This window comes from Arthrobacter sp. B0316-1-20 (assembly GCF_059091865.1).
In genome coordinates this window covers 1-57671 of the sequence record NZ_JBNHHC010000034.1, presented here as the reverse complement: position 1 = coordinate 57671, position 57671 = coordinate 1, and the positions used below count along the sequence as shown (strand labels likewise).

General features: G+C 66.9%; 43 protein-coding genes, 3 tRNA genes and 1 rRNA gene (1 of these 47 running past the window's edge). 26 read left to right on the top strand and 21 right to left on the bottom strand.

Annotated elements, in window-relative coordinates; genetic code table 11:
• Positions 1 to 478: part of a phosphohexomutase domain-containing protein coding region (locus AC5RW2_RS32635; RefSeq protein WP_494074939.1), annotated on the bottom strand (this coding region is incomplete at its 3' end). The annotated region extends 240 nt beyond the left edge of the window; the window shows 478 of its 718 annotated nt.
• A gap of 70 nt (positions 479 to 548) precedes the next feature.
• On the opposite strand from AC5RW2_RS32635, the gene AC5RW2_RS32630 reads away from it, so the two are divergent.
• From AC5RW2_RS32630 to AC5RW2_RS32615, 4 genes are all read left to right on the top strand, one after another.
• A complete protein-coding gene (locus AC5RW2_RS32630; RefSeq protein WP_493963830.1) occupies positions 549 to 2750 on the top strand; it encodes a RecQ family ATP-dependent DNA helicase in 2202 nt (733 codons plus the stop codon).
• Positions 2751 to 2829: 79 nt separating this feature from the next.
• On the top strand, positions 2830 to 3210 hold the full coding sequence (locus AC5RW2_RS32625) for a VOC family protein (protein ID WP_493951932.1): 381 nt from the start codon (positions 2830 to 2832) through the stop codon (positions 3208 to 3210).
• A 145-nt stretch (positions 3211 to 3355) separates the two neighbouring features.
• Positions 3356 to 4792: a DUF2252 domain-containing protein gene (locus AC5RW2_RS32620; protein WP_493963829.1), complete on the top strand. Its 1437-nt coding sequence runs from the start codon at positions 3356 to 3358 to the stop codon at positions 4790 to 4792.
• 125 nt (positions 4793 to 4917) lie between these two features.
• Entirely contained in the window at positions 4918 to 6420 is a 1503-nt protein-coding gene (locus tag AC5RW2_RS32615) for an FAD-dependent monooxygenase (RefSeq protein WP_493963944.1), read from the top strand.
• A gap of 2 nt (positions 6421 to 6422) precedes the next feature.
• Here the strand turns inward: AC5RW2_RS32615 and AC5RW2_RS32610 are convergent.
• Together AC5RW2_RS32610 and AC5RW2_RS32605 are read right to left on the bottom strand one after the other, a co-directional pair.
• Positions 6423 to 6511 (bottom strand) — tRNA-Ser (locus AC5RW2_RS32610).
• 66 nt (positions 6512 to 6577) lie between these two features.
• Positions 6578 to 8656, bottom strand: coding sequence for a prolyl oligopeptidase family serine peptidase (locus AC5RW2_RS32605; RefSeq protein WP_493963828.1), 2079 nt, complete (start codon positions 8654 to 8656; stop codon positions 6578 to 6580).
• Between the two features lie 407 nt (positions 8657 to 9063).
• On the opposite strand from AC5RW2_RS32605, the gene AC5RW2_RS32600 reads away from it, so the two are divergent.
• Positions 9064 to 11067, top strand: a complete 2004-nt coding sequence (locus tag AC5RW2_RS32600; protein WP_493963827.1) for an FAD/NAD(P)-binding protein — start codon at positions 9064 to 9066, stop codon at positions 11065 to 11067.
• A gap of 119 nt (positions 11068 to 11186) precedes the next feature.
• Here the strand turns inward: AC5RW2_RS32600 and AC5RW2_RS32595 are convergent, their stop codons facing one another.
• From AC5RW2_RS32595 to AC5RW2_RS32580, 4 genes are all read right to left on the bottom strand, one after another.
• Positions 11187 to 13001: an ExeM/NucH family extracellular endonuclease gene (locus tag AC5RW2_RS32595; RefSeq protein WP_494074938.1), complete on the bottom strand. Its 1815-nt coding sequence runs from the start codon at positions 12999 to 13001 to the stop codon at positions 11187 to 11189.
• A 73-nt stretch (positions 13002 to 13074) separates the two neighbouring features.
• Positions 13075 to 15600 carry a 5'-nucleotidase C-terminal domain-containing protein gene (locus AC5RW2_RS32590; protein WP_494074937.1) on the bottom strand — a complete coding sequence of 842 codons (2526 nt, stop codon included), beginning with the start codon at positions 15598 to 15600 and terminating at the stop codon, positions 13075 to 13077.
• Positions 15601 to 15890: 290 nt separating this feature from the next.
• The gene (locus AC5RW2_RS32585) at positions 15891 to 16394 is read right to left on the bottom strand and encodes a septum formation family protein (protein ID WP_493963826.1); all 504 of its coding nucleotides are present in this window, start codon (positions 16392 to 16394) and stop codon (positions 15891 to 15893) included.
• Between the two features lie 159 nt (positions 16395 to 16553).
• Positions 16554 to 16641: transfer RNA gene (locus AC5RW2_RS32580), tRNA-Ser, on the bottom strand.
• Between the two features lie 88 nt (positions 16642 to 16729).
• Between AC5RW2_RS32580 and AC5RW2_RS32575 the strand changes: the two genes are divergently transcribed.
• From AC5RW2_RS32575 to AC5RW2_RS32550, 6 genes are all read left to right on the top strand, one after another.
• The gene (locus AC5RW2_RS32575; RefSeq protein WP_493963825.1) at positions 16730 to 17710 is read left to right on the top strand and encodes an NAD(P)H-quinone oxidoreductase; all 981 of its coding nucleotides are present in this window, start codon (positions 16730 to 16732) and stop codon (positions 17708 to 17710) included.
• Between the two features lie 84 nt (positions 17711 to 17794).
• Positions 17795 to 20095: a carbon starvation CstA family protein gene (locus AC5RW2_RS32570; protein ID WP_493951925.1), complete on the top strand. Its 2301-nt coding sequence runs from the start codon at positions 17795 to 17797 to the stop codon at positions 20093 to 20095.
• Entirely contained in the window at positions 20079 to 20288 is a 210-nt protein-coding gene (locus tag AC5RW2_RS32565) for a YbdD/YjiX family protein (protein WP_353917306.1), read from the top strand. Before AC5RW2_RS32570 ends, AC5RW2_RS32565 begins: the two co-directional genes overlap by 17 nt.
• Positions 20289 to 20416: 128 nt before the next feature.
• Complete coding sequence (locus AC5RW2_RS32560) at positions 20417 to 21049, top strand: bacterial proteasome activator family protein (RefSeq protein WP_493951923.1); 633 nt, start codon at positions 20417 to 20419, stop codon at positions 21047 to 21049.
• A gap of 4 nt (positions 21050 to 21053) precedes the next feature.
• A complete protein-coding gene (locus AC5RW2_RS32555) occupies positions 21054 to 21527 on the top strand; it encodes a hypothetical protein (protein ID WP_493951922.1) in 474 nt (157 codons plus the stop codon).
• Positions 21528 to 21637: 110 nt separating this feature from the next.
• Positions 21638 to 24334 carry a PEP/pyruvate-binding domain-containing protein gene (locus AC5RW2_RS32550; RefSeq protein ID WP_493963824.1) on the top strand — a complete coding sequence of 899 codons (2697 nt, stop codon included), beginning with the start codon at positions 21638 to 21640 and terminating at the stop codon, positions 24332 to 24334.
• On the opposite strand, the gene AC5RW2_RS32545 is transcribed toward AC5RW2_RS32550, so the two are convergent.
• From AC5RW2_RS32545 to tmk, 6 genes are all read right to left on the bottom strand, one after another.
• Entirely contained in the window at positions 24331 to 25155 is an 825-nt protein-coding gene (locus tag AC5RW2_RS32545; RefSeq protein WP_493951920.1) for an arginase family protein, read from the bottom strand. The two genes, AC5RW2_RS32550 and AC5RW2_RS32545, sit on opposite strands and share 4 nt — an antisense overlap.
• Before the next feature lie 114 nt (positions 25156 to 25269).
• Positions 25270 to 25884, bottom strand: a complete 615-nt coding sequence (locus AC5RW2_RS32540; protein WP_493951919.1) for an FMN-binding negative transcriptional regulator — start codon at positions 25882 to 25884, stop codon at positions 25270 to 25272.
• Between the two features lie 126 nt (positions 25885 to 26010).
• Positions 26011 to 26086, bottom strand: a tRNA-Thr gene (locus AC5RW2_RS32535).
• A 98-nt stretch (positions 26087 to 26184) separates the two neighbouring features.
• The gene (locus AC5RW2_RS32530; protein ID WP_493963823.1) at positions 26185 to 27741 is read right to left on the bottom strand and encodes an alpha/beta hydrolase; all 1557 of its coding nucleotides are present in this window, start codon (positions 27739 to 27741) and stop codon (positions 26185 to 26187) included.
• A 44-nt stretch (positions 27742 to 27785) separates the two neighbouring features.
• Positions 27786 to 28925, bottom strand: a complete 1140-nt coding sequence (locus AC5RW2_RS32525) for a DNA polymerase III subunit delta' (RefSeq protein WP_493963822.1) — start codon at positions 28923 to 28925, stop codon at positions 27786 to 27788.
• Positions 28922 to 29572: a dTMP kinase gene (gene tmk, locus AC5RW2_RS32520; protein ID WP_493951831.1), complete on the bottom strand. Its 651-nt coding sequence runs from the start codon at positions 29570 to 29572 to the stop codon at positions 28922 to 28924. Before tmk ends, AC5RW2_RS32525 begins: the two co-directional genes overlap by 4 nt.
• An 83-nt stretch (positions 29573 to 29655) precedes the next feature.
• Between tmk and AC5RW2_RS32515 the strand changes: the two genes are divergently transcribed.
• Positions 29656 to 30822, top strand: a complete 1167-nt coding sequence (locus AC5RW2_RS32515) for a trans-sulfuration enzyme family protein (protein ID WP_493963821.1) — start codon at positions 29656 to 29658, stop codon at positions 30820 to 30822.
• Between the two features lie 38 nt (positions 30823 to 30860).
• The gene (locus tag AC5RW2_RS32510) at positions 30861 to 31184 is read left to right on the top strand and encodes a DUF2516 family protein (protein WP_493942139.1); all 324 of its coding nucleotides are present in this window, start codon (positions 30861 to 30863) and stop codon (positions 31182 to 31184) included.
• 62 nt (positions 31185 to 31246) lie between these two features.
• Here the strand turns inward: AC5RW2_RS32510 and AC5RW2_RS32505 are convergent, their stop codons facing one another.
• On the bottom strand, positions 31247 to 31981 hold the full coding sequence (locus AC5RW2_RS32505; RefSeq protein WP_493952093.1) for a class I SAM-dependent methyltransferase: 735 nt from the start codon (positions 31979 to 31981) through the stop codon (positions 31247 to 31249).
• 253 nt (positions 31982 to 32234) lie between these two features.
• Here AC5RW2_RS32505 and AC5RW2_RS32500 point away from each other — a divergent pair, with 253 nt between their 5' ends.
• Positions 32235 to 32993, top strand: coding sequence for a phosphoglyceromutase (locus tag AC5RW2_RS32500; RefSeq protein ID WP_493963820.1), 759 nt, complete (start codon positions 32235 to 32237; stop codon positions 32991 to 32993).
• A 64-nt stretch (positions 32994 to 33057) separates the two neighbouring features.
• On the opposite strand, the gene phoU is transcribed toward AC5RW2_RS32500, so the two are convergent.
• Positions 33058 to 33717, bottom strand: a complete 660-nt coding sequence (gene phoU / locus AC5RW2_RS32495; RefSeq protein WP_493951828.1) for a phosphate signaling complex protein PhoU — start codon at positions 33715 to 33717, stop codon at positions 33058 to 33060.
• A gap of 174 nt (positions 33718 to 33891) precedes the next feature.
• Between phoU and AC5RW2_RS32490 the strand changes: the two genes are divergently transcribed.
• Both AC5RW2_RS32490 and AC5RW2_RS32485 read left to right on the top strand, forming a co-directional pair.
• Positions 33892 to 35094, top strand: a complete 1203-nt coding sequence (locus AC5RW2_RS32490) for a sensor histidine kinase (protein WP_493951827.1) — start codon at positions 33892 to 33894, stop codon at positions 35092 to 35094.
• Positions 35091 to 35771, top strand: coding sequence for a winged helix-turn-helix domain-containing protein (locus tag AC5RW2_RS32485; protein WP_493951826.1), 681 nt, complete (start codon positions 35091 to 35093; stop codon positions 35769 to 35771). The genes AC5RW2_RS32490 and AC5RW2_RS32485 overlap by 4 nt, the downstream gene beginning before the upstream one ends.
• An 83-nt stretch (positions 35772 to 35854) precedes the next feature.
• On the opposite strand, the gene AC5RW2_RS32480 is transcribed toward AC5RW2_RS32485, so the two are convergent.
• Positions 35855 to 36403, bottom strand: coding sequence for a hypothetical protein (locus tag AC5RW2_RS32480; RefSeq protein WP_493952668.1), 549 nt, complete (start codon positions 36401 to 36403; stop codon positions 35855 to 35857).
• 254 nt (positions 36404 to 36657) lie between these two features.
• On the opposite strand from AC5RW2_RS32480, the gene AC5RW2_RS32475 reads away from it, so the two are divergent.
• The 6 genes from AC5RW2_RS32475 (at position 36658) to glgX (ending at position 43314) form a co-directional block, all read left to right on the top strand.
• The gene (locus AC5RW2_RS32475; RefSeq protein WP_127513280.1) at positions 36658 to 37140 is read left to right on the top strand and encodes a CarD family transcriptional regulator; all 483 of its coding nucleotides are present in this window, start codon (positions 36658 to 36660) and stop codon (positions 37138 to 37140) included.
• Positions 37141 to 37230: 90 nt separating this feature from the next.
• Entirely contained in the window at positions 37231 to 38001 is a 771-nt protein-coding gene (gene ispD / locus AC5RW2_RS32470; RefSeq protein WP_493963819.1) for a 2-C-methyl-D-erythritol 4-phosphate cytidylyltransferase, read from the top strand.
• 2 nt (positions 38002 to 38003) lie between these two features.
• Positions 38004 to 38504 (top strand): 2-C-methyl-D-erythritol 2,4-cyclodiphosphate synthase, encoded by a 501-nt coding sequence (gene ispF / locus AC5RW2_RS32465; protein WP_493963818.1) that lies wholly within the window; start codon positions 38004 to 38006, stop codon positions 38502 to 38504.
• A gap of 142 nt (positions 38505 to 38646) precedes the next feature.
• Positions 38647 to 40110 (top strand): cysteine--tRNA ligase, encoded by a 1464-nt coding sequence (gene cysS, locus AC5RW2_RS32460; RefSeq protein ID WP_493963817.1) that lies wholly within the window; start codon positions 38647 to 38649, stop codon positions 40108 to 40110.
• Between the two features lie 117 nt (positions 40111 to 40227).
• Positions 40228 to 41208: a 23S rRNA (guanosine(2251)-2'-O)-methyltransferase RlmB gene (rlmB, locus tag AC5RW2_RS32455; protein ID WP_493952664.1), complete on the top strand. Its 981-nt coding sequence runs from the start codon at positions 40228 to 40230 to the stop codon at positions 41206 to 41208.
• A gap of 168 nt (positions 41209 to 41376) precedes the next feature.
• Entirely contained in the window at positions 41377 to 43314 is a 1938-nt protein-coding gene (gene glgX, locus AC5RW2_RS32450) for a glycogen debranching protein GlgX (protein WP_493952670.1), read from the top strand.
• 78 nt (positions 43315 to 43392) lie between these two features.
• Here the strand turns inward: glgX and AC5RW2_RS32445 are convergent, their stop codons facing one another.
• From AC5RW2_RS32445 to glgP, 5 genes are all read right to left on the bottom strand, one after another.
• Positions 43393 to 44013 (bottom strand): DUF3618 domain-containing protein, encoded by a 621-nt coding sequence (locus AC5RW2_RS32445; protein ID WP_493952663.1) that lies wholly within the window; start codon positions 44011 to 44013, stop codon positions 43393 to 43395.
• Positions 44010 to 44462 carry a phage holin family protein gene (locus AC5RW2_RS32440; protein ID WP_493952669.1) on the bottom strand — a complete coding sequence of 151 codons (453 nt, stop codon included), beginning with the start codon at positions 44460 to 44462 and terminating at the stop codon, positions 44010 to 44012. The genes AC5RW2_RS32445 and AC5RW2_RS32440 overlap by 4 nt, the downstream gene beginning before the upstream one ends.
• Before the next feature lie 11 nt (positions 44463 to 44473).
• A complete protein-coding gene (locus AC5RW2_RS32435) occupies positions 44474 to 45301 on the bottom strand; it encodes a hypothetical protein (protein WP_493952662.1) in 828 nt (275 codons plus the stop codon).
• 48 nt (positions 45302 to 45349) lie between these two features.
• Positions 45350 to 46414, bottom strand: coding sequence for a YihY/virulence factor BrkB family protein (locus AC5RW2_RS32430; protein ID WP_493952661.1), 1065 nt, complete (start codon positions 46412 to 46414; stop codon positions 45350 to 45352).
• Between the two features lie 331 nt (positions 46415 to 46745).
• The gene (gene glgP / locus AC5RW2_RS32425) at positions 46746 to 49379 is read right to left on the bottom strand and encodes an alpha-glucan family phosphorylase (protein WP_493952660.1); all 2634 of its coding nucleotides are present in this window, start codon (positions 49377 to 49379) and stop codon (positions 46746 to 46748) included.
• Between the two features lie 134 nt (positions 49380 to 49513).
• Between glgP and AC5RW2_RS32420 the strand changes: the two genes are divergently transcribed.
• The 4 genes from AC5RW2_RS32420 to AC5RW2_RS32405 all read left to right on the top strand — a co-directional run.
• Complete coding sequence (locus tag AC5RW2_RS32420; RefSeq protein ID WP_493952659.1) at positions 49514 to 51574, top strand: alpha-1,4-glucan--maltose-1-phosphate maltosyltransferase; 2061 nt, start codon at positions 49514 to 49516, stop codon at positions 51572 to 51574.
• Positions 51574 to 53373 (top strand): maltose alpha-D-glucosyltransferase, encoded by a 1800-nt coding sequence (treS, locus tag AC5RW2_RS32415; protein WP_493952658.1) that lies wholly within the window; start codon positions 51574 to 51576, stop codon positions 53371 to 53373. The genes AC5RW2_RS32420 and treS overlap by 1 nt, the downstream gene beginning before the upstream one ends.
• Positions 53366 to 57214 carry a 1,4-alpha-glucan branching protein GlgB gene (gene glgB, locus AC5RW2_RS32410; protein ID WP_493963816.1) on the top strand — a complete coding sequence of 1283 codons (3849 nt, stop codon included), beginning with the start codon at positions 53366 to 53368 and terminating at the stop codon, positions 57212 to 57214. The genes treS and glgB overlap by 8 nt, the downstream gene beginning before the upstream one ends.
• Before the next feature lie 384 nt (positions 57215 to 57598).
• A 16S ribosomal RNA gene (locus AC5RW2_RS32405) occupies positions 57599 to 57671 on the top strand; the annotation flags it as partial.

Below are 57671 nucleotides of genomic sequence, written 5' to 3'. Positions count from 1 at the left end.
AGCCGGAGAGCACGTTGGTTTCGCTGATGGTTCCCGTTTCGGTGCCGTCCGGAATGCCTGTTTCCAGGTATTCCTGCGCGCGGTCGCGGATGTCGAACATGCCAGTGTCGGAGGAAACCGGCACGGCGCCGGGCTTGGCCATCTTCATGCCGTTGTACTGGGCGGGGTTGTGGCTGGCGGTGAACACCACCCCGGCTGCGTCAAGGGAGCCGCAGGCATAGTAGAGCTCGTCGGTGGAGATCAGCCCCAGCATCAGGATGTTGGCACCCCTGCCGGCTGCGCCGTGCGCGAAAGCGGCCGCGAACTCCGGGGAGGACGGGCGCATGTCCCCGCCCACCAGCACCGTCTGCCCGGCCAGGGACAGCACGTCCACGAAGGCGGCACCGGTCGCCTCCACGGTTGCGGCGGTTATGGTCTCGCCCACGATCCCACGGACGTCGTAGGCCTTGAAGGACAGGCCAAGATCTATGCTGCTCACTGCACCAGCTTATAAGGGGCGCCTGTGGAAAAGGGACAGCTTGTCAGCTGCGGCTGGAATACTGGGGATCATGGCTGAGTGGATCGACGGGACAACGGACACGGCGGCGGACTTCGCCACACTAGAAACGGCCGCGGCCGGGCGGGCCGGCGGAGCACTGCGCCAGGAGGCCACGGCGCTGCTGCGGGCCCTGGTGGGCAATGAGACGGCGGAATTCCACGAGGGCCAGTTCGAGGCTGTCGAAGCGCTCGTCTCCGGTGGACGCCGGGCACTGGTGGTGCAGCGCACCGGCTGGGGCAAGTCCGCGGTCTACTTCGTGGCGAGCCTGCTGCTGCGCCGGCGGGGCGCCGGTCCCACGCTGATCGTCTCGCCGCTGCTCGCGCTGATGCGCGACCAGGTGGCCGCTGCCGAACGCGCCGGGGTCCGGGCCGCCGCCATCAACTCCGCCAACCAGCTGGAATGGGGGCAGATCCAGGAGCAGCTGGCAGCCAACACGGTGGATGTGCTGCTGGTGTCGCCGGAGCGGTTGAACAATCCGCGCTTCCGGGACGAGCAGCTCCCGCAACTGGTGGGCAGCTCCGGCCTGCTGGTGATCGACGAAGCCCACTGCATCTCCGACTGGGGCCACGATTTCCGTCCCGACTACCGGCGGATCCGGGACCTGATCGGGCAGCTTCCGGACCGGGTTCCGGTGCTGGCCACCACGGCCACCGCCAACTCCCGCGTGGTCCATGACATCGAAGAGCAACTCGGCGTGCGTTCCACCGGGGAGCACGACGGCGGGGTGCTCACCATCCGGGGGCCGCTCGCCCGTGCTTCGCTGCGGCTGGGAGTGCTCCGGCTGGCCAGCCCGCGGGCCAGGCTCGGCTGGCTGCTCACCCATCTGAGTGACCTGCCTGGCAGCGGCATCATCTACGCGCTCACGGTCTCCGCGGCCGAGGATACGGCCAGGCTGCTGCGTGAGGCCGGCCATGCGGTGGCCGCTTACACCGGCCGCACCGATCCCGCTGAGCGGGAACAGGCGGAGGCGGCGCTGAAGGAAAACCGGGTCAAGGCGCTGGTGGCTACCAGCGCACTCGGAATGGGCTTCGACAAGCCGGACCTGGGCTTCGTGGTCCACCTGGGTGCACCAAGCTCCCCGGTGGCCTACTACCAGCAGGTGGGGCGTGCCGGCCGCGGAACCCCCAACGCGGACGTACTGCTGCTGCCGGGCACCGAGGACCGGGACATTTGGGAGTACTTCGCCACCGCCTCGATGCCCAACGAGGGGACCGCCACCGCGGTGCTGCGCGAGCTCGCCGCTCCCGGAACGGTGCTGTCCACGGCGGCGCTGGAGACGTTGGTGAACCTGAAGCGATCGCCGCTGGAACTGCTGCTGAAGGTCTTATCCGTGGACGGCGCGGTGCGCAAGGTCAGCGGCGGCTGGGAGGGAACCGGCCAGCCCTGGGCCTATGACGCGGAGCGCTACGGGCGCATCGCGCAGGCCCGGGTGGCCGAGCAGAACGCCATGCTGGACTACGAGAACACCTCCGGCTGCCGGATGGAATTCCTGGCCAGCGCGCTGGATGATCCGGCGGCCGCCCCGTGCGGTCGCTGCGACAACTGCGCCGGGCCGTGGTACTCGGACAGCATCGCGGCCGAAGCCACCGAAAGCGCCGGCGCCGCCCTGCAGCGGGCCGGCGTCGAACTGGAGCCCCGGGCCATGTGGCCCAGCGGGATGGACAAACTGGGCGTGCCGGTCAAGGGCAAGATCCCGCCGGCCGAGGCCAACGGCAGCGGCCGGGCGCTGGCCCGCCTAACGGATCTGGGCTGGGGCGGGCAGCTGCGGGAGGTCTTTTCCACCGATGCTCCCGACCGGGAGGTGCCCGCCGGCATGCTGAAAGCCTGCGTGCAGGTCCTGGCCCAGTGGGGCTGGGCCCAGCGGCCGGTGGCCATCGTGAACGTGCCGTCGCGGAGCCGGCCGCTGCTGGTGCAGTCGCTGGCCCGCGGACTCTCGGAGATAGGCCAGTTGCCGTACCTCGGCGAACTCGCTGTCCCGCACGGCGGCCCCCGCAGCGGCCCGGGCGGCAACAGTGCCTTCCGGCTGGCCGATGTCTGGGACCAGTTCCAGGTCCCCGCCGGTGGTGAAGCATGGCTGGCGCAGAACCGCGGCCCGGTGCTGCTGGTCGACGACCTCGCCGACAGCCGCTGGACACTCACTGTGGCTGGCCGCGCGCTGCGCCTGGCCGGCGCCGAATCGGTCCTGCCTTTCGCGCTCGCGCTCAAGGGCTGACGCCTCCGCGGAGAGACCAGGCCTGATTGCGCCGCGGTCCGCTGGTGCATAGCCACGGTTCATGGATTAGCGTGGTGCCATGCCCAGCCGGCTAGCTACCATAGCCATCGACGCGGTTCGGCCACAGGTGGTGGCCGACTTCTGGTGCGCGGTCCTCGGCTGGCAGGTTCTCGAAGAGGATGATGGCTTCATCAGCATTGCGCCGCAGGATTCATCATGGCCCACCATCGATATCGCTCCGGTGCCTGAGGGCAAGACGATCAAGAACCGACTGCATTTCGATCTGCGGGCCGACGGCGTGTCCACCGCCCAGGAGCTCGAGCGGCTGCTCGCCCTTGGAGCGCGGCGCGTCGACGTCGGCCAGAGGCCGGATGTCAGCTGGGTGGTCCTCGCCGATCCCGAGGGCAACGAGTTCTGCCTGTTGTCCCGATCCGTCCAGGACATCGAAGAGCAGGATTGACCTCCGGTGCTGGAACCGGTGAGGCTGAGGACGCAGGCACAACCCAACACTTCGGAAAAGACAGCAGCGCGTTGACGATCGGCCGCGCCGGGGCCACAATCGCATTGTCAACGCGGACGAGATGCTGCAGGGCTAGGTGAAGAGCATGGCCGAGAAGAAGGTCAAGCACCCGAGCGTCGAGGAGCGTGCATCCCACGGCAAGGAATGCCGCCAGAGGACCCCTGTCTCCAGCCACACCGGCTGGGTTCCCGCCGCGGACCGACCCGATCCGATAGCACTCCTTGAGGAACAGAACCGGACCAGGGAGCGGGACCTTGTGCCGGTGCGTCACGGGCGCATGCTGGCCTCGCCGTTCACGTTTTACCGGGGCGCGGCCAAGATCATGGCCGCGGATCTAAAGGACACGCCACGGGCCGGCCTGAACGCCCAATTGTGCGGGGACGCCCACCTGTCCAACTTTGGCGTGTTCGCCTCGCCCGAGCGAACCCTCCTGTTCGACCTGAACGACTTCGACGAGACTCTTCCGGGGCCGTTCGAGTACGACGTCGAACGTATGTCCGCGAGCTTCACGATCGCAGCCCGGAACAACGGGTTCACCACGGACGAAACACGCGAGGTGACACTCACCGCGGTTCGGGCCTACCGGGAAGCGATGGCCCAGTTCGCACAAATGCGTACCCTGGACATTTGGTACGCCCGCTTGTCCGAGGATCAGTTGGTGGAAGCCATCGACCTGGCCGTGAAAACCCAAAAGGGCAAAGCGCTCAAAAAGGCAGCCAAGGGGATGGGAAAGGCGGCGCGCCAGAGCCTCGCAAAGGCCCACGCTCGAGACAGCCTGCAGGCACTCTCCAAGCTCGCCGAGCGCGTGGACGGGAAGTACCGCATTGTCAATCAGCCACCCATTGTTATTCCCGTGCGGGACCTGGCGGAGACGTACGGGATGTCCGGCGATGAGGTGGAGAACACGGTTCATGAACAGCTCCGATCCTACCGGGGCACCCTGCAGGATGACCGGCGGCAGCTGCTCGAACAATTCGAAGTCATCGACGTCGCGCGCAAGGTCGTGGGCGTCGGCAGTGTCGGGACGCGGGCGTTCATCGCCTTGCTCCAGGGGCGGGATCAAAAGGATCCGCTGTTTCTCCAGGTCAAGGAGGCCACGCGATCGGTGCTTGAGGACCACCTGCCGAGGAGTAAGTTCTGGCAGCCGGGTGAGCGCGTGGTGCAGGGACAGCGGATGATGCAGGCCGCGAGCGACATCTTCCTGGGCTGGACCAAGGGGGCGCAGGACAACCGGTACCTGTATTGGCGCCAACTCCGGGACATGAAGGGCTCAGCGCTGGTGGAAGTGATGAAGCCGCGCGGCATGGCCTTCTATGCCAGCGCCTGCGGTTGGACACTGGCACGCGCGCACGCCCGATCAGGTGACCCGATTGCGATCGCTGCGTACTTGGGCAAGAGCAGCAAATTCGACGCCTCGATCGCCGATTTCTCCGAGCGTTACGCCGACCAGAATGAGAAGGACTACCAGGCCTTCGCCGAGGCAGTTCGGACCGGCCGCCTGGAAGCGACCGAAGGCGTCTAAGTCCGCCACTTCCAATCTAGCGCGCACACACGGGGGCTTGTGGCAAGGCCCCGGTCATGCCTCAAACTGGCTCGGACGTGCCCGGCTGAGGCGCACGGAAAAGGCTTGGAGAGGCGGGGGCTGTGATGGTTGATGTGGTCGTTGCCGGGGGCGGTCCGACCGGGATGATGCTGGCCGGTGAGCTGGCACTGGCAGGAGTGGACACGGCCATTGTGGAGCGCCGCCCGACGCCGGAACTGGCGGGTTCGCGTGCCGGGGGATTCCACCCACGGACCACCGAAATCCTCGATCAGCGCGGAATAGCCGACCGGTTCCTCGCCGAGGGGCAACGCGTCCAGGCGGCGTTCTTCGGGAGCACGAAGCTGGACGTCAGCGACTTTCCTACCCGGTACCCCTACACGCTTGGCCTGTGGCAGAACCATATTGAGCGGATCCTGGCCGGCTGGATCGAGGAGCTGGGCGTGCCGGTTCATCGCGGACTCGAGGTGGCCGGCTTCGGCCAGGACTACAGCGGGGTCGACGTGCAGCTAGCCGACGGACGTCGGATGCACGCGCAGTACCTGGTCGGCGCTGACGGCGGGCGCAGCGCCGTCCGGAAGGCGGCCGGGATCGAGTTCCCCGGCTGGGACGCGACGAGGAGCAGCCTGATCGCCGAAGTTGAAGCCACCGAGGAGACGCCGGCGGGCGCCCGCATCGACGAGGTGGGGATCCACGGGCTGCACTTGATGGAGGACGGGCGCACCATGCGGGTGATCGTGACCGAGAAGCAGCTTGGACCGGCCACCGAGCCCACCCTGGCCGACCTAGGCAAGGCGCTGACCGACATCTATGACACCGACTTCGGAGTCCACCATCCGACCTGGATTTCGCGGTTTACCGATGCCACGCGGCAGGCCGCCGCCTACCGCAGCGGCCGGGTGTTGCTGGCCGGGGACGCTGCGCATATCCATGCCCCGTCCGGCGGGCAGGGGATCGGGCTCGGCATCCAGGACGCCGTGAACCTCGGCTGGAAGCTCGCCCAGGTGGTCAAGGGCATCACGCCGGACAGCCTGTTGGATACCTACCACGCCGAGCGGCACCCCGCCGGAGCCCGCGCGCTGAAACACACCATGGCGCAGTCACTCATGCAGCGGGCCGACCCGCGCATCGGCGCCTTGGCCGACACGGTGGCCGGCCTGTTGACGATCGACGAGGCACGGAAACAGTTGGCCGGGCTCATTTGCGGTCTGGACGTCCGCTACGACCTCGGCGACGGACACCCGCTGCTCGGGCGCCGGATGCCCGATCTCGACGTCGTCACCGCCAACGGCCCGCTGCGCGTGTTCACCCTCCTGCACGATGCCCGGGCGGTGCTGCTCAACCTCGGTTCGCCCGGCAGCGTCGATGTGGGGCCGTGGGCGGACCGGGTGCAATTGGTGGACGCCACGTACGACGGCGGTTGGGAACTTCCGGTGATCGGTTCGGTCAGCGCTCCCGCCGCCGTGCTGGTCCGGCCCGACGGTCATGTGGCCTGGACGGGAGGCGGGACGAGGTCGGGACTGGAGGAAGCGCTGGCCAAGTGGTTCGGCCCGGCCCGGCGACAACAGCGCGGAGACGCAAAAACTCCCCCGGTTTCCCGGGGGAGTTGACGCGGAGACGGGGGGATTTGAACCCCCGGTCGAGTTTAACCCCGACCCTTCATTAGCAGTGAAGTCCATTCGGCCGCTCTGGCACGTCTCCATACGCTATTGCTAGCCACACAAGACTACCCAGAACCGAGGGTCAAGAGCAAAACCGCCGAACGGCTTAACCTGTCAGCGCCCGCCACAGGAACGTGTGCGAGAGGGCCTGTAGCCGGGCGGTCTGCTTGTTATCGCTGGCGCCGGCGTGTCCGCCTTCCAATGCCTCGTGGAACCAGACGTTCTCAACGCCCAACTCCAGCATCCGCGCGGCCATTTTCCGTGCCTGCACCGGGCCCACCCGGTCGTCCGAAGTGGCCGTCCAGATCAGCGCATCGGGATACTCGGTGTCGGGCTGGAGCAAGTGGTAGGGCGAGAAGGTGCGGATGAACTCCCACTGAGCCGGGTCCTGGGGATCCCCGTACTCGGCAATCCAGGAGTAGCCGGCGGAAAGCTGGGTGTAGCGGGCCATGTCCAGCAGCGGCACCCCGCAGGAGACCGCGCCGAACAAATGCGGGTAGCTGGTCAGCATATTGCCCACCAGCAGTCCGCCGTTCGAGCCGCCCGCGCAGCCCAACCGCTCCCGGCGGGTGACGCCACGGTCCATCAGGTCCTGCGCCACCGCCGCGAAGTCCTCGTAGGCCCGGTGCCGGTTGGCCTGCAGCGCCGCCCGGTGCCATGCCGGACCGTATTCGCCGCCGCCGCGGATATTGGCCACCACGTACACTCCGCCGCGGCCGTCCGGGGTGCGCTGTTCCAGCCACGCCCGGCCCACGGTGCCGCTGTAGCCGGGTGTCCTGGCGATCTCGAACCCGCCGTAACCCGAGAGCAGCACCGGATTGCCGCCGTCGTACTTGAGATCTTTTGGCGCCACCTGGAAGTAGGGCACCTGCGTGCCGTCCTTGGAGGTGGCGAAGTACTGCTGGACCTCGTAGGCAGCGGCATCAAAGTACGACGGCGAGGCCTTGACTTCCGCTGCCGGCCCGCCGATGGTGCCGCGCGAGAGGGTGGAGGGCGTGAGGAAGCCGGTGGCCACCAGCCAGTAGTCGTCCGACTCTTCGTCATCCACGGCCGAGGCATCCACAGCGTGCAGCGGCGGGCAATCTTGGAGCTCGGAGGCGGACCAGCCGGCCGCCGGATCGAGCACGCGCACCTGCGAGGAAACATCGTGCAACAGGTTCAGCAGCAGGTAGTTCTTCGTCCAACTCCAGGACTGCAGCGAGGTTGCCGCATCCGGCGCGAACAGCACCTGGACGCTGCGGTCTCCGGCCAGAAAGGCTTTCAGCTCAGCGGCCAGCAGCGAGCCGGCCGGGTGGACGGAACCGCCGAGTTCCCAGTCGCCCTGCGGCCGCATCAGCAGCCACTGGCGGTGGATGTCCACGTTCACGTCGGTGGGAACGTCGATGGGCAGCCACCCTCCGTCGCGCCGGAGGTAGGTGCGGTAGTTGAAGAAGTCGATGACGTCCACCGCGACGTCGCGTTCGAATCCGGGGGTGGAGTCGTGGCCTACCTGGGCCAGCATGTGGTCCTCGGGGACGTCGAAGTATTCCTCCGCCGCCTCCGGCGCCTGGCCGCGCTGCAGGATGCGGCTGGTCCGCGGGTAGGAGGAGGTGGTCAACGAGCCCGGTCCGAAGTCGGTGCCCAACAGGATCCGGTCCTGATCCAGCCAGGAGACGTAGCTCTTGGCCACCGGGATGTCGAAGCCTCCGGCAACGAAGGCGCGGTCCTCGACGTCGAACTCCCGCAGCCGCACGGCGTCGCCACCATCGGGTGAAAGCCGCAGCATCGCGCGCCGGTAGCTGACGCCGTCGGCCGGGCGCAGGAAGGCGGAGCCGGCGTAGACCCACTCGATGCCCTCGGCCGCGGCCAACGCATCCACATCCAGCAGGATCTCCCATTCGGGCGAGTCGGTCAGGTAGCTCTCCCAGGAAGTGCGTCGCAGCAGGCCTCGTGGGTTCGCCTTGTCCCGCCAGAAGTTGTAGTAGTAAGTGCCGCGCTTAGTGACGGCCGGGATCCGGTCCTCCGCGTCGAGGACCTCCAAGACGCCGGCTTCCAGCGCGGTGAACTGCCCGTCCACCAGCTTGTCCTCGGTGCGGCGGTTCTGGCCTTTCACCCACTCCAGCGGCCGGTCGCCGTAGATGTCCTCCAGCCAGATGAAGTCGTCCTGGGGCAAATGCGTGCTGTCCTGCGCGGGGTCTTGGGCCATGCCACCATCCTAGGCATGCCGCCGCGGAGGCCCGGTGTCCGGCCGTGCGATGCGCGGCCGGGAACATCCGGCGTCCCGGCCTGCGCTCGCGGCCGGCTCCCCGCCTGGCACGTCCTGCTTGGCCTGCGGCCGCGCCGTGAACAGTATGCGCCACATTGTCCTCCCTCCGGTAAGCAAACCTGGCGCTGCTTTCCCCGGATGGGCGGCCACCACAATGGTCACGCCAGCGCAGGCGTGAGGAATGCTTGCCCTTCTCGGCGAATGTGGCGCCCAGTGTACAAGCGGGGGCGTGTGGCGCCGGCTGTAGAAGCGCAGGGCGGGTGGCGTCCAATGTACAAACGGGGGCATGTGGCGCCTCCGCGGTCCTCCGGCCGGGCGACCACTCGGTAGACCTTAGGCTAGAAAGCATGGATAATCCGGGCATCTATCGTGTGGCTATCGTGGGCGCAGGCCCGCGGGGCACCTCCGTGTTGGAACGATTGCTGTCCAACCAGCAGGCATGCGGCGGAGCGCGGCTGCGGATCCATCTGGTGGATCCGTTCCCGCCCGGGCCGGGCCACGTCTGGCAGCCCGGCCAGTCCCGGTTGTTCCTGATGAACACGCCCTGCCTGTTCCCGACGGTGGTGCCGGCGCCCGGGACCGAGCATGTGGGGCCCGCACCGGTGGCCGGGATGACTTTCGAGGCCTGGCGCTCCGCGGTGGCGGACGGCAGCATTCCGGATGTGCCGGCGGATGATGCTGAGGAGGCAGCGGCGCTGGGGCCGGCGGATTTTCCCAGCCGCGCGCTATACGGGCGCTATCTGGCCTGGACCTTCGCGCACCTAGCCGCCCGGACCGGGGCGGATGCCTCGCTGACCGTTCACGCGGCGGAAGCCACCGGTCTGGCACTTCACGACGGCGGGTGGCAGCTTGAGCTGAACGACGGCACCACTCTGCCGGCCGACGCCGTGGTGCTGGCGCTAGGTCATGTGCCTGCCGCGCTGAACCCGGAGCAGCAGCAGCTCCAGGATGCGGCGGCGCGGCACGGCCTGCACTACCTGCCGCCGAACGTGCCGGCCGATGTGGACTGGGGCCGGCTCCCGCCCGGGCGCACGGTGCTGGTGCGCGGAATGGGCCTGAACTTTTTCGACCTGATGGTCCAAGTGACCGAAGGCCGCGGCGGACGGTTCGTGCCCGCGACGGACGCCGAGCCGCTGACGTACCTCCCGTCGGGGAAGGAACCGCGGCTGGTGGCCGGGTCCCGGCGCGGCACCCCCTACCGGGCGAAGGCCAGAATCGATAGCTACATCCCGGCCGGCGTCGAGCTGCAGCACTTCACCACGCACGCGGCCCGCCTGTTCGCCGAAGCCGGCGTGCAGCCCGGCTTCGACCACGACTTGTGGCCGATGCTGCACCGCGACGTCTATTGGACCTACTACTCCACTTTGGCGCGGGTGGAACCGGAGTGCCTGAAGGTGGCGCCGCAGGAGCTGCTGGCCGGGCTGGACCAGCTGTTGGCAGAGAAATGGGAGCCAGGAAACCGCACACTGCTGACGCGGGTTCGGGCGTACTTGGCCGAGCGGGTCAGCGAGGACAGGCTGCTGGACGTGGAAGGCCTGGCCAAGCCCTTCAATGGCCGCAAGTTCGCGTCCGCAGCGGAGTATCAGCAGGCGGTGCTGGACTATCTGGACACCGACGCGAACGGCTCTGCGCGCGGTACCGATGATCCGCTCAAGATGGCCATCGGGGCCCTCAACGCCGGTCGCTCGCTGCTCAAGAAGATTGTGGCCGACGGCGGCATTACCGAGGAATCGTGGCTGGCCGAACTTCGCGGCTGGTTCGAGCCGCTGGTCGAGGGGCTGGCCAGCGGACCGCCGGCCCAGCGCATCGAGCAGTTGGCTGCTCTGGCGCGGGCGGGCATCGTCCAGTTTGCGGGCCCCGAGCCGGTCTACCAAGTGGATCCGGACACCGGCCGCTTCCGGGTCACCTCGCCGTGGGTCGACGACGCCGACTACAGTGCCGCCTACCTGGTGGAGGCGATGATGCCGGCCAACCGGGTGGCCCACAACCGGTCGCCGCTGCTGCGCCGGATGTTGGAGGACGGCCTGGTCAGGCCCAAGCTGATGATCGGCCCCAACGGAACACCGGTAACAGGCTCCGGCCTGGACGTCACGCAGCCGCCGTACCGCCCGCTGGATCGGAACGGACAACCGGTGGCGAACCTGTATGTGATCGGGCTGCAGCTGTCCTCGGTGCAGTGGGGCACGTCGATTGCCGCCGAAGCCGGAGCTTCCGGGGAGACCGGCGGCCGGACCCTGCAGGATGCCAACCGGGTAGCCGCTGCCATCCTGGACGCAGCCGACAACAGAAGTCGGGCCGCCGCCGCGCAGGTGGGCACCGCCGTCGTTGGCAGCGGGATGCAAGCGCGCTGACGCCGTCACTGCCGCCGCCCAGGCGGGCCTGGGCAGAAAAGACAGGCAGGCCCTCCCCGAGTGGGAAAGCCTGCCTGTCTTTGTGCGTGGCTGCCGGTGGCTGAACCGCTGAGGCTTGCCTAGCGCTTCTTTCCGCCGTTGCCGCGGTCCTTGTCCATGTCCAGGCCCACGATGATCGGATCGTGGTCACTGGCCCGGTAGGGATTCGGGGCGTAGAAGTTGGTGGCGTTGTAGTTGTACCGGCTGTATTCCAGCGCGATGGATTCCACCGAGTTGATGTTCCAGATGTCGGCGCCCTTGACCTTTGCGTCCGCTGCGGGCGAGGCGAAGATGTAGTCCAGCGAGCCGACCATGCCGCCGAAACTGTAGCTGTGTTCGCCGGTCTTGGCGCCCTGATCCACGTAGTAGGCCTCGGTGAGGACCTTGATCGGGTCCTCCTTCGCGTAGGAGTTGAAGTCGCCGGTCAGCAGCACCTTGTCGGTCCGGAACTTCTCCTGCATCTGCTCTGCGAAGTCCACCAGTGAATGCGCCTGCGCGGTGCGGGCTGCATTCCAGGCACCCTGGCCGTGGTCGGCGTTCTCGCCGGAGTTGGGGCCAGAGCCCTTGGACTTGAAGTGGTTGGCGATCACGATGAAGGTATCCGAGGGTCCGTTCTTGGCCTTGAACGCCTGGGCCAGCGGTTTGCGCGCGTTGGCGAAGGCTTCGGTGTCGTTGTGGATCACCGACTCCTGGACCGTCTTCACCTCGTCCTTCTTGTAGATGAACGCGGTGCGGATGAAGTCCTCGTCCGCCAGCGCCGGCAGCTGCTCGGGCGACCGGACGTAGTCCCAGCCGCCGTGCGCCTTGCCCTTGTCCGAATGCTTGCCGTTGTGGCGGGTGTCGCCCAGATCAGCGTTCAGTGCCTTGGTCAGTGCGGCCAGGGCGGCGTCGCGGTCCTTGCCGAACTGGGCGGAGTTCTCGATCTCCTCCAGCGCCACAATGTCCGCGTTCAGCGTGTTGATGGCCGCAACAATCTTGGCCTGCTGGCGTTCCAGGTTCTCCGCGTCCCAGGCCCCGCGGGCATCGCAGTTGCGGGCCGTGATCGGGTTGCCGTCGCGGTCCGTGAAGGCACCGCAGCCGGCCACCTGGTCGCCGGTGGTGCTGAAGTAGTTCAGCACGTTGAACGCAGCGAGCTTTACGCCGCCGACCTGCTCCGGCGCATCGGTGCGGGTGTTCTGGAACGACGCCGGCTGGACAGTTTCAGCGTTGTCCACCATCAGGTGGCCCAGCGGCTGGAAACGCCAGAGGTCGAACCGGTAATCCAGCACCACGTTGGTGGCGAACTCGGCGGGGGAGCCCACCCGGACCGGATCCTCGGCGGACAGGTAGGGCAGCGGGATGTCCTTGTTGGCGTCCGCGCCCAGATAGTTGACACTCGAGCCGTCGTCCAGTGTGACGGCCAGGGCGGCGTTCTTCTCGGTCTCGGCCCAGAACGCGTCCGAGCCGTAGGCACCGACCGCGGTGGGCTGCACCAGCGGGGAGTTTCCGGCGGCAAGGCCGATCTCGCCGTACTGGTTCAGAGCGAAGTTGTCGGTGACGGTGAAACTGCCTTGGGGCGCCAGCAGCATACCCTCGAACTTCTCGCGCTCCGCCTCCGTGGCCGGCCAGCCGATGGCTGCTGCCTTTGGTGCTTCCGCGGCCTCCTTGAGCACCGTCAGGCCGTCCGCAGGCACGGTGATTTCGGTCAGGCCGTGGAACTCGCTGACCTTGCCGGTGACCTCCACGAAATCGCCAAGCTCCACCTCACCGACGGTCTCGGGGGAGAAGACGAACACCGCGTCCGACCCGGTCCGGTCGCTGGTGTTGGTGTCGCCGCCGGTCCCTTCAGTCTGCAGGTAGTAGCCATCGAACCCGCCGGTGGCGTAGGCCGCGGTCACTACACCGCGGGTGGTCACGGTCTTGCCGGCCAGCGGGGACTGCGTGCCGGTGCCCTGGATTTCAGCGATGGTGGCTGCCTCCGGCTCCGGATCACCGCCGCCGTTGCCCTCGCCGGAACCCCTGCGGGGAGATGTCTTCGCTGAGGCTGAAGTCCGCCGCGTTGTTGTTGGTGTCGGTTCCGTCGGCGCGGTTCATCGACCGCACGTCCGTGTTGTTCCGCGGCGACTGGGCCGCTGCGGTCTCGAAGGTGTTCGAGCTGCCGTAGCCCAGCAGGTCCACCACATTGCTGCGGTCGACCACCGAACCGGTGCCTAGGTCGGCCACTGCGCCGGCCTGGTTGGCCAGCAGCAGGGTGCCGGTGGTCCCGGACGGCGACAGGCTGGTCACCAGGTCAGGTTCCGGCAAGTTTTTGCCGCTGGGACCGTTGGAGTTGGCCTGCACCAGGAAGTAGCCGCCGGCCTCGATGCTGCCGGACAGCGCCGCCACACCGGTGGGGGTGGCGGTTCCCGTGGCCGACCGGTACTGCAGCGACCAGCCGTCCAGGCTGACCTCGGCGTCGGTGGGGTTGTAGAGCTCGATGAACTTGTTCTGGTAGGCAGCGCCGGCGCTGCCGCCGGACAGGTAGGCCTCGTTGATCACCACATGGTCGGCACCGGCGCTGCCGCCGGCCTCGATGGCGGACGGCAGCCGGAAGGTGGTTCCGGAGGCGGCAGCGCTCAGTTCGAAGTAGCCGCCGTCCAGAGCGGAAGGAGCAGCGAACTCGATGGAGGCACCGCCGTCGGCCACCGGGAAAGTGCCCAGCTCGGTGCGGGTGCCGGCCGCGTCAACGTAGGCCAGCGACACCTCCTTGTTTACTGGAGCGCCCAGCGAGGTCAGGTCCAGCCTGGCTAGCTTCACGCTGACCTGCTGGCCGGGGCCGATGGATTCCGGTGCCCCGGTCAGCTGCACGGTGCGGCGGGCGAAGTCCGGCGAGAGCGGGCTGTTGTCCTGGATATAGGCGATCCAGGCGTCGCGGTCCACCAGGCCGGAGTCGCGGGTGTCCGCGCCCTTGGTGAAGACGTGGAAGTTGTCTCCGCCCTGGGCCAGGAAGCTGAAGGTGCCCACCCGGTAGCCGCGTTCCGGGTCCAGCCGTTCGCCGTTGACCCAGACGCCGGTGATGCGCTCGCCTTCGGGCAGCGCCGCGTCGTAGGTGTAGTTGACGTTCTTGCTCAGGCCCAGCTGCAGGTAGGCGCGGCTGGGCACCTCGCCGGCAGCGGTGCGCTGCCATTGCTGCTCCAGCAGGGTCTTGAGCTGGGCGCCGGTCAGTGTGGTGGTCCACAGGTTGTTCAGGAAGGGCAGCACCCCGTTGGCCTCGGCGTAGGTGACCGTGCCGTCGGGTGCGTAGTAGAGCTCGTTCCGCAGCCCGCCGGGGTTCACCACACCGATTTCCGCCCCGCCGCGTTCGGCGGAGGCGAGGGATGCCAGCAGCGAATCGGCCACCAGGTTGCCCAGCGTCGATTCGGAGCCGCGGTCGTCTCGGTCCGGCTCGGTATCCGCGTCCGGGCCGTCGGGCAGGAAGGCGGTGGTGATGTCGCCGGTGACCGAGCCGACCGGCTGGGCGCCGACCTTTTCGGCGTTTTCCAGCGCGGCCTGGACGAGTGAGGACACTTCGGCTACCCGCGGATAGGCGGACACCAGTTCGCTGTCGGCGGTGCCGGTCCGCGGCACGACGGCGGCGGTGTGCGCCAGCACCTCGTCGGTTTCGGCGTCGTAGCTCAGTTGGACTTGGCCGATGTTCGCGCCATAGGAACCGGTCTGCACCACGGGCCGAGTCTTGCCGTCCGCGCCCGGAACCGGGGCGTCGAAGCTGTAGGCCTGGTGGGTGTGGCCGTTGAAAATGACGTCCACGTCCGGGCTCGTCTCGTTGACGATCCGGTTGAACACCGCACTCGCCGCCACGGCGCTGGCCAGGTCCGCGTTCGTGTTGGCGCCCTCGTGGTAGGAGGCCATGATGATGTCGGCTTCGTCACCTGCGCCGTCCGTCAGTTCAGCCGCCACCCGGTTGACGGCGTCCACCGGGTCGCCAAACTCCAGGTCGGCGATCCCGCCCGGGGACACCAGCGAGGCGGTTTCCTCGGTGACCACGCCGACCACGCCGACGGTCACGCCGTTGACCGGGACCAGCTCGTACTCCGGCAGGGCAGGTTCAGTGGTGCCGGCCCGGTACACGTTGGCGCCCAGTTGGGGGTACTTGGACGCAGGGGCCACACGGTCCGTCAGGTCGGCGAAGCCGCGGTCGAACTCGTGGTTGCCCACCGCCGTCGTCGCCAATTCCAAGGCATTGAGCACATCGATGGTCGGCTGGTCCTGCTGGGTGGATGACGCGAAGACCGAGGCGCCGATGTTGTCGCCGGCGGAGGTGAGCAGCGTTCCCTGGGGGTTCTGCGCCCGGAGTTGTTCCACGGTGCCCGCGAACTTGACCGTATTGGCGTCGATCCGTCCGTGGAAATCGTTAATGCTCAGAAGATTGAGTTCGACTGGATCGGCCGCATGCGCAGGTAGCGCCGCGAAGGGCGCCGCCACCAGGCCTGCCGTCAGGACCGCAGCCAGCGCGGTCTTCGGTGATGAAGTAGGCATTTGGCCCTATCTCTCAAGGTGAAAGTGATGATCCGCGCACCCAGGGAACGGCTGCGGCACGGCTGCACGGTGCAAGCACCGCTCCCCAGTCCATCTGGCAGGGATGAACGGGAGGTTACCCGAGGGCCAGAACCAGCGGAATACTTCTGTGAAAGAACAGCTTCAAAGAGGGTGAAACGTTCCCCAGGTCTTGACAGAAAGGCCTAAGCCGGTTGAGCAGTGGAGCGGCGGACCCGCTGGGCAGAGTGGCGCCCGGCGGGGCTAGCCCCCGCCGTGAGCGGCCCGCTCGACTACCGGCGGCTGTCCTTGAGCGTGCCGGTGGTGGGCTCATCCTTGGCGCCCACCAAGCAGAGCAGTTCACGGTCCTGCTCGCTGCTCCAGCTTGCCTCGGTGGGGTTCAGATGGATCAGCTCCAGCGCGGAGTCGTCGTAGGGGATGCCGGCGAAAGCCTTGAACTCTGCCACACAGAACTCTTCGGCCTTGGCCGCCACTTCCTTGTCGCCGGGGTAGTCGCCGTCGGGCAGATTGCTGGACGCGAACGCCTCCAGTTCGTGCGGCTGATCGCACGGCACGAACTCCACCTCGGTGAGGCGCTCCGCGCGCGGGTTGTTCAGGCAGTCGCCCACCTTGATGGCGTACGCGCCGGCGGAAGCGGCTTCGGTCACGGCACCGGATTCATCCCGCGGCGGCTCCTGCGGGCCGTCCAAGCCGCAACCGCTCAGCGCTGCCATAAGGACGACGACGGCGGACGCCTTGAGCGGGCGGCGGCGGACAGGCGCGGACTGACTGGGCACGGGGTCTCCTCGGCTTCTGGTGCAACGGCTCCTAGCCGAGGGTATACCGGCGGTGCGGGCGAGGCAGAATACACGCCCACCTTGGCCGTGACGCTCCCGTCTTATGACATGAAAAGCAGCAGGTGCCCGGCCGGACGGCCTGGACACCTGCTGCTGAAGCGGAAGGTATGGGATTTGAACCCATGAGACGGGGTTACCGCCTACTGGTTTTCAAGACCAGCTCCTTCGGCCGCTCGGACAACCTTCCTCGCCTTGTAGTCTGTCACGGAGGGGCGCGCCCGGGCAAAGTGCGCGCCCGCAACGTTTCTGTCCGGACATGGCGAGTGAGGCTGGCAATGAGAGCGGTGTTTTACCAGGAAGCGGGCGGCCCCGAGGTCCTGAGGCTGCGGGACACTGAAGCCCCGCAGCCGGCCGAGGGCGAGGTGGTGATCGATGTGGCTGCCGCCGGCGTCAATCGCGCGGACGTGCAGCAGCGGATCGGCGTCTACCCGCCGCCGCCGGGTGCCTCCGAGATCCCGGGCCTGGAAGTATCCGGCCGGGTGTCCGCCGTCGGCCCCGGCGTCACCGCACCCCGGGTCGGCGACGAAGTGTGCGCCCTCCTGGCCGGCGGCGGCTACGCCGAACAGGTTGCGGTCCCCGCGGGTCAGGTGCTGCCGGTGCCCCGGGGCGTGGACCTGGTGACGGCCGCGGCGCTGCCGGAAGTGGCCGCCACGGTCTTCTCCAACCTGTTCATGGCCGCCGGCGTGCAGGCTGGCGAAACCGTACTCATCCACGGCGGGGCCGGCGGCATCGGCACCATGGCCATCCAATTGGTCGCGGCATTCGGAGCCGTCCCGGCGGTGACGGCCGGCAGTCAGGAAAAGCTCGACGTCGCGCGCGAACTGGGTGCCGAGGTGCTGATCAACTACCGCGAGGAAGACTTCGTGGAGCGGATCAAAGAGGCTACCGGGGGCCGCGGCGCGGACGTCATCCTGGACGTCGTGGGTGCCAAGTATCTGCAGCGGAACGTGGACGCCCTTGCCACCTCCGGCCGGCTGGTCGTGATCGGCCTGCAGGGCGGGGCCAAGGCTGAACTGAACCTGGGCCAGCTCATGGCCAAGCGCGGTGCGGTGATCGGCACCACCCTGCGGGCGCGCCCTGTGGAGGAAAAGGCAGCCATAATGCACGCGGTTGCCGAGCATGTTTGGCCGCTGGTGGTGTCCGGGGACGTCAAACCGCAGGTGCACCGCACCTTTGCTTTGGCGGATGCTGCTGCGGCCCACGAGTACTTCGATTCGGGCGCCCACACCGGCAAGATCCTGCTCACTACCCGCTGAAAAGGGCGGCTCCGTTCCCTGTAGACGGCGGCGCTGCTACGGTGCATCGTTAATAGCATCGGCGTTCCACGAAGGGGGAGCATCATGAGTGAGAAACCCGCCGGGGCCCTGTCCGGGCAAGCCGGAAATGAGCCGGATTCCGACGTGCTGGTCCAGGACCCGAACCTGCCGCCGGTAGCGCTGGATCCGGCTGCGGAGGCCGCGCAATATAAGTGGACGCCTACCAAGATCGTTATCTGGGTCGCCATCGCGCTGCTGGGCGGGGTCAGCTGGAGCATGCTCGCCTTTTCCCGGGGTGAAACGATCAACGCGATTTGGTTCGTCTTCGCCGCGGTGTGCACCTATTTCATCGCCTACCGCTTTTACTCCAAGTACATCGAGAACAAGCTGACCCGCCCCAACGATCGGCGTGCAACACCGGCCGAGTACAACGCGGACGGCAAGGATTTTGTCGTCACCGACCGGCGGGTGCTCTACGGCCACCACTTCGCCGCTATCGCCGGCGCCGGTCCGCTGGTCGGGCCCATCCTGGCCGCGCAGATGGGCTACCTGCCCGGCACCTTGTGGATCATCGTCGGCGTCGTCCTGGCCGGCGCGGTGCAGGACTACCTGGTGCTGTTCTTCTCGATGCGCCGCGGCGGCCGCTCGGTGGGCCAGATGGCCCGTGAGGAACTCGGCGTCGTCGGCGGCATCGCGGCTCTGATTGCCACGCTGGCCATCATGATCATCATCGTGGCGATCCTCGCCCTGGTCGTCGTGAACGCCCTGGGCGAGTCGCCCTGGGGCGTCTTCTCGGTTTCGATGACCATCCCGATCGCCCTCTTCATGGGCATCTACCTGCGCTTCCTCCGGCCGGGCAAGGTCAGTGAAGTCTCCATCATCGGTTTCGTGCTGCTCATTGCCGCCATCATCGGCGGCGGGGCGATCGCCGAAACCGGGTGGGGTGCGGCAATCTTCACGCTGGACCGGACCACCATCGCCTGGGGCATCATCATCTACGGCTTCATCGCGGCTGTGCTGCCGGTCTGGCTGTTGCTCGCCCCGCGCGATTATCTTTCCACTTTCATGAAGATCGGCACCATCCTGATGCTGGCGCTGGCCATTGTGCTGGTCCGGCCTGAGATCAACGTCCCGGCCTTCAGCGAGTTCGCCGGCCGGTCCGACGGGCCCGTAGTCCCCGGTTCGCTGTTCCCGTTCCTCTTCGTCACCATCGCCTGCGGCGCAATCTCCGGATTCCACGCGCTGATTGCTTCCGGTACCACGCCAAAGATGCTGCACAAGGAAAAGCAGACCCGCTTCATTGGCTACGGCGGAATGTTGATGGAGTCGTTCGTGGCCATCATGGCGTTGGTCGCGGCCCTCTCGATCGACCGCGGGATCTACTTCGCGATGAACTCTTCCGCGGGGGCGACGGGTGGCACGGTGGAAGGTGCAGTGGCCTTCGTCAACAGCCTGGGCTTGTCTAACGTGAACCTGACGCCGGACATGCTGACCGAACTGGCCCGCAACGTCGGCGAGCAATCAGTGGTCTCACGGACCGGCGGCGCGCCCACCCTCGCCGTCGGTCTCTCGCATATTATGCACGGGCTGATTGGCGGCGTGGCGATGATGGGCTTTTGGTACCACTTCGCCATCATGTTCGAGGCATTGTTCATCCTCACCGCGGTTGATGCCGGAACCCGGGTGGCCCGCTTCATGTTGCAGGACACCATCGGCAATGTCCTGCCGAAGTTCAAGAACATGTCCTGGCGCCCCGGCGTCTGGATCTGCACAGCGATCATGGTGGCCGGCTGGGGGTACATATTGATCCTGGGCGTAACCGATCCATTGGGCGGCATCAATACGTTCTTCCCGCTCTTCGGCATTGCCAACCAACTGCTGGCTGCCATCGCGCTCGCGGTCTGCCTGGCGATCGCGGCGAAGCGCGGGGCGTTCAAGTACCTGTGGATCATCGCGCTGCCGCTGGCCTTCGTGACTGTCATCACCGTCTGGGCTTCGATCTTGAAGATCTTCAGCCCTGATGTGAAGGTGGGCTACTGGGCCAACAACATCGCCAACCGCAATGCCCTGGCTGCCGGCGAGACCAGCTTGGGGAACGCGCACTCGGTGTCTGAAATGGAGGCGGTGGTCCGCAACACCGCGGTGCAGGGCACGCTGTCCATCATTTTCGTGGTCCTGACCATCATCGTCATCGCCACCGCCCTCTGGGCCACCTACAAGTCCTGGCGGCTGGGCGGGGAACCGTCGCACGAGGATCCGGCGGTTGTCTCCTCGACCTACGGGCCGGCGAGCCTCTTTGCCACTCGGCAGGAGAAGGAACTGGAGAAACAGTGGAACGCACTGCCCGTCGCGACAAGGCGGCATGGACATGATGTCGAGCATTAACTGGCCCCAGGCACGGCGCGGCTGGCGGAGCTTCGCCTGGTACTTCAAAGGAGTGATGGGCGAACACGCCTACCAGGACTATCTGGAACACCACCGGCGGGCCCACCCCGGCACTGAACCGATGAGCGAACGCGAGTTTTGGCGGGACAAGACGGACCGGCAGGAGAACAACCCGCAGGGCCGCTGCTGCTGACTCGAGAATAACGAGGCGGTGCCCGCACCCGAGCGTTGAAAAGGAACGTTCCGGTGCGGGCACCGTCCCGCCCGGACCGGGACGGGGTCCGGTCTGCGCCGGGTGGCTGTCTCTGGCAAGATGAAAACATGAGCGAAGAGCAGACGTCGCAGCCCGAAGAACCGGTCATCGTCGGCGCACTATCCGGCCAGCGCCAGGATGGCGGTGAACCGCAGCCCGAGGAGGCCGACGCCGACGCGCCCCGGTCCGGCCGCGGTGGCGGCTCCAAACTCGCGGACCTGGTGGACGAACCGGCCAAGGTGATGCGGATCGGCACCATGGTTCGCCAGTTGCTGGAAGAAGTACGCAGTGCACCGCTCGATGACGCCGCCCGCACCCGTCTGGCCGAAATCCACGAGCGGTCCGTCAAGGAACTCGAGGACGGGCTGGCACCGGAGCTGGTCGAAGAGCTGCACCGCATCAACCTGCCCTTCACCGACGATTCCACGCCGTCGGACGCCGAGTTGCGGATTGCCCAGGCGCAGCTGGTCGGCTGGCTGGAAGGCCTGTTCCACGGAATCCAGACCGCCATCGCAGCACAGCAGGCAATCAACCAACAGATGGCGGCGCGGATGCAGATGCGCCAGCTGCCGCCCGGCACCATGATTGCGCCGGGCGTCGTGATCGGCGACGACGGCGAACCGCGCCGCGCCCCCGGAGCCGAGGGGGAGAACGCCGGCCAGAGCGGCGAACGCCACGTCGGTCCCGGGCAGTACCTCTAGGACCGTGGCGCTCTTCGGCGTTGCCCGGCAGGCCCGCCGGGACGATAAGGACCTCGGCAAAGGTATCTGGCGCCGCGCGCATGACCGCTTCCGCCGTGCCCTGGAGCGCTACCATCAAGTCCTCGAAGGCGTGCAGGACGACGGACTCTACGGCGAATTGCTGCCCATCGCCAACCAGTTGGCGGCGCTGTTGCCCCGGGTGCGCAACTGCTGTGTTGCGGCGCAATCGATGCATCCAACCGACGGCCTGGACATCCCGGGCGGCGCCTTGGCCGAGGTCCACCGAAGCCTCTCCAAGGCCGGCAACTCGCTGGCTGCCACAGCGCAGGCAGCAGCCATGGCGAGGCTCGGCGGCACCCAGGACTATGCGACCGGGGTCGAGAACGTGCGTCGCCACGCCGCCGTCGTCCTGTCGGATCTAGCCGAGGCCGAGCGCCTGCTGGCCGGCCTGGAGCGCGGCGGCGCAGGGCAGCCCTAGCCGGCATCAGCCCATCGCCACCATGGCCTCTGGGATCCGGCCGTGCCATCATGTTGGCAATCAGGTGCCAGTGTCGACGGCCCGGTGCCGGGCGGAACGGACGCACGCTCATGGCCTACATCAACCCATTCGACGATGTGGGAGAAGGGGATCTTGCCGCCGCCGGTGGCAAGGGCGTTGGCTTGGGCGGCCTCATCCGAGCCGGGGTACCGGTGCCCCCGGGCTTTGTGCTGAACACCGCGGCCTATGCAGCTTTCGTTGATGCCAATCACCTTGCGGCGCGCATCCAAGAGCTGGCCAATCTGGGACCGCAAGCGGCGATGCAGGACTACCAGCGGGCCTCGGAGCAGATCCGCGCCCTGTTCACCGGCGGCACTATGCCGGACGACGTCGCCGCTGAACTCGGCGCTGCGTACCAGGGGCTAGGTAACGGGGATACGCCGGTGGCAGTGCGCTCCTCTGCCACCGCCGAGGACCTCGCCGCGGCCAGCTTCGCCGGACAACAGGACAGCTACCTCAACGTGCACGGCGCCCAGGCCCTTGCCGCCGCCGTGACTGACTGCTGGGCCTCGCTGTGGACGGCCCGCGCCATGGCCTACCGGGCGCGTGAAGGCATCGGACCTGCGTCGGTGCGCCTGGCGGTGGTGGTCCAGCGGATGGTCAGCGCCAACGCGGCCGGGGTCATGTTTACCGCCAATCCGGCCAACGGCCGCCGCGACCAGATCGTGATCAGCGCCGCTTGGGGCCTGGGCGAATCCGTGGTCAGCGGCACGGTCACCCCCGACAACATCGTCGTCGACGCGGCGACTGGCCGCGTGCTCGCGCGGCAGACAGCCGGCAAGGAAGTCATGACTGTCGACGCGGAGCAGGGCACCCGGGAGCAGCCGGTTCCGCAGGAGCTCCGCCGCCAGCAGGTACTGGATGATCCGGCAGCTACGGGACTGGCCCGCTATGGAGCACGGATCGAGGACCACTTCGGGGCGCCGCAGGACATCGAGTGGGCACGAACCGGCGACGGGTTTTTCTTCCTCCAGTCGCGGCCCGTTACGGCGCTTCCTGAACCGGCGGCTGACCCCCCGGTCAGCTGGCCCCTGCCCTACCGCAACGGGCTCTACTTCCGCGCGAGCATCGTGGAACAGTTGCCGGACCCGCTCTCGCCGCTGTTTGCTGACCTGATTGACGGCGCCGTGTCGCGGTCGCTCAGAGTCCTGATGGACGAAGCTGTGGGCAAGAACGTGATTCACGACGGCGATGTGGGGCTGCCCACCGTCAACGGCTACGCCTACTATTACTACCGCAGCCGGGCGATGGTGCGGATGATGGGCCGGACACCCACCGCGATGATGGCACTGGTGCGCGGCAAGGCCCACATGGGGATCACCGGATGGCGGGAATACTCCCACCCCCGCTACGAGCGGATCGTTGCGGAGTGGTCGGCGAAGCCGGTACGGGAACTGTCGGGCGAGGAACTGATCGGGGGCATGCAGTCCTTGGTGGATGCTTGTGCCGTGTACTACACGGCGGTGCAGTCGATCATTCCGCTTGCCGCGACCAGCGAAATCTGCTTCACCGCGTTTTACAACAAGGCCGTCCGCCGAACCGAAGATCCGCCCGCGGTGACGTTCCTGCTGGGTTATGACAGCGAACCCATCCGGGCGGAAAAGTCCCTCTATGACCTCGCTGCCTGGGCCCGCGATGTGCCGGGGCTGGTCACAGCGCTCCTTGATACGCCGGCAACAGTGCTGGCCGAATCACAGCGCGCGCAAACCCCTCCAGCCGGAGTGGATCCTACCCTGTGGCGGCAGTGGCAGCCGCGGCTGCAGGCCCACCTCGACCGTTTCGGGCATGCGGTCTTCAACCTCGACTTCATTCATTCGGTGCCTGCCGATGATCCTTCACCACTGCTGGAAACGGTGAAGTTCTACCTGCGCGGCCAGGGCCAAGACCCGTACGAACGCCAGAGCACGTCGGCCGCCCGCAGGGAGGACCACACCAACCGCATCGCCGCCCGGCTCGGGCAAACCCGCAGGGCCGCCGCATTCTTCCGGTTGCTGCGGTGGGCGCAGAACGCCGCACCCATCCGCGAGGACGCCCTGGCCGACGTCGGCCTGGCCTGGCCGCTGGTCCGCCGGATGCTGCTGGAGCTCGGACAACGGCTGGTCGACGCCGGCGTGATCGCAGAGCCCGCCGACGTGTTCTGGCTGCGCCGCCAGGAACTGGCCAGCGCCGTCGACTTCGGCCTCGCCGCCCCGCGGACCCGCGAAGCCCCGGTAATCCGGGGCCCGGAGCAGCCCGGAACCCCGGCGGTAGTCATCACCGGAGCAGACCGTCCAGTCCGGGCAGACGCCGTCGAGGAGCGCAAGATGCTGTGGCGCGGCCAGCTCAAAGCTGCCGCCCCGCAGATGCTACCCGAGAGCCGACTGATGGAACGAGCCTTCGGGTCCATGATGCCCGCGCGTCCGCAGCAGGCTGACGGCACCATCAAAGGGATAGCAGCCAGTCCCGGCCGGGTCAGCGCTCCCGCTCGGGTTTTGAGCGGTCCGGAGGACTTCGCCCGGATGGCGCCCGGCGATGTCCTGGTCGCCCGCATCACTACTCCTGCCTGGACGGCGCTGTTCGCCATGGCCTCGGCCGTGGTCACCGACGTCGGCGGGCCCTTGAGCCACAGCTCCATCGTGGCCCGGGAATACGGCATCCCCGCCGTGCTCGGCACGGCAGTGGCCACCCGCCGCATCACCAGCGGCCAGCGGATCCACGTCGACGGCGACGCCGGCACTGTCACGACCGAACACCCGCCCGCTACCTAGCGTTGGAGTTCCAGCGGCTGCTGCAGGTGTTGGAAGGTCTCCACGATGAGCTCGACGCTCAGCGCTTCGGGAACGTCCGGGTCGCCGGCTTCGAACTCGGCCAGCTCCACGCCGCGGATACTCTCGGTGGGCAGCGCCGCAAAGACCGCGGCGACCTGGCGGGGCAGCAGCCCGGAAGGAATTTGGTAAGCGGCGGGAATGTAACCGGGCTCCAGCACGTCCCAGTCCACATGGATCCAGACGGGGCGGCCGGCAACGAGCTCCAGCACCGCCTCCGGGGTGGCCTGCTCCGGTGACAAGATGGTGACCGCGGCGTGCTGAAGCAGGTCCATCTCGGCGGCGTCGATGTCCCGAGCGCCGGCCAGAATCACGTTCCGCGGGTCCACAGTGCCGCCGTGGCCGCTGTCCCACAGTCCGCAGGCGCCCGCCAGCGCCATCCCGCCGAGGTAGCCGGACTCGGTGGTGTCCGGCGTGTTGAAGTCCCCATGGGCATCGATCCACAGGACTACGGCGTCGGGATACCTTTCCGCTGCCACAGGCAGGGTGGCCAGGCTGGCCGCGCAGGTGTTGGTGACCAACAGCGGTATCTCGCCGGCGGCCAGGGACGAGCCGACGGCGTCGGCGAGCCCGCGCAGAGTCTCCGCTGCCTGGTCAAGGGCCGGCCGCCAGTCATCCTGGATCGCCGGCGACGGCTGACCCACAACGGTCGCCTCGACCGACAGGTGCTCGGCCAACGCACGTCCGGCCTTCCGCGCCCCGACGAGGGCGCCTTCGGTGCGATCGGCCACCCTGCCCTGGTTGATGATCAGGCGGTAATCCAAGGTTGTCCTTCTTTCCAAACACATGTCATCGGTGACCGGGCATGCAGCGGCGGCCTTCCCCATTCTTCCCGAAGGTGCGACGGCCACCGAAACCCACGGACCTCTGGCCGGGCATCACTCGCCGGCGGACGGGGTATGTGTTCGTCGCATCTCTCGGGCGAGGGCAGGGTTGCCCTGCTCCAGCTGGGCGATGACGTTCTGCACGATGTCGGGCTGCTTGTTCTGGCTGAGCTTCGCTCTCGCGTCGAACCGTTCCACGAGCATCCGCAGTCCGACGGTGCCCTTGGCTATGCGGCGGGTTCCTTGTTCGTCTTCGCTGAGGTGCCGGCCGCCCGGATGATGCTGCTCAAAGTGGTCGGTGAGACGGGTGAGCATGTCGTAGTTCTCTTCATCGCTGAGGATTTCCGGCGTTCCGTAAAGATGTGCGGTGACATGGTTCCAGGTCGGGACCAGATCGCCGGGTGCGTACCAGCTGGGGGATACATAGTCGTGTGGGCCTTGGATGATGACGAGAATTTCGTGGCTGCCTAGCTCATGCAAGGTCTCGTCGGGGCGGCCGAAGTGGCTCACGATGGTGATCTCGTCACGGTCTTCCGCGAGCAACACCGGGTAGTGCGAGGCAACCAGGCCGTTGCTTGTCGCCGAAACGAAGGTGGCCCAGGGGTTGTTCCGGATCAAGCGCTTGACTTCGGCCGGATCGGTCATCAGGTAGGCGGGCGTGTGCCGCATCAGGGAGTTCCTTTCGGGAATGCACCGAGGCAACCCAGGAGAACAAGGGTCTACCGGGCCAGCATGCCACCTTCTGAGTCCTCAGGGATACGAAAACCCTTAGAACCATGGGTCCTAAGGGTTTGCTGGAGCCCCCTGCCAGAATCGAACTGGCGACCTTTTCATTACGAGTGAAACGCTCTACCGACTGAGCTAAGGAGGCGGGACGCTGCACCGTTACCGGGCTGAATCCACGAAGAACAACTATATGGGAGCCGTGGCGGGGCGGTCAAAACGGACCAGCCCGCCGGGCGGGCCGGCCTAGGAGCAGACGGTGCCTTCGGCAGGCATGGTCCCGTCGGCGAAGTAGCGGTCCACGGCCTCGCGGATGCAGGTGTTCCCGCGCCCGTACGCCGTGTGCCCCTCGCCCTCGTAGGTCAGCAGCGTCGCCGACTCCAGTTGCGCGGCCATCGATTCGGACCACTCATAGGGGGTGGCCGGATCCCCGGTCGTGCCGATCACCAGCATGGGGGCGGCGCCCTCGGCGTGGATCGGGGCGGGTTCACCTGTTGGTTCGTACGGCCAGTCCCGGCAGTTCACCCCGCCGAAGGCCAGGTAGCGGCCGATGGTGGGGGAGGCCTGCTCCAGTTCCTTGGCGTCCTGCCGCATACCGGCCAGATCGGTCACCATCGGGTAGTCCAGGCAGTTGATCGCCATGAACGCGTCCGTGGTGTTGTTGGTGTAGTGGCCGTCCGGATCGCGTCCGGCGCCGGCGTCGGCCAGCAACAGCATGCTGCTGGGATCACCCCGGAACGCGGTGCTCAGGGCCTGGGTCAGCTCCGGCCAAAGGGCGTCGTTGTACAGCGGGACCAGCAGGCCGGACACGAAGGTGCCCACCGGGACCAAGCGGCCGTCCGGCGCGGTGAGCGGGCTCTCTTCGACAGAGCGGATCAGGTCCCGCAACTGGTCAACGGCGTGGTCCACGCTGCCGCTCATCGGGCAGTCGGCATTGTCCAGGCAGTACGCCGTGTAGGCGTGGATGGCCTTCTCGAAAGCGGCCGCCTGGCCCAGCGTGACCTGCTCGTTGCTCAGCGCGGGATCCAGCGCGCCGTCGAGCACCATCCGTCCCGTCCGTTCCGGGAAAAGCCCGGCATAGGTGGCACCCAGGAACGTGCCGTAGGAAAAGCCCAGGTAGTTCAGCTTTTCATCACCGACCACAGCGCGCAGGATGTCCATGTCCTTGGCGGCGCTGACCGTGTCAACATGTCCCAGCACCGGACCCGTCTTCTCCGCGCACTTGGCGGCGAGTTTGGCGGCGTCGTCGATGGCCCGCTCAATATCCGCATCCGAGTCGCGGTTGTAGTCAGTCTGCCGGGCCTCATCGCGTTCGGCATCGGTCTGGCAGGTCACCGGCGCGGACCGCTGGACCCCGCGCGGGTCAAAGCCAACCAGGTCGTAGTCGCTGCGGAGCTGCTTGGAGAACATCGTCTGCAGGCCGTCGCGCAGCAGGTCGTAGCCGGAGGCGCCGGGACCGCCCGGATTCACCAGAATGGACCCCTGGGCGGAACCGCCGGCGTCGCTGCGGATCGCGGCAATCTTGATTTTCTCGCCGCCGGCGTCCGCGTAGTCCAGCGGCACGTCTATATTGGCGCACTCCAAACCGTTCTCGCAGGGCTTCCAGTCAACGGTCTGCGTGTAGAACGGCATCAGCTCTTCGGCCACACCGTCGGTCACTTGGGCCGGGTCCGCGGGCCCGCGTGCCTGTTCCGGTGCGATCACCGAACAGCCGGAGCCCAGCAGAAGGACGACGGCGGCCAGCACCGCCGCAGCGGAATGGCGCAGCGTGGTTGCGGGGTGCCTGTGGCTGGTGCGGGGCATGCGGGCGGCTCCTGGGTAGTGCTGCAACGAAATTCGGGTCGGACTCAGAGCAGGCTGACGGCCATGGCTTCCATGGCTAAAACGGGGGCAACGTTGGTGCCAAGGCGCTGCCGGGCCTGGGCGATGGCGTCCATCCTGCCCAACGTCTGTTCGGGGGTGGAACGTTCCGCGTAGTTGGTCAGGTCCTGGCGCAGGTAGTCATTGACCAACTCTGTGCCGGTGCCCAGTTGCAGGGTTAGCACGTCCCGGAAGAAGGTGCTCAGGTCGATCAGCACCCGGTCCAGCGAGTCGCTGAGGCTGCGCTTGGCACGGCGTTTCTGGTCTTCTTCCAGCCGCTTGAGCTGGCTGCGGATGGCCGGTGGCATGGCGCCTTTTTCCGGCGCGCCCAACGCGATCAGCAACGCTTCGCGCTCGGCTTCGTTGCGCTGTTCAGAGGCGGCCGCGGCGTCGGCGTTGGAAATTTCCACCAGCTCGCCGGCGGCGGTGACGGCATCGGCCACCCCGCGCAGCCGCAGCGGCAGCCGAACAATCGTGTCGCGCCGATGCCGCGCGTCGGCGTCGGAGGCCAGGCGGCGGGCCACACCGATGTGGCTCTGCGAGACCCGGGCGGCGAAACCGGCCAGGTCGGGATCGGCGCCGTCCCGGCGGACCAGCAGCGCCGCAACGTCGTCGGCCGGCGGAATGCGCAGGCTGACCGGGCGGCAGCGCGACCGGATGGTGACCAGCACGTCCGCCGGGCTGGGAGTGCACAGCATCCAGATGGTCCGCGGTGGCGGTTCTTCGATGGCCTTGAGCAGCACATTGGTGGTGCGTTCGGTCATCCGGTCCGCGTCCTCGATGATGATCACACGCCAGCGGCCCGAGGACGGTTTGTCCTGCGCCTTGCCGACCAGCTCGCGCATCTCCTGAATGGAAAAGGTCACGTTCTCGGTGGCCACCAGGGTGGCGTCCGCGTTGGAGCCCGCCAGCACGGTGTGGCAGGCGTGGCAGGTTCCGCAGCCGCGCTCGGCCGGATCCTGCTGTTCGCAGAGCAGCGCGGCGGCGAAGGACGTGGCGGCGTTGCTGCGGCCGGAGCCGGGCGGGCCGGTGAACAGCCAGGCGTGCGCGGGGCGTTCGGCGGCCGCCGCGCGGCTGAGCTGTTCGATCACCGCGCTCTGGCCGGGCAAGTCGGACCAGACGCTCATGAGATCAGCTCCTGAACCCGGTCCATGATGGCTGCGGTGATGTCCTCCCGGGCGGCGCCGGCGTCCAGGATGAGGTATTTTTCCGGGGCAGCGCCGGCCAGCTCCAGGAACGCCCCGCGGATCCGCGAGTGGAAATCGTCGGGCTCGGACTCCAGCCGGTCTTCGGCAGCGTCGCCGGCCGTTCGGCGGTCGCGGCCCTGCTGCGGGGCGACGTCCAAGAGCACGGTCAGGTCCGGCAGCAGCCGCTCCGTGGCCCACAGGTTGAGCTCCCAGACTTCCGCCAGGCCGAGCCCGCGGCCGGCACCCTGGTAGGCCACCGAGGAGTCGATGAAGCGGTCGCACAGCACCACGTCGCCGCGTTCCAGCGCCGGCCGGATGACCTGTTCCACGTGGGCGGCGCGGGAGGCGGAAAAGATCAGCGCTTCGGTGCGGGCATCGATCTCGCCGTGGCCGTGTTCGAGCACCAGCGCACGCAGCTTTTCGCCAACCGGCGTGCCGCCCGGCTCCCGGGTGCGGAGCACCGTGCGGCCCATCGCCCGCAGGCGGTGCTCGACGGCGGTGGCCTGGGTTGATTTTCCGGCCCCATCCCCGCCTTCGAATGCGATGAAGAGGCCGCTGGCGTGGGCGGGCTGGCGGTCGGAACTCACCTGATTAGCCTAGCCGGAATCGTCGGTGCACGCGGGACGGTCACAGTTAACGTGTGAATGGCGGCCGGTACTAATCTGCTGTCATGACCGACGCCTCCTCCCGCGACCTTCAGCATGCCGAGCATCTTGCTCCGGACACCGTGGTGGTGTCTGCCGGACGCCCGCCTCGGGACCACGATGCCCCGGTCAATCCGCCGGTGGTGCTGTCCTCCACCTTCTTTGGCCGTGGCGAAGTGGTCCAAGGAGACCGCGCCTACGGGCGTTACTCCAACCCGACCTGGGATCCCTTTGAGGAGACCTTGGCCGAGTTGGAGGGCGCCTCGCTGCCCGGCCTTGTCTTCGCGTCGGGCCTGGCCGCCGTCTCGGCCGCGTTGTCGCTGATTCCCTCCGGCGGCGTTTTGGTGATGCCGCGGCACAGCTACCAGGGCAGCCTGGCCATGGCCGAGCAATTGGCCGAGCGGGGCGAACTGCAGTTGCGCACGGTGGACATTGCGGACACCGACGCCGTGACAGCGCAGCTGGGCGGCGCCGACATGCTGTGGCTGGAAAGCCCAACGAACCCGATGCTCGAGATCGCCGAAATGGAGGTTCTTGCCAGCGCCGCGCAGCAGGCCGGTGCCATCGTGGTCGCGGACAATACCTTTTCCACGCCCTTGGGGCAGCGTCCGCTGGCGGCGGGGGTCGACGTCGTGGTGCATTCGGTGACCAAATATCTGGCCGGCCATTCGGACGTGGTGCTGGGCGCCGTCGTGACCTCCAACGAAGAGCTGCGCTCCAGGCTGCTGGTGCACCGGTCGCTGCACGGGGCCATCGCCGGACCGTTCGAAACCTGGCTGGCGCTGCGCGGAGTTCGGACCATGGCGCTGCGGATCGAGCGCTCGCAGGCCACCGCCGGCGAGCTGGCCCGTAAATTGCAGCAGCACCCGGCGGTGGAGGCCCTGCGGTATCCGGGCCTGCCCGAGGATCCGGGTCATGCCCGCGCCGCCGCCCAGATGGACGGCTTCGGCTCCATCATCGCCATCCAGGTCAAGGGTGGTGCCGCCGCCGCGGACAAGGTCATCGACGCGCTGCAGCTGTGGCTGCCAGCAACCTCGCTCGGAGGGGTCGAGTCGCTGATCGAGCGGCGCCGTCGCCATGTCAATGAGCCGGACAGCGTGCCGGAGGACCTGCTGCGGCTCTCGGTAGGGATCGAGAACCCTGCCGACCTGTGGGCGGACCTCGACCAGGCGCTGATCGCGGCGGACGTGTGAGGCTGCCGAAACATACCGCCACCAGTTAGGCTTAAGGCGTGCAACTTGCCTACGAGATCCAGTACTGGCTTTACATGGTCCTGGGGCTGATCGCCCTGGTTATTGAACTGTGGGCGTTGGCCGATTGCGTGGGCCGCAAGGCCGACTATTTTCAGGCCGCGTTCAAGAAGACCAAGGGGTTCTGGCTCGGCGTGCTGGTGGCCGCCACGGCAGTCGGCGCGTTGGCCGCTTTGGGGGCCGGCGGCCTGGGTACGTGGATGATCTTCCAGTTGGCTGCCGCCGCCGCGGCCGGCGTCTACCTGGCGGACGTCAAGCCCGCCCTGATCGAGGTCAAGGGCGGCGGTTCGGCTTACCCCTGGTAAGTGGACCGCAACAACGCATCCGACTGTGCTGATCTGGCCCAGCGCCCGGGCGATTCCGGGCGTTATCCGTACAGCGGTTTGGGAGCGACCGCTTTCCACGCGACGGTGACCTCACCCAGACGCCAGCGCGAGGGGCCATCCAAAACCGGCCATCCGGCGTCGTGCATTGATTTGCACATGGCCAGCCAGCGCTGCCGGTGCCCGAACGGGGCCAGCGGAGCCGCATCCGCCCAGGCTCTGTCCAGCGCCCGCAGATAGCGGTGCACCGGCTCGCCGGGGACGTTGTGGTGGATCAGGGCCTTGGGCAGCCGTTCGGCCACTTCCGACGGCCGCGTGAACGCGCCGAAGCGCAGCGAGATGCTCAGCGAGAGCGGCCCTTCCGGGGCAACGGCGATCCACGTGGCCCGGCGTCCGATTTCATCGCAGGTGCCGTCGACGAACAACCCGCCGGAGGCCAGCCGGCCGCATACGGTGTCCCACGCTGCGCCGAATTCGGATTCCGGGTACTGCCGCAGCACGTTGAAGGCGCGGACCACCGCGGGACGCCGGCCGGAGACCGGGATTTCGAACCCGCCCTGGCGGAAGCTCAGGCCCGGGCGTTCCAGCGGCTTGGCGACGGCGACGCGGGCCGGTTCGATCTCAATGCCGATCACTTCAACATCGGCGCGCACCCGGCAGAGGCGGTGGTGAAGTTCGACGGCGGTGGTTGGCGCGGCTCCATAGCCCAGGTCGATGACCAGCGGATCCACCGCCCGGCGCAGGCGGGTGGCTTCGGGGCCGGCTAGCCAGCGGTCCATTCGCCGCAGTCGGTTGGGATTGGTGGTGCCCCGGGTGACAGTTCCAATGGGTCGGCGGACCGGCCGGCTGGCGGTCGTGGTGGTCTGGGGCACGAAAAAAAAGAATAAGCGAACTGCTGCCCGGCTCAGGTCGCAGTGGGGCCGATTGTGCCCAAGCTCACGCGGGAATTTCTTCCCTCCACCAGCCGGTCCGACGGCGTAACGTCCCGGCGGAGCCGCCGGTGTCGGGCAGCACTCCGCTAGGATTGCTGCCATGACAGCCACTTCGAAACACACGCTGGTCCTGTTGCGCCACGGGCAGAGCGACTGGAACGAAAAGAACCTCTTCACCGGCTGGGTTGACGTCCCGCTGACCGACCTGGGACGCAAGGAAGCGCACCGGGGCGGCGAACTGCTGGTGGAGCACAACCTGCTGCCGGACGTTCTGTACACCTCCCGGCTGAAGCGCGCCATTGTCACCGCCAACATTGCGCTGGAAGCCGCCGACCGCAGCTGGATCGACGTCAAGCGCAGCTGGCGGCTGAATGAGCGCCACTACGGTGCCCTACAGGGCAAGGACAAGTCCCAGATCCGCGACGAATTCGGCGAGGAACAGTTCATGATGTGGCGCCGATCCTACGACACCCCGCCGCCCGCCTTGGACGACGCCAGCGAGTGGTCGCAGGTCAACGACCCGCGCTACGCGGATCTGGGCGACAATGTTCCGCGGACCGAGTGCCTCAAGGATGTGCTGGAGCGCTTCCTGCCGTACTGGGAGTCGGACATCTCCGTGGATCTGACGTCGGGCAAGACCGTGCTGGTGGCCGCCCACGGCAACTCGTTGCGCGCGCTGGTCAAGCACCTGGACGGCATCACTGACGATGACATTGCCGGGCTGAATATCCCCACCGGCATCCCGCTGGTATACGAACTGGACGAGAACCTGAAGCCGGTCAACCCGGGCGGCACCTACCTGGACGCCGACGCCGCGGCCGAAGCTATCCAGGCCGTGGCCAATCAGGGCAAGAAGTAACCGCTGGCTTAAACCGGAAGGCCGACTCCCCGCGGGGGAGTCGGCCTACCGTTTAAGGGTCTGACTAAATCGACTGGGCGTTGGGGCGCCACTCGCCGGTCACCAGGTAGGTCACCTTGCGGGACACCGAGACGCCGTGGTCGGCGAAGCGCTCGAAGTAGCGGCTGGCCAGCGAGACGTCCACCGTGGTCGGTCCGGAGGAGTTCCATGCCGGATCGGCGATGGCCTTGAAGACGCCGGCGTGCAGTTCATTGACGCGGGAGTTGCTCACGTCGATCTGGGCGGCGAGGTCCAGGTCGCGGGTCTCCAGCATTTCAGTCAGCTTCTCCGAGATCGCAATGTCCTGCACCGCGAACTCCCGGAACGTGGCGCGCATTGACTCGGGGATCACGTAGTCCGGGTAGCGCAGGCGGACCAGCTGGGCGATGTGCCGGGCAAGGTCACCCATCCGCTCCAACGAGGTGCTCATCCGCAGTGCGCCCACGATCATGCGCAGGTCGGATGCGACCGGCCCTTGCAGCGCCAGGATGTCGATGGAGCGCTCGTCCAGATCCGTCTGGAGGAAATCAATTCGGGCGTCGGCGGCAATGACTTCCTGGGCCAACTCGATGTCTGCGGTGTCGAGCGCAGTGGTTGCCTTTTGCATTGCCTCGGTGACGAGCCGGGAAATTTCTACCAGCTGTTCTCCGACTTGATGGAGCTCGGCCTGGAAAACCTTGCGCACTGGCGTCCTTTCGCTTGTGTTCGTGAGCATACGGGACCTAGCATCCCATTCGCATCACACCTTGTCAGGCTGCGGTTAACTATTACGTTGCCTCAGGTGAACGTTAGTTGAACGCCCTGACGATTACTACTGGATCGGCCAGATGCTGTGCGACGCTGCGCCTAAGCTAGAGGCGTGGATCCACTGTTTATTGGCCTGCTGGCAGGCCTCGTAGGCTTGGCGCTGGGCAGCTTCGGCGTGCTCGCGTTCGGCCTGAGCGACCGCCAGCGGCGCCGGCTGCAGGAAGTTGCCGAGCCCACCTTGCCGGACGGCGCTGCCGAGGTGCTGTCCGTCGTCGGCCGCGCCTACGTAGTGGTGGACGCGATCGACGGCGTGGTGCGCGCCAGTCCGGCCGCCTACGCCTTCGGGCTGGTCCGCGGCCATACGATGGTGCACTCCGAACTGTTGGAGCTCACTGCCCGGGTCCGCCGCGACGGCGTGATTGAAGAGCGGCAATTGGAACTGCCGCGCGGACCGCTGGGCCAGGGCACCATTGTGGTGCAAGTGCGGGTGGCGCCGATCGGCGAGGAGTACATCCTGCTGCTGGCCGACGACCGGACCGAAATCACCAGGACCGAGGCGATGCGCAACGACTTCGTCGCCAACGTCTCGCACGAGCTGAAGACGCCGGTCGGGGCCATCTCGCTGCTGGCCGAAGCCATCGACGATGCCGCCGACGACGCGGAAGCCGTCCGGCGCTTCGCCGGCCGCATGCACAAGGAAGCCCGCAGGCTGGGCGCGCTGGTGCAGGACATTATTGAGCTGAGCCGGTTGCAGGGCGCGGACGTGGTGCAGGGCGGCACCGAGGTGGACCTGAACGCAGTGGTCGCCGAAGCCGTGGACCGCAACAAGCTCACCGCGGAAAGCCGCCACATTGAACTGTCGGTGGGCGGAAGTATTGGTGTTCCGGTCTTCGGCGACGCCGAATTGCTGACCACCGCGCTGCGGAATCTGATCGACAACGCGATCCGCTACGCCCCGGAACGAAGCAAGGTCGGCGTGGGCCTGCGCGTGCGCGAAGGCCTGGCGACCGTCTCGGTGACCGACCAGGGCCCGGGCATCACCCCCGACCAGCAGGACCGGATCTTCGAGCGGTTCTACCGCCTCGACGACGCCCGCTCGCGGCAGACCGGTGGAACAGGCCTGGGCCTGAGCATTGTTAAACACGTCATCTCCCAACACGGCGGGGAAGTATCGGTGTGGTCGCAGCCCGGCCAGGGCTCCACCTTCACCATACGGCTGCCGGAAATGGAGCAGGAAGACGGCGGCACCACTGAATCCGTGGAGCCGCGTACGCAGGGCGCCGGTGTGGCGCATGAACAAGGAGTCGGTGCTTGACCCGCATTCTGGTCGTCGAAGATGAAGAGTCGCTGAGCGATCCGTTGAGCTATCTGTTGGGTAAAGAAGGCTTCGAAGTCGAGGTGGTGGATAACGGGCTGGAAGCCATTGTGGCGTTCGACCGGTCGGGCGCGGATCTGGTCCTGTTGGACCTGATGTTGCCGGGACAGTCCGGAACGGAGGTATGCCGGCAGTTGCGGCAGCGTTCCTCGGTGCCGGTCATCATGCTCACCGCCAAGGACTCGGAGATCGACAAGGTCGTGGGACTCGAATTGGGCGCCGACGACTATGTCACCAAGCCCTATTCCTCGCGCGAGCTGGTGGCCCGGGTGCGTGCGGTGCTGCGCCGCCAGGGCGAACCGGAGGAATTGGTGCCGAACACCGTATCCTCCGGCCCGGTGCGGATGGATGTGGAACGGCACGTAGTCAGCGTGGACGGCGAACCGGTGTCGCTGCCGCTGAAGGAATTCGAACTGCTGGAGATGCTGCTGCGCAACTCCGGCCGGGTACTGACCCGCGGGCAGCTGATTGACCGGGTCTGGGGCTCCGACTACGTGGGTGACACCAAGACCCTTGACGTGCACGTCAAGCGGCTCCGCAGCAAGATTGAGCCCGATCCGTCGGCACCGCGCTACCTGGTCACCGTGCGCGGGCTGGGTTACAAGTTCGAACCGTAAGCCCGCCGCACCGCCAGCCAACTAAAAGGCCGGGCCGCTTCCTGGAAGGGAAGCGGCCCGGCCTTTGAGCTGTGACCGTGGGATCAGGCGCCGGACTCTTCGGTGGCCTCGCCCGATGGTGCTGTGCTTTCCTTCGGCGCGGACGTTTTGGTCGGCGCCGGGGTGGGGATGTAGCTGCTGTACTCCGGCAGCGTGCCGTCCAGCACCGGGACCTTCACGTCCGCGGATTCGTTGTTCACGCGGACCGTCACATTGGCCAGGGCGCCGGGAGCGGCCCCCGGGCGGTCCACGGTGGTCTTGTTCGCGTCGTCCTCAAAGCGGATCTGACCGTCGGCCGGAACGGTGACGGTGGCGGTGCTGCCCGAGCCCGTCAGGCTCAGCTGCACGGGGGAGTCGGAGCTGTTCACCACGGTGCCGAGGAGGCGGCCGGTGGAGTCTGCGTTCTCGGCAACAACCATCAGGTTGCGCAGGCCGATCGGGCCAACGTTGGCCACAATGCCGTCGCTGGCGGAGTAGGACTTGGTGGTGGCCTGTTCGTTGATTGCGCCGCATCCGGTCGATGCGAGCAGGGTGAGCGCGGCGGCGCCTGCTACAAGGGTGCGCTGCACACGGTTCTTCGGCGCAATCTTCACGGCAGAAACTCCTCAGTATCAATCAGGTGCGGTGCTGCAGATCTAGGCAGCTTGCCTCGCCTAGCCTAGCGGCAAACCGGTGAAAAGTAGGATTCGACGTTTGTAAGAATCCGCTCAGATGCATCAAATCGATGATCCGTCAAGGGGGTCAAGGGCTGTATTTTAGCCCCCGGACAGCCTGCTAGCCCTGCAAACTCGCGGAAGTGGCTAAATCATCCGTGGTAAACTAGTGGTCGGGAAAGGGGATACTACAGATGGTATTTGAGGTCGGCGAGACGGTTGTTTACCCTCACCACGGTGCCGCAAAGATCGAAGAGATCAAAATGCGCACCATCAAAGGTGAAGAGAAGATGTATCTCAAGCTCCGGGTTGCCCAGGGCGATCTGACAATTGAAGTTCCGGCGGAGAATGTGGACCTGGTCGGGGTTCGCGATGTGGTGGGCAAGGAAGGCCTCGAGCATGTGTTCGATGTGCTCCGTGCCGAGTTCACCGAAGAACCGACCAACTGGTCCCGCCGCTACAAGGCGAACCTGGAAAAGCTGGCCTCCGGCGACGTCATCAAGGTAGCGGAAGTTGTCCGCGACCTGTGGCGTCGGGACCATGACCGCGGCCTCTCCGCGGGCGAGAAGCGGATGCTGGCCAAGGCACGGCAAATCCTGGTTTCCGAACTCGCGCTGGCCGAGAAAACCGACGAAGACAAGGCAGCAGAGGTCCTCGACGAGGTCCTCGCCTCCTGATTGTGCTCCAAAGCGGCCGGCATCCCCACAGGGTGCCGGCCGCTTTTTGCATGCCGCGGACGGCCCGGGTTCGCCGATTAGGCTAGGGGGATGAGCACAGCACAGGCATCAGTGGGCGTGATCGTGGTGGCGGCAGGCTCCGGCACGCGGCTGGGCTACGGCCTGCCGAAGGCACAGGTCCCGCTGGCCGGTGAGCCGATCCTCGCGCACGCGCTGCGCGGCGTCTTGGCAGCCGGGGTCGCATCACGGATCTGCGTGGCCGTTCCCGCCGGGGATACAACGCTGCGGCAGGTCTGTGCCGACTTCACTGCGGACCATCCGGAGGTAGCAATTTCAACGGTCGACGGCGGCACCTCCCGGGCGGCCTCGGTCGCCGCCGCGCTGCGCGGGCTGGGGGAGGGCACCACGTCGGTCCTGGTGCACGACGCCGCCCGGGCACTCACCCCGCCCGAGGTGTTCCAGCGGGTCGCGGCCGCGCTGGCGGCCGGCGCACGCGCCGTCGTTCCTGCGGTAGCAGTGGTGGACACCATTAAGACGGCGACGCCGAGCACCGGAGCGGAGGCGGACATCGCACCGGAGAAAGTGGCAGCGACGGTGGACCGCGCGCAACTGCGGGCCGTGCAGACGCCGCAGGGGTTCGACGCCGCGGCGCTGGCCCAAGCGCATAACGGGCTGGCCGGCTTGGCACCGGGCGAGGCCGACGGCATCACCGATGAGGCGCTGCTGATGGAACGCAGCGGCGTGGAGGTCATGCTGGTGCCCGGCTCGGCGCAGGCCCTGAAGATCACCACGCAGCTTGATCTGGCCGTGGCCGAAGCCCTGCTGGCCGCCCGCCAGCCCCGACACATCATGGAAGGCTGACCGTGTCTGAATTCCCGTACCCCATCCCGCGCACCGGCATTGGTGTGGACGTGCACGCTTTCGCCACCTCGGCCGACCCTCAGCCGTTGTGGTTGGGCGGACTGCTGTGGGAGGGGGAGCAGGGCCTGGCCGGCCATTCCGACGGCGATGCTGCTGCGCACGCCGCCGCCGACGCGCTGTTCTCCGCCGCCGGAGTGGGCGACTTGGGCACGCACTTCGGCACCGACCGGCCGGAGTACGCGGGCGCTTCGGGCGTGCAGCTGCTGGCCGAGGCCGCCCGGATTGTCCGCGAGGCCGGGTTCGAGATCGGCAACATTGCGGTCCAGCTGGTCTGCAACCGGCCCAAGTTCGGGCCCCGGCGGCAGGAATCCGAGGCCGTGCTCAGCGAGGCCGCGGGCGCACCGGTCAGTGTCTCGGCCACCACTAGTGACGGATTGGGGTTCACCGGCCGTGGCGAGGGGATCGCGGCGGTGGCCACCGCCGTCGTTGTACCGCTGCCCTGAGCAAGGCACGGCTTTCAGCAACGCACGGCTTTCAGCAACGCACCCGGCGGACCGTTGGCACGAGTTCGAACCGGTGGACGCGCACCGGGCGGAACCAGACAGCGGTTCGCACCGGTACCGCGCGCGCGGCTACGCTAGAGCGGTGAGCCTGAGATTCTATGACACCGCCACCGCACAAGTCCGCGATTTCGTCCCGCTGGTTCCGGGCAATGTGGGACTCTATTACTGCGGTGCCACGGTGCAGGGCGACCCGCACGTGGGGCATATCCGATCGGCCATCGCCTTCGACCAGCTCACCCGCTGGCTGCGCTACAGCGGCTATGACGTCACCGTGGTGCGCAACGTGACGGATATTGACGACAAGATCCTGGTCAAGTCCGCCGAATCCTTCCGCCCGGATGCGGCCGAGGATCCGCTGGTGCCGGTGCCGAACGAGCCCTGGTGGGCGCTGGCCTACCGTTATGAGCAGGAGTTCGCCAAGGCCTACGACACGCTCGGTGTGGAACGGCCCACCTACGAACCGCGCGCCACCGGGCACATCCCGGAGATGCACCGGCTGATCCAGCAGCTGATCGACCGCGGCCATGCCTACCCTGCGCTGGACGATTCAGGCGACGTCTACTTCGACGTGCGCTCCTGGCCTGAATACGGCTCGCTGACGCACCAGCGGATCGAGGACATGCAGGCCGCGCCCGACGCCGGCCCGCGCGGCAAGAAGGATCCGCGCGACTTCGCGCTGTGGAAGGGACACAAGGAAGGGGAGCCGGAGACCGCCAGCTGGACCAGCCCGTGGGGCGCCGGCCGGCCGGGCTGGCACCTGGAGTGCTCCGCCATGGTCACCAAATACCTGGGCACCGAGTTCGACATCCACGGCGGCGGACTGGACCTGCGGTTCCCGCACCACGAGAACGAAGTGGCGCAGTCCCGGGCAGCCGGCCACGGTTTCGCCAACTTCTGGATGCACAACGGCATGGTCACCTTCGAGGGCGAGAAGATGTCCAAGTCGATCGGCAACATCATCACCCCGGCGCAAATGCTGCAGGACGCCAGGCCGCTGGTGGTCCGCTACTACCTGGGCCAGGCACAGTACCGGTCCGCGCTGGATTACAACCCCGGCTCCCTAGTGGAAGCGGCCGCCGCGGTGGAGCGTATTGAGGGCTTCATGCAGCGGGCGCTGAAGTTCCTCTACGGCGAGGGGCAGTTCGGGCTGATGGTCACGGAACGGGTGCCGGAGGCCTTCGCCGCCGCGATGGACGACGACCTGAACGTGCCGCAGGCGCTGGCCGCGGTCCATGAAACGGTGCGGGCCGGCAACACTGCGCTGGACGCCAAGGACAAGGAAGCAGCCACCCGCGCGCTGCACCAGGTCATGGCGATGACCGATGTGCTGCACATCAACCCACTAAACCCGCACTGGCACTCCGGCAGCGCGGACACCGCTGCCCACCAGGCCTTGGACACGCTGGTGCGCGCCCAGCTGGAGGAGCGCCGTGCGGCCCGGGCAGCAAAGGACTGGTCCCGCGCCGATGCCATTCGCGACACCCTGGCCGCGGCCGGAATTGTGGTGGAGGACTCGGCCGAGGGCGTGAACTGGAGCCTCGGCTGACGGCAGCTTGCACGGTTGGCGGTACCCTTAAGCCAGACGGTTCCCGTCGGGCTAGCCGGCCACCGCCGGTGTACGCCAGTGGGAACGCACCTTCCCCAACACCAAAGGTAGTTTTCGATGGCCAACAAACCTCGCCCCGGAGCGGTGCGCAAGTCCAAGAAGGGACCCACCACAGGAACCGGCGGCCACGGGCGCAAAGCGCTTGAAGGCAAGGGGCCGACGCCGAAGGCCGAAGACCGCCCCTACCACAAGGCGTACCGCAGCAAGCAGCTCTCCGAACGCTCAGCCGCCAAACACCAAGGCGGCCAGCGCGGCCCCTCCGCCCGCCGCGGCAAGTCCGCCGGCGAGATGGTGACCGGACGCAATTCAGTGGTGGAAGCTTTGCGCGCCGGGGTGCCGGCCAAGGCGCTGCATGTAGCGGTCCGGATCGAGATGGACGACCGCGTCAAGGAGTCCCTGAAGATCGCCGCCGAGCGCGGCGTCCCGGTGCTGGAATCGCACAAGCCGGAACTGGACCGGATGACCGACGACGCCGTCCACCAGGGCTTGGTCTTGCAGATCCCGCCCTACGAATACCAGGACGCGTTGGAACTGGCCGAGGAAACCATGGCCAAGTTCAAGAAGGGCTACATCAACAACGCCCCGCTGTTCGTGGCACTGGACGGGATTACCGATCCGCGCAACCTCGGCGCCATCATCCGTTCCGCGTCCGCCTTCAGCGGCCACGGCGTGGTCGTGCCCGAGCGCCGCTCCGTGGGCATGACGGCCTCCGCCTGGAAGACCAGCGCCGGCGCGGCCGTGCGCGTGCCCGTGGCCAAGGCGAACAACCTGACCAACACGCTCAAGGCCTTCCAGCAGCTGGGCATCTTTGTGCTGGGACTGGACGGCGAGGGCGACGTCTCGCTGCCTGACCTGTCCCTGGCCACCGAGCCGGTGTGCCTGGTCGTTGGATCCGAGGGCAAGGGCCTCTCCCGGCTGGTCCGCGAAAATTGCGACCAGATCGTCTCCATCCCGATCGATTCGGCAATGGAATCGCTCAACGCCTCGATGGCGGTGGGCATCAGCCTGTACGAAATCTCGCGACAGCGAGCCCGCTAGGAGCTGGACCGTTTGGCCCGTCACGCCAAGAGCATCGCCCCCAAGCTGCGCGTCCGCCCGCAACAGCTTTCGCGTGCCTTCCCGTTGGGCATCAGCGAGACTGCCCCGGGCGTGCCGCCGACCCCGGGTGCGGTGAACGTGGCGGTGTTCGCCCCTGGGGTTGCCACCATGGACGTGCACTTCCAGGACGCCGCCGGTGTGGGGCAGTGCGTTGAGCTGAATGCTTTCACCGACGGCGTCCACCACGGCACCGTCAAAGGGCTGGATGCCGGCAGCCGCTACGCCTTCTGGCCGCACGGCGAGGCGCTCCCGGCCTCGGGGCAGCTGCTGCTGGACCCCTATGGCCGGGCCATTGACGACGACGGCGGCGTGCTGCGTTCGGTGTACGTCACCAGCGGCTTCGACTGGGGGAACGACGCCCGCCCGCACATACCGTGGCGCGACACGGTGGTCTACGAGTGCCACGTCAAGGGCCAGACCATGCTGCACCCGGAGATTCCCGAGGAGCTGCGCGGCACCTATGCCGGTTTGGCGCATCCGGTCATGGTTGATTACCTGCTGGAACTGGGAATCACCACGCTGGAGCTACTGCCGGTGCACTACCATCTGGACGAGCCGCACCTGCAGGAGCTGGGCCTGGTTAACTACTGGGGCTACAACACGCTGGGCTTCTTCGCGCTCTGGCCGGGCTACGCCACCGCGGCCGCCCAAGCCGCAGGCCCCCGGGCGGTGCAGGACGAGTTCCGCACGATGGTGAAGAAGCTGCACTCGGTGGGGATCGAGGTGATCCTGGATGTGGTCTACAACCACACCGCCGAGGGTGGGAAAGACCAGGACACGTACTCCTTCCGCGGCCTGGCGGACCACGTGTACTACCGGCACGATGGCCAGGGGAACTACCTGGACACCACCGGCTGCGGAAACACGATGAACTTCAACGAGCCGCGGGTGATCCAGTTGGCCTTGGACTCGCTGCGCTACTGGGTGGAAGAGTTCCACATCGACGGCTTCCGCTTCGATCTAGCCGTGTCCCTGGGCCGGGATGGGCATAACCACTTCAATCCCCGCCATCCGTTTTTGGTGGCCGTCGGCGCCGACTCCGTCTTGTCCGGAGCCAAGCTGATTTCCGAACCCTGGGACCTGGGCGACGGTGGCTGGCAGACCGGCCACTTTCCGCCGGGCTGGGCCGACTGGAACGACCGCTTCCGCGATACCGTCCGTGATTTCTGGCTGGCTGACCAAGCAGCCGCGGCGTCCGGCGGCCGCGGCGGGACCGTGGCCAGACTGGCCAGCTGCCTGGCCGGATCCACCGAGCTGTTCGCCGGTTCCGGCCGCACGGCGCTGGCTTCACTGAACTTCGTCACCGCCCATGACGGTTTCACCTTGGCCGACTTGACGTCATACCACCGCAAGCACAACGAGGCGAACGGCGAAGAAAACCGCGACGGCCACGACCACAACCGCAGCTACAACCACGGCGTCGAAGGGCATACCGGGGACAGCCGGGTCCTGGATGCGCGCGAGCGGACGGCGCGGAACCTGATGGCCACGCTGCTGCTGTCGCTCGGCGTGCCAATGATCTGCGCCGGCGACGAAATCGGGCGGAGCCAGCAAGGGAACAACAACGCGTACTGCCAGGACAACGCCCTGGCCTGGACCAACTGGCAACTGGATGAGCGTGAACACCGCATGTTCGATGCCACCCGCCGGCTGATCCAGATCCGCCGCTCCTTCCTGGCGCATCAGCCCTACAACTATCCGGGGCGGGAAGAGAGTTCCTACCTGCTCTGGTTCAATGCCGACGGCGAACCGATGACGCCGGATGACTGGAACGACCCGGACTGCCGCATGGTCCAACTGTTGATGGGGTCGCCGCAAGGCATGATCGACGGTCTGGTGGTCATCAACGGGGGGCACCGGCCGCAAAAGATCGTGATGCCCGGTCCAGGATCGTTGCAGGATTTCGGCAAGCACCGCGGCGAAAAAATTCCTTTCGAGCTGCTCTACACCAGCTCGCACGTCGACGATCAACGGCGCGGGGCCAAGGTCCGCAGCGGCGAGAAGGACATCATCGCCGCCAACGCCATCTCAATCTACCGCTCCTGACTTGCATCCGGCGCCGGGGGCCCTGAGGGGCCCATCCGACGCCGGATGACTACGCGGCGGAACGCGATCCGTGGCGGGTTAGATCTGCCGCGGCGGCTCCTGCACATTCCCGCGGGCCTCCTGTGCCCGGTCCTTGACGTCCTGCGCGGCGGACGTGCCTTCGGACTTGACCTTGTCCATGGAGTCCTGGGCAGAGGACTTCAGGTCCTCGGCCGCCTCCCGGGCCGGCTCCTTCATGTCCTGGGCCACCTCTTGGGCGGCGTCCTTGACTTGTTGGACAACCGGCTGGGCTCCCTCCTTGACCTTGTCAGCAGCCTGCTGCTCCACCCGGCTGGCGGGGAACAGCGAGGACAGCAACCAACCTGCGCCGAAGGCGATCAGGCCTGCGGCCAAGGGGTTGCCCTCCGCCTTGCGGGCAATCTGCTGCGGGACGTCGCTGGCCATTTCGCCGGCGTCGTGCATCATGGACCTCGTGCCGCTGCCGGCGTCGTGCACCATGGACATCGTGTTGCTGCCGACGTCGTCCGCGGCGCCCATGACCTTGTCCTTGACCCGGCCCACGGAATCTTTCACCTTGTCCGTCTGCCGGTGGACGATGTTCGACGGCGAGGCTTTCTCCGCCACAGCGTCCACGTCGGTGCCCAGCCGTGCGCGTGTCCGTTCGATGTCGGCTCGGATTTCTTCTGGTGACTGGCTCATAGTGCTTCCTCACTTGGCTTCAATGTTTCCGGAATCTGTTTCACTGACTCGGTCGTCCGGGGCAACCCTTGGACGGTCTTCATCTTCTTCCTGCCGGACGCATAGAGAATGGCGGCGACGATGGCCCAGATGACTGCCACAATCAGGGCGGACCACGCCAAGCCGATTCCGTAGGCGATCCAGGCCCACAGGGCGAGGGACAGGAAGAGCAGGACGAAATGCCCGGCGACGCCGGCTCCGCCTAGCATCCCTGCGCTCTTGCCGGCCCTGGTTCCGGTCTCCTTGAGTTCGGCCTTCGCCAACTCCAGTTCCTGCCGCATCAGCACGGAGATGTCCTTGGTGACCTGGCTGAGCAGGTCGCCAAGCGACTCATTCTCGGCCTTGATTTCCGCCCGGGTAGGTTGGGCGCCATCCTGACCGGGCACGTGCTGCTGGCTTGGGCCGGGCATCTGCTGGTGACTCATCGCGTACCTCCGCCTTCATAGGGGTTTCGGTCCGGGATTGCGGTGCCGCGGCCGCCCAAGGGCGGTTCGCCGGCCGGGTAGGTGGTCTCTGGCTGTGCCGGCGCGCCACCGATCGCCGAGCCCGTCTGCGCCCCCGGTGCCGCAAAGCCCGCTGCGCTCTGAGTGTCATAGCCGCCAACCGTCTCCGGCGAAGCGTAGACCGGGCCGGCGGTAGCACGGTGCGTGCCCATGCCTTGCCCCGTTCCGACGCCGCTGCCCGATCCGCTGTCGGCGGTCAGGCCCTTGGTCAGCCTGCCGGCCAGGACGCCCGCGCCTGCCGCGATGGCCAGGAAAGCACCGGGACGCTGGCGGGCAAAGCGCTTGACCTCGTCCAGCAACGAGCCCGGGTCGCGGTTTTCCAGCCAGCCAGCCACGGAGTCAGCCCTGTCTGCGGCTCGGCTCACCAAATTGGTCGCGGTCCCGGACTGATCGGAGTTGCGAGCCATGGAGCTTAGCTCTTCCCCGATTGAGCGCAGGCCGGACGCCACGCGCTGCTGCTGGGTGTGGGCCTGGCCGTAGACGCCATCGCCCAGTTCGGACACCAGGTTGCGGGCCTTTTCCTTGGCTTCGTGGGCCACCTGTTTTGCTTCGCCCTTAGCCGTTTCGGCCACATGCTGCCCGGCTTCGACCCCTTCGCGGCCTACGTCCATGGCCTCGGTCTTGGCCGTTTCGCTCTTGGACTGGCCGGTCATCGGCGGATTCGTGGGCGGCGGGACTGCCGCGCCGCCGGCCGGGTAAACGGGAACTCCCTCGTCGTAACTGCCGGAACTTGAATTCGTGGTCATGGCAATTCCTTTTCTGTATCGGGTTTCTTCCTGTCAGTCCTGACGTTTTCAGGTGTGTTCACGGGATTCCTCCCCCTGCCCGTAGGCATGACGGAGCTTGCGGCCCCGCGCGATGTCCTCCTCTTCCTTCTCGGCGTTCTTGTCGCTCTTGCGAGTGTCACGGGCCGGAAGCTGAATGTTTTCTTCGGCGGCGATGCCGGCCTGGAGCTGCCGGCCGCGTTCGGTTTCTGCGTCGAACTCAGCGCCGAACAGCAGGGCAAGATTGGCCAGCCAGAACCACAGCAGCAGTACGATCACGCCGCCGATGGCACCGTAGGTCTTGTTGTAGTTGCCGAAGTTGCCCACGTAGAAGGCAAAACCGAGGGTTGCCAGAGCCAGCACCAGGAGCGCGATGAGCGCGCCGAGGCTCATCCAGCGGAATTTCGGCTGCTTCACGTTCGGCGTCGCGTAGTACAGCACTGCGATCATCACCACCGCGAAGATGACCAGCAACGGCCACTTGGCGATGTTCCAGACCGTGAGCGCCGCTTCGCCCAGGCCGATAAAGGAGCCGACGGCCTGAGCGACCGGCCCGGAGAGCACCAGCATCAGCATCATCAGCACCGCCAGCAGCAGCACCACGATCGTGATCAGCAGCATGACCGGGCGGAGCTTCCAGAACGGCCGGCCTTCATCGACCTCATAGATCCTGTTCATCGCCCGGCCGAAGGCGTTGACGTAGCCGGAGGCGGACCAGATGGCACCCACCAGGCCAACAACGAACGCCAGCCCTGCTCCTTGGGAGCTGGCCAACTGCTCGATGGGCTGCCGGATGACATCCGCCGCCTGTCCCGGGGCCACGCTTTCGACCATGCGCATCATGGCGTCGGTGGTGGCTTCGGCCTGTCCAACCAGTCCCAGGACCGAGACCAAAGCCAGCAGGCCCGGGAACAGGGACAGCACGCCGTAGTACGTCAGCCCAGCCGCCAGATCCGTACAGTCGTCGTCGATGAATTCACGGAACGTCTTACGGAAGACGTACTTCCAGGAGGCCTTCTTCACCTGTGGGGGAGTCTGAGGCTTGTCCTTATGGTCCGGCGGTGGTGCGGTGCCTTGCTCGGTACCGGTGCCCATATGCGCCTCCTTTGCGGTTCGTTCGGACGGAACACCCTCATGCTATTAGTCAGCATGCTGATAATAAAGGGGTGTGCCACACAGAAGGACGTACGTAGGGGCAGATTTTCCGGTGCTATCGAAGTGCGAACCGGGCAGCGCGCGACGAGCGAGAACCGGGCGCTTCCGCGGATTCACGGCAACCGCAGGCGCCGGGCACCGGGCAAGGCGCGGCGACCCAAGGCGGCTGCAGGAGTGGGTTAAAATTCGGTTGAATTTCACCCGCCGCCGAGTGGCTGTGGTCCCCGCCTGGGCCGGCCAGGCGGGGACCACAGCCCTTCCGGATGGGTGATCAGTTGCTGGCGTTGGCAACCAGGCCGAGTTCGGCCTGGTTAGCCAGCGCCTCATGCTTGGGCAGCACCCGCACGCTGTAGCCGAACGAACCGGAACGGTCGATCGTCACCGCGCCCGTGAACAGGTAGCGACCGTCGCCCAACTGCTCGGCGACGACCAGATCATCGCTGGACGTCTGCGCGAGATCGTCGTTTTCGGTGACTTGCCCGTGGACCACCTGGACGGTGACGTTATCCGGTGCCAGAGGGCCGAGCCGGACGTAGGCATTGACCGTCAGGGACTCGCCGATCTGCGGTTCGTCGGTAATGCCCATTGAGTCCACGTGTTCCACCGACACGTCGCCCCAGGCATTGCGGACCCTGCTGGTCCACGCGGCCAGTTCCTTTGCCGCGGCGAAATCGTCAGCGCGGGCAGCCCGCCCGGACGTCGCTGCGGGACGGTAGAGCTGCTCCACATAGTCCTGCAGCATCCGTTCCGCGGAGACGGCCGGCCCCAGGTTGGCCAGCGTGTGCTTGATCATGGCGATCCACTGATGCGGCACGTTGTCCGTCCCGATCGGCTCGGACGGGCCCGCGGCACCGGCACCTTCGGGTATCTCCGCGGCGTAAAAACGCGGCGCCACATGGTGCTCCACCAGGTCATAGAGTGCCGCGGCTTCTATGTCGTCCCGCTCGTCCGGGTCAAACACGTCGGCGGTCCCGGCTTCGGTGGAGGGGTTCGCCGTCGGAATCGCCCAGCCGTTGTCGCCGTCGTACATTTCGTCCCACCAGCCGTCCAGCACGGAGAGATTCAAGCCGCCATTGATGGCCGCCTTCATTCCCGACGTGCCGCAGGCTTCCAGCGGACGCAGCGGATTGTTCAGCCACACGTCGCAACCTGGGAAGAGCGTGCGGGCCATGGCGATGTCGTAATTGGGCAGGAAGACGATCCGGTGCCGGACCTCCGGGTCGTCGGTGAAACGCACCAGATCCTGGATCATCCGCTTGCCCTGTTCATCGGCCGGATGGGATTTGCCGGCGATGACCAATTGGATGGGCCGTTCAGGATGCAGCAGCAGCGCCTTGAGCCGGGCCGGATCGCGCAGCATCAAGGTCAGCCGTTTGTAGGTGGGCACCCGCCGGGCAAAACCGATGGTCAGCACGTCCGGGTCCAGCACCGAATCAGTCCACGCCAGCTCGGCGTCCGCGGCGCCGCGTTTCTTCCAGGAGGCACGCAGCCGGCGGCGCACATCGTGAATGAGGTTTGTCCGCAGGCTGCGGCGCAACGCCCAAATGTCCTCGTCGGCGGCGTCGTACACGCGGTCCCACTGGCGGTCGATCACGGTTTGGTCGCCGAACGCCGACCGGGCGAACTCCGCAACCCGCGGGTCCACCCACGTGGGCACGTGCACGCCGTTGGTCACCGAGCCGATCGGCACTTCCTGCTGGTCGAAGCCCGGCCAGAGCCCGCAGAACATGCCGCGTGAGACCACGCCATGCAGCTTGGCCACTCCGTTGGCCCGCTGGGCCAGCCGCAGGCCCATGACGGCCATGTTGAACTTGGACGGATCCCCGCCGTCGTAATTCTCATCTCCCAGTTCCAGGATCTTGGCAGTGGGCACATCCGGGGCGAGCCCGGCACTGAAGAAGTGCTGGATCTGTGCCTTGTCGAACCGGTCGATGCCGGCAGGCACCGGCGTGTGCGTGGTGAAGACGGTGTTGGCGCGCCCGGCGGCCAGTGCTTCGTCCCAGTTCAGGCCGGCGGCCGCCAACTCCTGGATGCGTTCGATGCCCAGGAAACCGGCGTGCCCCTCGTTGGTGTGGAAGACTTCCGGGGCCGGAGCGCCGGTGAGCCGCTGGTGGACGCGCAGCGCCTTCACGCCGCCCATGCCCAGCAGCAGTTCCTGTTGCAGCCGGTGGTCGCCGCCGCCTCCGTAGAGCCGGTCGGTGATGCCACGGGCGGCCTCATCGTTGCCCGGAATGTTGGAATCCAGCAGCAGCAGCGGAACCCGGCCTACATCGGCGCGCCAGATGTAGGCGCCGAGCCGGCGCCCGTTCGGCAGCGGCAAGCTGACCTGGGCGGGCTGCCCATCCGCCTCGCGCAACAGGGTCAACGGCAGGCCGTCCGGGTCCAGCACGGGATAGGTCTCCTGCTGCCACGCGTCGCGGCTCAGCGACTGGTTGAAGTAGCCGGCCGCATAAAGCAGGCCCACACCCACCAGCGGTACGCCCAGATCGGACGCGGCCTTCAAATGGTCGCCGGCCAGGATGCCCAGGCCGCCGGAATACTGCGGGAGAACGTGGGTGATGCCGTATTCGGGGGAGAAGTAAGCGATCGACGCCGGGGCCTCAGCTCCCAGCGTCTGGTACCAGCGGTCTTCGGTGAGGTATTCCTCCAAGTCCGCATCCAGTTCGCGTACTCGGGTCACCACCTGCTGGTCGGCGGCGAGCCCCCGCAGCCGTTCGCGGGTAAAGGAGCCCAGCAGGGCCACTGGATCCTGGCCCACTTCGGCCCAGCCCTGCGGGTCCAATTGTTCGAAGAGCTGCTGGGTTGGCCGGTGCCAGGACCAGCGCAGGTTGCCTGCCAGGCGGGCCAGCGGAGCAATGCTCTCGGGGAGGACAGTGCGGACGGTAAATCTGCGGATTGCCTTCACCCGGCCTAGGTTAGCGCAGATACTTCCACGGGCGGTGACCGGCAGGTGAAGGCACGCCGAACTGGCCGCCAAAGCGTCTCCGGGGCGCCGGGTTCCTTCGCAATCGGGAGGGATTCTCGCTAACGTCTAGTCTTGTGACGACTTCGACGCAGGAGCACAGCCCGTCCCAACCAACGCAGCGCCTGAAATTCGGCCGGATCCCGGTGGTCGATGTGTGGCCGGTGGTCGGCGGCGGCGATTTCCCAGCCAAGGCGATCCCGGGCGAGGACATAGAGGTGGCCGCCACCGTCTTCCGCGAGGGGCACGACAAGATCGGCGCAACCGCGGTGCTGTTCGACCCGGACGGCAACCCGGTCCAGCGCGCCAGGCTGGCACCCGGGGCCGCCGGCACCGACCGCTGGCACGGCCATCTCCGGCCCACTGGCACCGGCCTGTGGACCTTCCACGTTGAAGGCTGGGCAGACAACTACGCCACCTGGCAGCACAACGCCGAGGTGAAGATCGCCGCCGGCGTCGATGTGGAACTGATGCTCACCGAAGGCCGGCTGCTGCTGGAACAGGCCGGCGGGCAAGACGGGCGGCCGGAAGAGAATGCACAGGTGCTGCGCCACGCGGCCGCCGCGCTCGCCGACGAATCGCTGTCGGTGCACGAGCGGCTGGGCGCGGGTACCTCGGCGGCTGTGCTGGACGCGGTGCGCAGCCACCCGATCCGGAGCCTGGTCAGCCCCTCGAAGCAGTACCCCATCCTGGTGGAACGCGAACGGGCCGGCCGCGGCGCCTGGTACGAATTCTTTCCACGCTCGGAAGGCGCGCACTATGACCCCGCAACCGGGATTTGGACCTCCGGGGACTTTACGACGGCGGCGGAGCGGCTGCCGGCCGTCGCCGCGATGGGCTTTGATGTGATCTATCTGCCGCCGATCCACCCGATCGGCGAGGTGAACCGCAAGGGTCCGAACAACACCTTGACCGCCGGTCCGGGGGACCCCGGATCGCCTTGGGCTATCGGCTCCAAGGACGGCGGACACGATGCCATTCACCCCGATCTGGGCGGCTTCGAGCAGTTCGACGCTTTCGTGGCGGCAGCCGAAGCGGTCGGCCTGGAAGTGGCACTGGACCTGGCGTTGCAGGCAGCCCCGGACCATCCATGGGCCACCGAGCATCCCGAATGGTTCACCACCCGGGTGGACGGCACTATTGCCTACGCAGAGAACCCGCCGAAGAAGTACCAGGACATTTATCCGCTGAACTTCGACAACGACCCGCGCGGCCTCTCCGAAGAGGTCCTGCGGATTGTGAAGCTGTGGATCTCCCACGGAGTGAAGATCTTCCGGGTGGACAACCCGCACACCAAACCCGTGTGGTTCTGGGAATGGCTGATCGGCACGGTAAACCGCGAGCATCCGGACGTGGTGTTCCTGGCCGAGGCCTTCACCCGGCCGGCGATGATGCACGCGCTGGGGCGCGCCGGTTTCCAGCAGTCCTACAGCTACTTCACGTGGCGCAACACCAAGGAAGAGATCGAAGAGTACTTCACCGAGGTCAGCCATGAGAGCGCGGCGTACTTCCGGCCCAACTTCTTTGTCAACACTCCGGACATCCTCACCGAGTACCTGCAGTATGGTGGCCCGGCCGCGTTCAAGATCCGCGCGGTGCTCGCAGCGACGGCCAGCCCGCTCTGGGGCGTGTACGCCGGCTATGAGCTCTACGAACACGTGGCCCGGCCGGGCGCCGAAGAGTACATCGACAACGAAAAGTACGAGTACAAGGCGCGCGACTTCGCCGCCGCGGAGGCCGAAGGGCGCTCGCTGGCGCCGTACCTGACCCGGCTGAACTCCATCCGGCGGGCCCACCCTGCACTCGGCGACTTGGGCAACCTCACCGTGCACCGCAGCACGGATCCGGCCACCGTGGTGTATTCCAAACACAAGGCGCACCTGCCTGAATCCCACGCGGGTGGGCGGGACACCGTGATCGTGGTGGTGAATGTGGATCCGCACAGTGCGCGCGAATCCACAGTCTCGCTGGATCTGGCGGCGCTGGGACTGCGGGACGAGGACTACAACGACGACGGCACGTTCTGGGTGGACGACCTGCTCACCGGACAGAGCTGGCGCTGGGGCGAGCACAATTACGTGCGGCTGGACGCGCACGTGGAACCGGCCCACATCCTGCATGTCCGTAGGAACCGCTGATGGCCAGTCCCTTCCAGCTGCATGCTCCGGGCCTGGCGCACGACCCGCACTGGTACCGCAAGGCCGTGTTCTACGAAGTGCTGGTGCGCGGCTTCGCGGACGCGAACGGGGACGGGTCCGGTGACTTCTCCGGGCTGATCGACAAGCTCGACTACCTGCAGTGGCTGGGGGTCGACTGCCTGTGGGTACCGCCGTTCTTCAAGTCTCCGCTGCGCGACGGCGGGTACGACGTCGAGGACTACTATGACGTGCTGGACGAGTTCGGCACCATCGGCGACTTCAAACGACTGGTGGCCGAGGCCCACGCCCGCGGCGTGCGCGTGATCATCGACCTGCCGCTGAACCACACCTCGGACAAGCACGACTGGTTCGAGCAGTCCCGGCGCGACCCGGACGGCCCATACGGCGATTTCTACGTCTGGTCCGACACGGACGAGAAGTACCAGGACGCGCGGATCATTTTCGTGGACACCGAAGACTCCAACTGGGCCTTCGACCCGATCCGCCGGCAGTTTTACTGGCACCGTTTCTTCAGCCACCAGCCGGACCTGAACTTCGAGAACCCCAAGGTGATCGAGGCAGTGTTCGATGTGGTGCGGTTTTGGCTGGACCAGGGGATCGACGGTTTCCGCGCGGACGCCGTCCCTTACCTGTTCGAAGAAGACGGGACCAACTGCGAAAACCTGCCTGCTACGCACACTTTCCTGCAGGACCTGCGCGCGATGGTGGACGCCGAATACCCGGGCCGCGTGATTATCGCCGAAGCCAACCAGCTGCCGCATGAGGTGGTGGAATACTTCGGCCAGCAGGACGACGACGGCGGGCTCCGGCCGGAGTGCCACATGGCTTTCCATTTCCCGATCATGCCGCGGCTCTACTATGCCTTGCGGGACCAGAACGCCGACCCGATCGTGGCCACCATGGAGGAGACGCCGGCGATCCCGGCCGGTGCTCAATGGGCAACATTCCTGCGCAACCATGACGAACTGACGCTGGAAATGGTCAGCATGGAAGAGCGCGAGGCGATGTTCGGCTGGTACGCGCCGGACTCGCGGATGCGCTCCAATATCGGCATCCGCCGCCGGCTTGCCCCGCTGCTGGACAATTCCCGGGCCGAAATCGAACTGATCCACGCGCTGCTGCTCTCGCTGCCGGGGAGCCCGTTCCTGTACTACGGGGACGAGATTGGCATGGGCGACAACATCTGGCTGGAAGACCGCGACTCCTCCCGCACGCCGATGCAGTGGAACCCGGACCGCAACGCGGGATTCTCCAACGCGGACCCGGGCAAGCTCTATCTGCCGGTGGTGCAGTCGCTGGTGTACCACTACAACTACGTGAACGTAGAGGCGCAGCTGGCGCACAACAGCTCGCTGCTGCACTGGGTGCGCCAGATGCTGGCGGTGCGCAAAGCCCACCCGGCCTTCGGCCTGGGCAGCTACCGCAACGTGCCGGTGGAATCGGAATCGGTGCTGGCCTTCCTCCGCGAGGTGCCGGAAAACAATCCGGAGGGCGTGGACAAAGAAGTGCTGTTGTGCATCTTCAACCTCTCGCAGCACCCGGTGGCTGCCCCGCTGCAGTTGCCCCAATATGCCGGCCGCGGGTTGCGCGACCTGTTCGGCGGCACCCCGTTCCCGGCCTTTGACGACGCCGGCCAGCTCACCCTGACGCTGGGCAGCCACGACTTTTTCTGGCTGCGCCTGCGCTCCATCGCTTCCAACCTGGCATCACCGCAGACGGAGACCCTTCCGGTCATCAGATCCACTGAAGAAACCGAGGTGGCAACAACACATGCCTAAATTCACGCCGAGCATTCCCGAACTGCTGCGCCCGTGGCTGACCGCACAGCGCTGGTTCCCGGCCAAGGGCCAGGAATTTGTGCTGCACCGACTGGGCGGCATCCGGCTGCAGGATCCGTCCGGCCAGGTGGGACTGGAGGTGCACATCGTCGCCGTGCACACCGCCAACGCCGTGCACGTGGTCAACGTGCCGCTGAGCTACCGCCGGGAGCCGTTGGCCGGCGGGGACGCCGCTCTGGTGGGGCGCGCCCAGCAGGAGCCCGAAGACAGCACCAGTGGCGGTGACGATGCCGCGGCCTGGACCGGTGACGGTGACGGCGGCACGGACAACGGCACCGGGGAGCGCTGGATTTACGACGGCGCGCACGATCCGGTGTTCGTCGCCGCCTGGCTGGAACTGATGCGGCGGCAGGCGGTGACCGGTGATGGGCATACCCGTGGTCATGCGGGTGCAGGGTTCGACACGTGGCCGGAGTTCTCCACCGGTCTGCAGGCCTCAGTGCTGTTGGGCGAGCAGTCCAATACCTCTGTGGTGGTTCAGTCCGAGCACGGACCGCTGATCGTGAAGTTCTTCCGGGTCCTGGAAGCCGGAGCCAACCCGGATGTGGAAGTGGGCGTGCTGCTCACGGATGCCGGCAGCCGGGAAGTCCCGGCCACCTACGGCTGGGTCACCGGCGGCTGGCTCACCCCCGGCCAGAACGACGACGGCAGCGACCGTCTCTGGGATACCGGGCACCTGAGCGTGCTGCGGGAGTTCCTTCCGGACAGCCAGGATGCGTGGCGCACGGCGTCCGGCTCGGCCCTGGACGGCACGGACTTCAGCTCGCAGGCGCGCCAGCTGGGCGCCGTCACCGGCCGGATCCACCGCAGCCTCCGCGAAGCGGCCGGCAGCCACCGGGCGGATGCCGCGGAAGTCGGCGCGTTCAAGGCCGCGCTGGCGGAACGGATCCGGTGGGGCTGGGCTCAGGCCGGTGCGTCCGTGGGGCCCATGGATGAGGCGGTGCAGGAACTGCTGGACCGGCTGGACCAGATCACCGAGCTGCCCGAGCTGCAGCGGATCCACGGCGATTACCATCTGGGCCAGGTACTGGACTCCGCGCAACGAGGCTGGGTGGTACTGGACTTCGAGGGCGAACCGCTGCGGCCGATGGGCGAACGCGGCACGGACGACGTGCCGCTGCGCGACGTGGTCGGCATGCTGCGCTCCTTCGATTACGCCGCTGGGGTGGCCCGACTGGCCGGGCCCGACGATGCGGCAGCTGCGGCCGCCGCCGATGAATGGGCGGCGCAGGCCAGCACTGCCTTCCTGGACGGCTACCGCGAAGAGACCGGTGACCCGGTAGACACCTCGTCCACCCTGTATCTGGCGCTGCTGCTGGACAAGGCACTCTATGAAGTGGTCTACGAACAGCGCAATCGCCCGCGCTGGGTCAAGGTTCCGGTCCGCGGTGTCCGCGAGGCGTTGGCACCGCTGGCCGGAGCGGGCGGGGAAGCCGCGGGCAGCCGCGACATGGCCGCCGCCGGAGTCGGCGCGGCCGGCGGTGCAGCGGGCCTGGGGCCCAATACGGCCGCCGCGTCCGTCGGGCCCACCGCTGAGGAGGCCTCCGCGCCGCCGTCGTCGGGCCGCCGATCCGGCACTCCCGTCGCCGTCGATGCGGAGGTGCTCTCCGCCGTCGCGCACGGTGCCTACCACCAGCCGCACGCTGTTCTCGGCGCGCACCTGGACGACCACGGGCACGTCACGGTCCGCACCCGGCGTCCGCTGGCCGACTCCGTCACCGTGGTCACGCCCTCGCTGCGCGTGCCGATGGAGCACGAACACGAAGGCATCTGGGTGGCGGTTTTCCCCGCCGACGACCCGGGCCATGTGCCGGATTACCGCCTCGAGGTGGCGTACGACGGCGGCGCCCCCAGCATCGTCGACGACCCGTACCATTACCTGCCCAGCCTGGGCGAAATCGACTTGCACCTGATCGGCGAGGGCCGGCACGAGACGCTGTGGACCGCGCTGGGCTCCCACGTGCGGCGCTACAACTCCACGCTGGGCGACACTTCCGGCGCCAGCTTCGCCGTCTGGGCCCCGAATGCGCGGGCCGTCCGGGTTAAGGGCGACTTCAACCACTGGGACGGATCCCGGCACGCGATGCGTTCAATGGGCGGATCCGGCGTGTGGGAGCTGTTCATTCCCGGTGTCGAGGCCGGCGCCGTGTACAAATACGAGCTGCTGGGCCAGGACGGCCAGTGGCGCGAAAAAGCCGACCCGATGGCCCGCTGGACCGAGGTCCCGCCGCTGACCGGCTCGCGGGTGGTGGAGTCGCATTACCGCTTTGGCGACCAGGAGTGGATGGAACGGCGTGCTGTCCGCGACCCGCACAACGGGCCGATGAGCGTCTACGAAGTGCACCTGGGGTCGTGGCGGCTGGGGCTGGATTACCGCCAGCTGGCCGACCAGCTGGCCGAATACGTCACCTGGCAGGGCTTCACCCACGTGGAGTTCATGCCGGTGGCCGAGCATCCGTTCGGCGGATCGTGGGGTTACCAGGTCACCTCCTACTACGCGCCGACTTCGCGTTTCGGGCATCCGGACGACTTCAAGTATCTGGTGGACAAACTGCACCAGGCCGGCATCGGCGTGATTCTGGACTGGGTGCCGGCGCACTTCCCCAAGGACGAGTGGGCGCTGGCCCGCTTTGACGGCCAGCCGCTGTACGAGCACTCCGACCCGCGCCTGGGCGAGCACCCGGACTGGGGCACACTGATCTTCGACTTCGGCCGCAGCGAGGTGCGCAACTTCCTGGTCGCCAACGCGTTGTACTGGCTGGAGGAATTCCACATCGACGGGCTTCGGGTGGATGCGGTGGCTTCAATGCTTTACCGCGACTACTCCCGCAAGGAAGGGGAGTGGTTCCCCAACATCCACGGCGGCCGCGAAAACCTGGAGGCGATCTCCTTCCTGCAGGAAGTCAACGCCACCGCCTACAAGCGGGTGCCGGGCATCGTCACCATTGCGGAAGAGTCCACCGCGTTCGACGGCGTGACCCGCCCGACCAGCGCGGGCGGCCTCGGATTCGGCCTTAAATGGAACATGGGCTGGATGCACGACACCCTCGAGTACATGGCTGAGGACCCGATCAACCGGATGTACCACCACGGCAAGGCCACCTTCTCGATGGTCTATGCCTACACGGAGAACTTCCTGCTGCCGATCAGCCATGACGAAGTAGTGCACGGCAAGGGGTCGATGCTGCGCAAGATGCCGGGCGACCGCTGGCAGCAGCTGGCCAACCTGCGCGCCTACCTGGCGTTCCAGTGGGCGCACCCGGGAAAGCAGCTGATTTTCATGGGCACCGAATTCGGCCAAGAATCCGAATGGTCCGAACAGCATGGACTGGACTGGTGGCTCTCCGAAAACGTTCCGCACAAGGGACTGCAGCGGCTGGTCCGCAACCTCAACGGGATCTACCGCTCCACGCCGGCTCTCTACGAACGGGACAATGAGCCCGCCGGCTTCCAATGGATCGATGAGAACGACGGCGTGCACAGCACACTGTCCTTCATCCGCTGGGACCAGCAGGGGAACCCGCTGGTCTGCGTGGCGAACTTCGCCGGCGCTCCGCATGAAGGGTTCCGGCTGGGGCTGCCGTGGGCAGGAGCCTGGGACGAGACCCTCAATACGGACGCGGCCGAATACGGCGGATCCGGGGTCGGCAACCTGGGAGAGGTCACAGCTGAAGAAGGCGGCTGGAAGGGCAGCCCGGCCTCGACCATTTTGCGCGTTCCCCCGCTGGGCGTCATGTACCTGAAGCCCTCGGCCGGGACCTCGGCGGGGGACGGCAGATGAACAGCAGCGGAATTTACATCCCGGCCGAGCGGTGCTAGAGTTTATATCCGCGCAGGGCGGTGAAGCCGCCAGCGCGAAGCCGACCGGAGGCCTTGGCCGCCGGAAGGAACCGGCCGGACAGTTTGACAAAGACTGAGGGTGCGGGTAAGTTAGAAAAGTTGCTCCGGAGCGATGGAGGGCCTGTGAGGGTCGTCTTGGTGCCGGGTGCTCCTGTTGTTTGAGAACTCAATAGTGTGCCAAGTTTGTTGATACCAATTATTTATTGGTTGAAGTGCCGTGGCGTGCCGCCCCTGTGGTGTGTCGCGGTTTTATCAGCCTGGTTTGAATTTAGTGCAGTGTCTTTGGTCGTTTTCCCGGCCTTTGGTGCTGTGTCTGTTTGAAACATTAACGGAGAGTTTGATCCTGGCTCAGGACGAACGCTGGCGGCGTGCTTAACACATGCAAGTCGAACGATGAT

Bases quoted from the DNA above. Each gene is read 5' to 3' on its own strand.
- AC5RW2_RS32570 (WP_493951925.1), top strand. From the start codon at position 17,795: ATGAGTGAGAAACCCGCCGGGGCCCTGTCCGGGCAAGCCGGAAATGAG.
- AC5RW2_RS32445 (WP_493952663.1), bottom strand. From the start codon at position 44,013: ATGAGCCAGTCACCAGAAGAAATCCGAGCCGACATCGAACGGACACGC.
- AC5RW2_RS32550 (WP_493963824.1), top strand. From the start codon at position 21,638: ATGGCCTACATCAACCCATTCGACGATGTGGGAGAAGGGGATCTTGCC.
- AC5RW2_RS32505 (WP_493952093.1), bottom strand. From the start codon at position 31,981: ATGGACCGCTGGCTAGCCGGCCCCGAAGCCACCCGCCTGCGCCGGGCG.
- AC5RW2_RS32565 (WP_353917306.1), top strand. From the start codon at position 20,079: ATGATGTCGAGCATTAACTGGCCCCAGGCACGGCGCGGCTGGCGGAGC.
- glgX (WP_493952670.1), top strand. From the start codon at position 41,377: ATGGACGTGCACTTCCAGGACGCCGCCGGTGTGGGGCAGTGCGTTGAG.
- ispD (WP_493963819.1), top strand. From the start codon at position 37,231: ATGAGCACAGCACAGGCATCAGTGGGCGTGATCGTGGTGGCGGCAGGC.
- rlmB (WP_493952664.1), top strand. From the start codon at position 40,228: ATGGCCAACAAACCTCGCCCCGGAGCGGTGCGCAAGTCCAAGAAGGGA.
- AC5RW2_RS32605 (WP_493963828.1), bottom strand. From the start codon at position 8,656: ATGGCCCAAGACCCCGCGCAGGACAGCACGCATTTGCCCCAGGACGAC.
- AC5RW2_RS32615 (WP_493963944.1), top strand. From the start codon at position 4,918: ATGGTTGATGTGGTCGTTGCCGGGGGCGGTCCGACCGGGATGATGCTG.
- AC5RW2_RS32515 (WP_493963821.1), top strand. From the start codon at position 29,656: ATGACCGACGCCTCCTCCCGCGACCTTCAGCATGCCGAGCATCTTGCT.
- AC5RW2_RS32575 (WP_493963825.1), top strand. From the start codon at position 16,730: ATGAGAGCGGTGTTTTACCAGGAAGCGGGCGGCCCCGAGGTCCTGAGG.
- AC5RW2_RS32540 (WP_493951919.1), bottom strand. From the start codon at position 25,884: ATGCGGCACACGCCCGCCTACCTGATGACCGATCCGGCCGAAGTCAAG.
- AC5RW2_RS32590 (WP_494074937.1), bottom strand. From the start codon at position 15,600: ATGCCTACTTCATCACCGAAGACCGCGCTGGCTGCGGTCCTGACGGCA.
- AC5RW2_RS32600 (WP_493963827.1), top strand. From the start codon at position 9,064: ATGGATAATCCGGGCATCTATCGTGTGGCTATCGTGGGCGCAGGCCCG.
- AC5RW2_RS32625 (WP_493951932.1), top strand. From the start codon at position 2,830: ATGCCCAGCCGGCTAGCTACCATAGCCATCGACGCGGTTCGGCCACAG.
- AC5RW2_RS32560 (WP_493951923.1), top strand. From the start codon at position 20,417: ATGAGCGAAGAGCAGACGTCGCAGCCCGAAGAACCGGTCATCGTCGGC.
- AC5RW2_RS32435 (WP_493952662.1), bottom strand. From the start codon at position 45,301: ATGACCACGAATTCAAGTTCCGGCAGTTACGACGAGGGAGTTCCCGTT.
- AC5RW2_RS32475 (WP_127513280.1), top strand. From the start codon at position 36,658: ATGGTATTTGAGGTCGGCGAGACGGTTGTTTACCCTCACCACGGTGCC.
- AC5RW2_RS32525 (WP_493963822.1), bottom strand. From the start codon at position 28,925: ATGAGCGTCTGGTCCGACTTGCCCGGCCAGAGCGCGGTGATCGAACAG.
- AC5RW2_RS32620 (WP_493963829.1), top strand. From the start codon at position 3,356: ATGGCCGAGAAGAAGGTCAAGCACCCGAGCGTCGAGGAGCGTGCATCC.
- glgB (WP_493963816.1), top strand. From the start codon at position 53,366: ATGCCTAAATTCACGCCGAGCATTCCCGAACTGCTGCGCCCGTGGCTG.
- AC5RW2_RS32440 (WP_493952669.1), bottom strand. From the start codon at position 44,462: ATGCCCGGCCCAAGCCAGCAGCACGTGCCCGGTCAGGATGGCGCCCAA.
- AC5RW2_RS32630 (WP_493963830.1), top strand. From the start codon at position 549: ATGGCTGAGTGGATCGACGGGACAACGGACACGGCGGCGGACTTCGCC.
- AC5RW2_RS32430 (WP_493952661.1), bottom strand. From the start codon at position 46,414: ATGGGCACCGGTACCGAGCAAGGCACCGCACCACCGCCGGACCATAAG.
- AC5RW2_RS32500 (WP_493963820.1), top strand. From the start codon at position 32,235: ATGACAGCCACTTCGAAACACACGCTGGTCCTGTTGCGCCACGGGCAG.
- treS (WP_493952658.1), top strand. From the start codon at position 51,574: ATGGCCAGTCCCTTCCAGCTGCATGCTCCGGGCCTGGCGCACGACCCG.
- AC5RW2_RS32530 (WP_493963823.1), bottom strand. From the start codon at position 27,741: ATGCCCCGCACCAGCCACAGGCACCCCGCAACCACGCTGCGCCATTCC.